The 57,671-nt window shown below is 29.7% G+C and carries 54 protein-coding genes, 1 tRNA gene, 1 other RNA gene and 2 pseudogenes (1 of these 58 running past the window's edge); 15 read left to right on the top strand and 43 right to left on the bottom strand.

Translation table 11 applies throughout. The features are described 5' to 3' along the window. The 3 genes from CAMP5082_RS03755 to rnpB all read left to right on the top strand — a co-directional run. On the top strand, positions 1–764 hold the 3' portion of the coding sequence (locus CAMP5082_RS03755; protein ID WP_337205950.1) for a hypothetical protein. 247 nt of this gene lie to the left of the window's left edge; 764 of the gene's 1,011 nt are visible here — the last part of the coding sequence; its start codon lies beyond the left edge, outside the window; it ends in the stop codon at positions 762–764. Next, positions 727–1,266 carry a hypothetical protein gene (locus CAMP5082_RS03750; RefSeq protein ID WP_337205949.1) on the top strand — a complete coding sequence of 180 codons (540 nt, stop codon included), beginning with the start codon at positions 727–729 and terminating at the stop codon, positions 1,264–1,266. Before CAMP5082_RS03755 ends, CAMP5082_RS03750 begins: the two co-directional genes overlap by 38 nt. Before the next feature lie 26 nt (positions 1,267–1,292). Further along, an RNA gene (gene rnpB, locus CAMP5082_RS03745) (RNase P RNA component class A) lies at positions 1,293–1,617 on the top strand. Here the strand turns inward: rnpB and CAMP5082_RS03740 are convergent. The 17 genes from CAMP5082_RS03740 to CAMP5082_RS03660 form a co-directional block, all read right to left on the bottom strand. Next, positions 1,612–1,827 carry a hypothetical protein gene (locus tag CAMP5082_RS03740; protein ID WP_257941661.1) on the bottom strand — a complete coding sequence of 72 codons (216 nt, stop codon included), beginning with the start codon at positions 1,825–1,827 and terminating at the stop codon, positions 1,612–1,614. The two genes, rnpB and CAMP5082_RS03740, sit on opposite strands and share 6 nt — an antisense overlap. Continuing rightward, positions 1,824–2,195 carry a flagellar export chaperone FliS gene (gene fliS / locus CAMP5082_RS03735; protein ID WP_263663313.1) on the bottom strand — a complete coding sequence of 124 codons (372 nt, stop codon included), beginning with the start codon at positions 2,193–2,195 and terminating at the stop codon, positions 1,824–1,826. Before fliS ends, CAMP5082_RS03740 begins: the two co-directional genes overlap by 4 nt. A gap of 18 nt (positions 2,196–2,213) precedes the next feature. Next, entirely contained in the window at positions 2,214–4,514 is a 2,301-nt protein-coding gene (gene fliD / locus CAMP5082_RS03730; protein WP_337205948.1) for a flagellar filament capping protein FliD, read from the bottom strand. A 2-nt stretch (positions 4,515–4,516) separates the two neighbouring features. Next, complete coding sequence (locus CAMP5082_RS03725; RefSeq protein ID WP_263679419.1) at positions 4,517–4,858, bottom strand: FlaG family protein; 342 nt, start codon at positions 4,856–4,858, stop codon at positions 4,517–4,519. A 121-nt stretch (positions 4,859–4,979) separates the two neighbouring features. Further along, positions 4,980–6,773 carry a menaquinone biosynthesis decarboxylase gene (locus CAMP5082_RS03720; RefSeq protein WP_337205947.1) on the bottom strand — a complete coding sequence of 598 codons (1,794 nt, stop codon included), beginning with the start codon at positions 6,771–6,773 and terminating at the stop codon, positions 4,980–4,982. Further along, the gene (hemC, locus tag CAMP5082_RS03715) at positions 6,774–7,700 is read right to left on the bottom strand and encodes a hydroxymethylbilane synthase (RefSeq protein ID WP_337205946.1); all 927 of its coding nucleotides are present in this window, start codon (positions 7,698–7,700) and stop codon (positions 6,774–6,776) included. It abuts the gene before it with no gap. Beyond that, entirely contained in the window at positions 7,691–8,086 is a 396-nt protein-coding gene (locus CAMP5082_RS03710) for an FxsA family protein (RefSeq protein WP_263682265.1), read from the bottom strand. Before CAMP5082_RS03710 ends, hemC begins: the two co-directional genes overlap by 10 nt. Beyond that, positions 8,083–9,783, bottom strand: coding sequence for a proline--tRNA ligase (locus CAMP5082_RS03705; RefSeq protein WP_337205996.1), 1,701 nt, complete (start codon positions 9,781–9,783; stop codon positions 8,083–8,085). The genes CAMP5082_RS03710 and CAMP5082_RS03705 overlap by 4 nt, the downstream gene beginning before the upstream one ends. Further along, entirely contained in the window at positions 9,770–11,077 is a 1,308-nt protein-coding gene (gene hemA, locus CAMP5082_RS03700) for a glutamyl-tRNA reductase (protein ID WP_337205945.1), read from the bottom strand. The genes CAMP5082_RS03705 and hemA overlap by 14 nt, the downstream gene beginning before the upstream one ends. Then, on the bottom strand, positions 11,077–11,970 hold the full coding sequence (locus CAMP5082_RS03695) for a polyprenyl synthetase family protein (RefSeq protein WP_337205944.1): 894 nt from the start codon (positions 11,968–11,970) through the stop codon (positions 11,077–11,079). The genes hemA and CAMP5082_RS03695 overlap by 1 nt, the downstream gene beginning before the upstream one ends. A gap of 47 nt (positions 11,971–12,017) precedes the next feature. Continuing rightward, the gene (locus tag CAMP5082_RS03690; protein ID WP_263679458.1) at positions 12,018–12,425 is read right to left on the bottom strand and encodes an exporting protein; all 408 of its coding nucleotides are present in this window, start codon (positions 12,423–12,425) and stop codon (positions 12,018–12,020) included. 29 nt (positions 12,426–12,454) lie between these two features. Next, positions 12,455–12,718, bottom strand: coding sequence for a DUF2018 family protein (locus tag CAMP5082_RS03685; RefSeq protein WP_337205943.1), 264 nt, complete (start codon positions 12,716–12,718; stop codon positions 12,455–12,457). Positions 12,719–12,722: 4 nt separating this feature from the next. Continuing rightward, complete coding sequence (locus CAMP5082_RS03680) at positions 12,723–13,349, bottom strand: HAD family hydrolase (RefSeq protein ID WP_337205942.1); 627 nt, start codon at positions 13,347–13,349, stop codon at positions 12,723–12,725. Next, on the bottom strand, positions 13,346–13,678 hold the full coding sequence (locus CAMP5082_RS03675) for a hypothetical protein (protein ID WP_337205941.1): 333 nt from the start codon (positions 13,676–13,678) through the stop codon (positions 13,346–13,348). The genes CAMP5082_RS03680 and CAMP5082_RS03675 overlap by 4 nt, the downstream gene beginning before the upstream one ends. Further along, positions 13,675–15,300, bottom strand: coding sequence for a cation:proton antiporter domain-containing protein (locus CAMP5082_RS03670; protein WP_337205940.1), 1,626 nt, complete (start codon positions 15,298–15,300; stop codon positions 13,675–13,677). Before CAMP5082_RS03670 ends, CAMP5082_RS03675 begins: the two co-directional genes overlap by 4 nt. A 26-nt stretch (positions 15,301–15,326) precedes the next feature. Continuing rightward, positions 15,327–15,701 carry a heat shock protein transcriptional repressor HspR gene (locus tag CAMP5082_RS03665; RefSeq protein WP_039668403.1) on the bottom strand — a complete coding sequence of 125 codons (375 nt, stop codon included), beginning with the start codon at positions 15,699–15,701 and terminating at the stop codon, positions 15,327–15,329. 12 nt (positions 15,702–15,713) lie between these two features. After that, positions 15,714–16,586, bottom strand: coding sequence for a J domain-containing protein (locus CAMP5082_RS03660; protein WP_337205939.1), 873 nt, complete (start codon positions 16,584–16,586; stop codon positions 15,714–15,716). Positions 16,587–16,735: 149 nt separating this feature from the next. On the opposite strand from CAMP5082_RS03660, the gene CAMP5082_RS03655 reads away from it, so the two are divergent. From CAMP5082_RS03655 to CAMP5082_RS03625, 7 genes are read left to right on the top strand one after another with little or no spacing between them, the layout of a single operon-like run. Next, entirely contained in the window at positions 16,736–18,154 is a 1,419-nt protein-coding gene (locus CAMP5082_RS03655) for a DegQ family serine endoprotease (protein WP_337205938.1), read from the top strand. 12 nt (positions 18,155–18,166) lie between these two features. Beyond that, a complete protein-coding gene (locus tag CAMP5082_RS03650) occupies positions 18,167–18,841 on the top strand; it encodes a response regulator transcription factor (RefSeq protein ID WP_120759067.1) in 675 nt (224 codons plus the stop codon). Then, the gene (locus CAMP5082_RS03645; protein ID WP_087700579.1) at positions 18,838–20,079 is read left to right on the top strand and encodes an ArsS family sensor histidine kinase; all 1,242 of its coding nucleotides are present in this window, start codon (positions 18,838–18,840) and stop codon (positions 20,077–20,079) included. Before CAMP5082_RS03650 ends, CAMP5082_RS03645 begins: the two co-directional genes overlap by 4 nt. Before the next feature lie 7 nt (positions 20,080–20,086). Then, positions 20,087–22,114 carry an ATP-dependent helicase gene (locus tag CAMP5082_RS03640; RefSeq protein WP_337205937.1) on the top strand — a complete coding sequence of 676 codons (2,028 nt, stop codon included), beginning with the start codon at positions 20,087–20,089 and terminating at the stop codon, positions 22,112–22,114. A 54-nt stretch (positions 22,115–22,168) separates the two neighbouring features. Further along, complete coding sequence (gene tpx, locus CAMP5082_RS03635) at positions 22,169–22,693, top strand: thiol peroxidase (RefSeq protein WP_337205936.1); 525 nt, start codon at positions 22,169–22,171, stop codon at positions 22,691–22,693. A 39-nt stretch (positions 22,694–22,732) separates the two neighbouring features. Continuing rightward, positions 22,733–23,338 carry a Crp/Fnr family transcriptional regulator gene (locus CAMP5082_RS03630; RefSeq protein WP_337205935.1) on the top strand — a complete coding sequence of 202 codons (606 nt, stop codon included), beginning with the start codon at positions 22,733–22,735 and terminating at the stop codon, positions 23,336–23,338. Between the two features lie 57 nt (positions 23,339–23,395). Beyond that, positions 23,396–23,596 (top strand): YgaP family membrane protein, encoded by a 201-nt coding sequence (locus tag CAMP5082_RS03625; RefSeq protein ID WP_012661495.1) that lies wholly within the window; start codon positions 23,396–23,398, stop codon positions 23,594–23,596. Here CAMP5082_RS03625 and msrA read toward each other — a convergent pair. The 14 genes and pseudogenes from msrA to CAMP5082_RS03555 form a co-directional block, all read right to left on the bottom strand. Then, complete coding sequence (msrA, locus tag CAMP5082_RS03620) at positions 23,593–24,099, bottom strand: peptide-methionine (S)-S-oxide reductase MsrA (RefSeq protein WP_337205934.1); 507 nt, start codon at positions 24,097–24,099, stop codon at positions 23,593–23,595. The two genes, CAMP5082_RS03625 and msrA, sit on opposite strands and share 4 nt — an antisense overlap. Beyond that, positions 24,089–24,454 carry a hydrogenase maturation nickel metallochaperone HypA/HybF gene (locus CAMP5082_RS03615; RefSeq protein ID WP_039618337.1) on the bottom strand — a complete coding sequence of 122 codons (366 nt, stop codon included), beginning with the start codon at positions 24,452–24,454 and terminating at the stop codon, positions 24,089–24,091. Before CAMP5082_RS03615 ends, msrA begins: the two co-directional genes overlap by 11 nt. After that, the gene (gene hypE / locus CAMP5082_RS03610) at positions 24,454–25,425 is read right to left on the bottom strand and encodes a hydrogenase expression/formation protein HypE (protein ID WP_337205933.1); all 972 of its coding nucleotides are present in this window, start codon (positions 25,423–25,425) and stop codon (positions 24,454–24,456) included. The genes CAMP5082_RS03615 and hypE overlap by 1 nt, the downstream gene beginning before the upstream one ends. Before the next feature lies 1 nt (position 25,426). Continuing rightward, complete coding sequence (gene hypD / locus CAMP5082_RS03605) at positions 25,427–26,518, bottom strand: hydrogenase formation protein HypD (RefSeq protein ID WP_337205932.1); 1,092 nt, start codon at positions 26,516–26,518, stop codon at positions 25,427–25,429. Continuing rightward, positions 26,505–26,786 carry a HypC/HybG/HupF family hydrogenase formation chaperone gene (locus CAMP5082_RS03600; RefSeq protein ID WP_039618343.1) on the bottom strand — a complete coding sequence of 94 codons (282 nt, stop codon included), beginning with the start codon at positions 26,784–26,786 and terminating at the stop codon, positions 26,505–26,507. The genes hypD and CAMP5082_RS03600 overlap by 14 nt, the downstream gene beginning before the upstream one ends. Next, positions 26,786–27,520: a hydrogenase nickel incorporation protein HypB gene (gene hypB, locus CAMP5082_RS03595; protein WP_337205931.1), complete on the bottom strand. Its 735-nt coding sequence runs from the start codon at positions 27,518–27,520 to the stop codon at positions 26,786–26,788. Before hypB ends, CAMP5082_RS03600 begins: the two co-directional genes overlap by 1 nt. Positions 27,521–27,583: 63 nt before the next feature. Beyond that, complete coding sequence (hypF, locus tag CAMP5082_RS03590; protein WP_337205930.1) at positions 27,584–29,782, bottom strand: carbamoyltransferase HypF; 2,199 nt, start codon at positions 29,780–29,782, stop codon at positions 27,584–27,586. Then, the gene (locus CAMP5082_RS03585; RefSeq protein WP_337205929.1) at positions 29,763–31,277 is read right to left on the bottom strand and encodes a hypothetical protein; all 1,515 of its coding nucleotides are present in this window, start codon (positions 31,275–31,277) and stop codon (positions 29,763–29,765) included. Before CAMP5082_RS03585 ends, hypF begins: the two co-directional genes overlap by 20 nt. 100 nt (positions 31,278–31,377) lie before the next feature. Continuing rightward, positions 31,378–32,199, bottom strand: coding sequence for a dipeptidase PepE (gene pepE, locus CAMP5082_RS03580; RefSeq protein WP_047208299.1), 822 nt, complete (start codon positions 32,197–32,199; stop codon positions 31,378–31,380). A 74-nt stretch (positions 32,200–32,273) separates the two neighbouring features. After that, positions 32,274–32,939: a M48 family metallopeptidase gene (locus tag CAMP5082_RS03575; protein ID WP_039618350.1), complete on the bottom strand. Its 666-nt coding sequence runs from the start codon at positions 32,937–32,939 to the stop codon at positions 32,274–32,276. Next, positions 32,915–34,231, bottom strand: a complete 1,317-nt coding sequence (locus CAMP5082_RS03570; protein ID WP_337205928.1) for an MATE family efflux transporter — start codon at positions 34,229–34,231, stop codon at positions 32,915–32,917. Before CAMP5082_RS03570 ends, CAMP5082_RS03575 begins: the two co-directional genes overlap by 25 nt. Before the next feature lie 164 nt (positions 34,232–34,395). After that, positions 34,396–35,136, bottom strand: a complete 741-nt coding sequence (gene pstB / locus CAMP5082_RS03565; RefSeq protein ID WP_337205927.1) for a phosphate ABC transporter ATP-binding protein PstB — start codon at positions 35,134–35,136, stop codon at positions 34,396–34,398. Further along, positions 35,133–36,221 (bottom strand): phosphate ABC transporter permease PstA, encoded by a 1,089-nt coding sequence (gene pstA, locus CAMP5082_RS03560; RefSeq protein ID WP_337205926.1) that lies wholly within the window; start codon positions 36,219–36,221, stop codon positions 35,133–35,135. Before pstA ends, pstB begins: the two co-directional genes overlap by 4 nt. Beyond that, positions 36,218–36,448, bottom strand: a pseudogene (locus CAMP5082_RS03555) (phosphate ABC transporter permease subunit PstC); the annotation flags it as partial. The pseudogene CAMP5082_RS03555 and the gene pstA, both read right to left, overlap by 4 nt. Positions 36,449–36,614: 166 nt before the next feature. Here CAMP5082_RS03555 and CAMP5082_RS03550 point away from each other — a divergent pair. From CAMP5082_RS03550 to ccsA, 3 genes are read left to right on the top strand one after another with little or no spacing between them, the layout of a single operon-like run. After that, positions 36,615–38,042 (top strand): hypothetical protein, encoded by a 1,428-nt coding sequence (locus tag CAMP5082_RS03550; protein ID WP_337205925.1) that lies wholly within the window; start codon positions 36,615–36,617, stop codon positions 38,040–38,042. 56 nt (positions 38,043–38,098) lie between these two features. After that, a complete protein-coding gene (locus tag CAMP5082_RS03545) occupies positions 38,099–38,698 on the top strand; it encodes a thioredoxin family protein (protein ID WP_263691599.1) in 600 nt (199 codons plus the stop codon). Between the two features lie 9 nt (positions 38,699–38,707). Continuing rightward, positions 38,708–41,407, top strand: coding sequence for a cytochrome c biogenesis protein (gene ccsA, locus CAMP5082_RS03540; RefSeq protein ID WP_337205924.1), 2,700 nt, complete (start codon positions 38,708–38,710; stop codon positions 41,405–41,407). 1 nt (position 41,408) lies between these two features. Here ccsA and CAMP5082_RS03535 read toward each other — a convergent pair whose 3' ends face one another. From CAMP5082_RS03535 to CAMP5082_RS03490, 10 genes are all read right to left on the bottom strand, one after another. Continuing rightward, entirely contained in the window at positions 41,409–41,633 is a 225-nt protein-coding gene (locus CAMP5082_RS03535; protein ID WP_039618362.1) for a hypothetical protein, read from the bottom strand. After that, the gene (lpxD, locus tag CAMP5082_RS03530; RefSeq protein ID WP_039628355.1) at positions 41,626–42,585 is read right to left on the bottom strand and encodes a UDP-3-O-(3-hydroxymyristoyl)glucosamine N-acyltransferase; all 960 of its coding nucleotides are present in this window, start codon (positions 42,583–42,585) and stop codon (positions 41,626–41,628) included. The genes CAMP5082_RS03535 and lpxD overlap by 8 nt, the downstream gene beginning before the upstream one ends. Continuing rightward, positions 42,582–43,049 carry an acetolactate synthase small subunit gene (gene ilvN, locus CAMP5082_RS03525; RefSeq protein ID WP_039628356.1) on the bottom strand — a complete coding sequence of 156 codons (468 nt, stop codon included), beginning with the start codon at positions 43,047–43,049 and terminating at the stop codon, positions 42,582–42,584. The genes lpxD and ilvN overlap by 4 nt, the downstream gene beginning before the upstream one ends. Continuing rightward, positions 43,046–44,755, bottom strand: a complete 1,710-nt coding sequence (locus CAMP5082_RS03520; RefSeq protein ID WP_337205923.1) for an acetolactate synthase large subunit — start codon at positions 44,753–44,755, stop codon at positions 43,046–43,048. Before CAMP5082_RS03520 ends, ilvN begins: the two co-directional genes overlap by 4 nt. Positions 44,756–44,838: 83 nt before the next feature. Further along, a complete protein-coding gene (locus tag CAMP5082_RS03515) occupies positions 44,839–45,396 on the bottom strand; it encodes a 2-oxoacid:acceptor oxidoreductase family protein (RefSeq protein WP_337205922.1) in 558 nt (185 codons plus the stop codon). Beyond that, positions 45,393–46,238 carry a 2-oxoglutarate ferredoxin oxidoreductase subunit beta gene (locus CAMP5082_RS03510; RefSeq protein ID WP_337205921.1) on the bottom strand — a complete coding sequence of 282 codons (846 nt, stop codon included), beginning with the start codon at positions 46,236–46,238 and terminating at the stop codon, positions 45,393–45,395. The genes CAMP5082_RS03515 and CAMP5082_RS03510 overlap by 4 nt, the downstream gene beginning before the upstream one ends. A 1-nt stretch (position 46,239) precedes the next feature. After that, positions 46,240–47,364 carry a 2-oxoglutarate synthase subunit alpha gene (locus tag CAMP5082_RS03505; RefSeq protein ID WP_337205920.1) on the bottom strand — a complete coding sequence of 375 codons (1,125 nt, stop codon included), beginning with the start codon at positions 47,362–47,364 and terminating at the stop codon, positions 46,240–46,242. A gap of 8 nt (positions 47,365–47,372) precedes the next feature. Continuing rightward, on the bottom strand, positions 47,373–47,687 hold the full coding sequence (locus CAMP5082_RS03500; protein WP_039668439.1) for a 2-oxoglutarate:acceptor oxidoreductase, delta subunit: 315 nt from the start codon (positions 47,685–47,687) through the stop codon (positions 47,373–47,375). A gap of 171 nt (positions 47,688–47,858) precedes the next feature. Continuing rightward, positions 47,859–48,755, bottom strand: coding sequence for a malate dehydrogenase (locus CAMP5082_RS03495; protein ID WP_337205919.1), 897 nt, complete (start codon positions 48,753–48,755; stop codon positions 47,859–47,861). A gap of 18 nt (positions 48,756–48,773) precedes the next feature. Continuing rightward, positions 48,774–51,275, bottom strand: coding sequence for a YhdP family protein (locus CAMP5082_RS03490; RefSeq protein ID WP_337205918.1), 2,502 nt, complete (start codon positions 51,273–51,275; stop codon positions 48,774–48,776). On the opposite strand from CAMP5082_RS03490, the gene mltG reads away from it, so the two are divergent. Then, the gene (gene mltG / locus CAMP5082_RS03485; protein ID WP_337205917.1) at positions 51,262–52,215 is read left to right on the top strand and encodes an endolytic transglycosylase MltG; all 954 of its coding nucleotides are present in this window, start codon (positions 51,262–51,264) and stop codon (positions 52,213–52,215) included. The genes CAMP5082_RS03490 and mltG overlap by 14 nt on opposite strands. On the opposite strand, the pseudogene CAMP5082_RS03480 reads toward mltG, so the two are convergent. Both CAMP5082_RS03480 and flgL read right to left on the bottom strand, forming a co-directional pair. After that, positions 52,216–54,144, bottom strand: a pseudogene (locus CAMP5082_RS03480) (DNA translocase FtsK); the annotation flags it as partial. 953 nt (positions 54,145–55,097) lie between these two features. Next, positions 55,098–57,320 (bottom strand): flagellar hook-associated protein FlgL, encoded by a 2,223-nt coding sequence (gene flgL / locus CAMP5082_RS03475; RefSeq protein ID WP_337205916.1) that lies wholly within the window; start codon positions 57,318–57,320, stop codon positions 55,098–55,100. Between the two features lie 157 nt (positions 57,321–57,477). Here flgL and CAMP5082_RS03470 point away from each other — a divergent pair. Continuing rightward, positions 57,478–57,564, top strand: a tRNA-Leu gene (locus CAMP5082_RS03470). The last annotated feature ends 107 nt before the right edge of the window (positions 57,565–57,671 follow it).

Genomic DNA, 57,671 nt, shown 5'->3' with positions numbered 1-57,671 from the left:
TGTATTTTAAAAATAATACAAATAGCGAAAATCTTGCATTATTATTTAAAGAAAAATATATAGTTTTAGTGGAGTATTTAGGATGTGATTTTCAAAATTGTAAAGTTATGCCATTAAATGTTTATGATAAAATATATGAAGAAAAATTAAAAAATACTTATAAGCACATTATAAGCATAGATGATACTCAAAATCTTAGTAGTTTTGATAAATTTAATAGTAATATTTTTTATCAAAAATTGTTAAAAAATTGCGATCAAGTCAAGATTAATTTTACCAACAAAGAAAAAATAAATCATTTAAAATCTTTTAGTTTTAAGATTTTATTGGCTTTTGTTTGTGGAGTTTTACTAGCTTTAGCTTATCCTTTGTATTTGTATACACAAAAATCATTTTATGAAAATGAGAAAACAAAATATGAAAATTTAATAAAAAAGCAAGATGATATTTTAGAACAGGTAAAAATTAATCAAAAGCAAAATCAAGAGTTTAAAAAACTACAAGAAGAAAATGAGTTAAAGGTTGATTTGTTACAAAAATTTTATGCAAATGCACTTTGTTATAAAGATTTTTATAATTTTTTAAAAGTTTTAAATTCTCATCAAGCTTATATAGAGGCTTTGCATGTTAAAAATAATGATTTTATTATAGAGCTTAAAAATGACTATGAATTTTATGAAGATTTTAAAAAGTATCATTTTGTATTAAAAAATAAAGAAGTTAATCATGGAAAAATCACTCTTGTTTTTGAAAAATCTTTATAAAAATTTAGAAAATATCTTTGCTAAGTTATCTGAGCGTGAATTTATATTGTCTTTGATAGTTGTTTTTGTTTTTGGTTTTTTCATGGTTTATATGGGTGTTTCTGAGTATTTTGAAAAACAAATGAAGTTGTCAAAAGATGAATTATATAATTTACAAACAAAATACGAGCAAAAACAAGAAGTGATTTCTGATTTAAAAGAAGATGAAAATATATCTTATAATGATCGCTCGTTTTTAAGCATAAATAAAGATTATCAAAGTATTTTAAAGGATATAGAAAAGAATCTTAATGGAGTTCAATCTTTGCAAATTCAAAGTTACAAAAGTCAAGATGAATATTTTGCTTATTATGAATTAAGATTAAGTTTTGTTGGCGATTTTATTTTTTTAACGCAGTTTTTGCAAAAATTAGATCCTTATATAAAAGTTAAAAATTTAGAACTTGTAAAATATGAAAATAAATTAAAAATTACATTAAATCTTGTTTTTGCTCTGGTATAAAAATAATTTTTTTGGTAGAATTTGTCTAAACATGGCAAGCGATCGCTTCTTTTTGAAGAGGAAAGTCCGAGCTGCAATAAGACAAAGATTCCATCTAATGGATGGCTAGGGCAACCTAAGGGAAAGTGCAACAGAAAGAAAACTACCATATTTTATATGGAAAAGGTGAAACGGTAGAGTAAGAGCCTACCAGTAGCTTTGGTAACAAAGCTAGCTATGTAAACCCAATCTGCAGCAAGAAGGGGTGGTTTTTGTCTTATAATATAACCCTTCGCTTGAACTTGTTTGTAAAAACAAGTCTAGATAAATGATCGTTCTTGACAGAACTCGGCTTATAGCCATGTTTTACTTTATATAAGCAGAAGCTTTTTTGAGTTTTTGTAAATTAACAGCTATTTCATCTTGCTTTTTTTTCATAAAAGCTATCGCTTCATTAGTTAGCGCTAAAGCCTCATTGGGACAATCTTTATAATCCGGTTTTTCCATAAGTTTAACTATTTTTTCTACATCTTCAGTATAAACAGCTAGTTTAAACTCATCAATCCATTTTTTTTCACTCATTTTTGGTGTACTTCTCTCCAAGCTTCTAATAAGCCTTTTACTACATTTATTACTTCATCCACTCTTGCTTCACTGTTTTCTATGTTTGCTAAAGAAAGAAGTTGTAATTCTCTAGTGTATAAGCCACTTAAATAATGTGCTACTTCGCCGCCCTTATCATAATCAAGACAATTTAACAATTCAATAAAAATAGCACTAGCTCTTTTTACATAATACACTCTTTCTTCTATATTTTCATTTTGTATAGCTATTTTTATCCTGCTTGAAAAGCGTAAAATCCCACTGTATAGCATTTCTATAAGTTTTTCTTGGGATTCTACACCAGTTTGATTTTGTGAATATGCACTATAAACTGCACTATTTAGCATTTAAACCCTTTCTTTATTTTAAGAATTTTGATTATTTGCTGCATTAATCATGTTTGCAATAACACTTGCTTGGTTATTTAGTTTTGCAATGATACCATCATATGCTGCCCATCTTGACCACATTGTATCATATCTACTTTCTATGGAAGCTTTGGTGCTTTCTATGGTTTCATTTAGATTTTTTGATTCTTTTGTTAAAGATTCTTTGTAACCTCCAAATGAACCTTCAGAACTCATTATTTCACCCATGGTATTTTTTAGCATACCAAAAGTTCCAGTTTCTTCTTTATAAACTGAATATAAGGTTCTAGAACTTAAACCAAATTTTTTCAAAAATTCATTATCACCTTGAATTTCTAAGTTACTACCTGAAGTTCCTTTGATTTTAAATTGAATTTGTTGATTTTTATTACCTTGGTTAATGATTTCAAAGCTAGCCTCTAAACCTTCTAAGCCAAAACTATTTATATGATCAACCAAATTTTTAGCTTTTTCAATATCATCTGCACCTGTTAATACAAAAGGATCTCCATTTGGAGTTTTGCTTAAATCTATGGTTGTATCATTATAAGTGATAGTAAAACTACCTTCTTTAAATGTTATATCATCTGCGCCAAGATTGCTTACTCTATCACCAGCTAAATCAATATCTTCAAAACCATTACTTCCTACGAAAAATTTTTCAGCTAATTCAGGATCTTCGTTAAATTTAGAGTTAAATTTTCCTGAATCAAAAGATAAAACACCATCGTTTAGCGTTAAGCCATAATCAGCCAAAGATAAACTTACTTTAGAGGAAACTTCAATCCCTTCTGAACTTTCACTATCACCAACCGTAACAGTTCCATCTACTGTTATAGTTTGAAGTAAAATATTGTTTATTTCAGATTTTATATTATAAATTTCGCTAACACCTACGAAATTTCCTTTTGTACCTGCATCAGGATCGTACTTTGTTGCTGCGTTAAGATTTATCATTAAATCATTATAAGCAGTAGCTAAACTTTCTAAAGATTGCGCAAGTGCTTCAGTGTCTTGAGAAACGTTAAAAGTTATTTCTCCTTTTTGTTTTAACTCTAAGGTAACATCTGGAGCTATATCAGTGATAGTATTAGTTGGTCTTGTCATTTTAACACCATCTACACTAAAGATAGCATCCATACCTTTTTGGATATGATTTTCATTGTTTGAAGCTACATTGTAGCCTTGTGGAGTGCTAGTATCTAGAGTAATGCCAAATTTACTACTTAATAATGAAGTAGCTTTTTCATCTCTAGCATAATTTGCTTGATCTATATTGCCTTCAGCATCAGTTGCATAACCACCATCAAAAAGACTTAATTGTCCACCATTGGTAGCTCTAAAAGTAAACGATTTTCCAGTTTCATCAAGGTTTAATTCAACTTTTCCATTGGTTTGTTTTTTTAAATCTTCTGCTAAACTTTTATAAGTAGTGTTCTCGTCTATGTCTATGGTAAATCTATCATATCTTTCACCATTTTTAATAACAAAAGTAAAAGAGGTTTTTTCACCAGGACCAAGTAGTTTCTCGTTAAGATTTCCACTAAAATTTCCGCTTATTTTATCTTTATTTTCTTCTCCAGCACCTATCGGTCTAAAACCATACAAACCACCAGCGCTAATGCTATTTTTATCAAGTCCCCAACCCATAGCATTTAATAGATCTTCATCACCTGAAAAAGAAATATTATTTTTAGTTCCTGTTTCAGTGCTTTGTACTACTAAGCGGTATGGATTATCTCTATCTCCTGTATTAACTATTTTAGCTTCTACTTTTCCACCTGTTGCGGCATTTATTTTTTCTGCAAGCTGAGATACAGTAGTGCTTTCATCAATATCGATTTTATAATCTTTTCCATCTTGGGTAATAGTAAAAGAAGTTTTGCCATCTGTGCCTTTTATACCTAAACTACCCATTACAGTAGCAGTTTTATCTTTAAATCCATTACTTTGATATACGTCTTTTTGTGCAAGTTGATCAACAATAACTTTCATGTTTGTAAGATTAGATAAAGATCCTACTACTAAGCTTGCAGCAGCGCTATCTCCACTTACGCTAGGTGATACTTTTTTCTTGTTAAATTGTGAAGCATCACCTAAGCTATTTACGGCTGTTTGAAACGCAAGTAGCTTAGCTTCAAGTTCTGCTAGGTCTTTTTGTCTTGAAGTATTAGTTTCAAGCTGTGAATTATAAAGACCTAAATGCGCATTCATTTCTGCTTCTTTTAGCTTGTTTAATGTATCGCTTGTTAAAACTCCTGAACCTATTCCTAAACTTCCTAAACTACCTACTGCCATAATTAACTCTCCTTATCAAAAATAGTGCCAATAACACCTTGAAAATGTTCTATTAGCTTCATAACTTCCTCACTAGGAATTTTGCGTATTAACCTACCAGTATCTTTTTCGGTTACACTAACATACATTTCATTGATTTTATCATTATATGCAAAACGTACGTTTGTTTCTAGTGTTTCCATTTGATTATTAAGTTTTTCTGTTGCATTTTTCAATTTTTCATTTAAATTCTCATCTTGATTATTTAAATTAGTTTGCTGTTGATTTTCTTGAGATACTTTTCCAGTACTTTTTGTATTAAATTGTGCTGTGTTTGCATCCCTTTGAATATTACCAATGTCCATTTTAAACTCCTTTTTAAAAGACTTTAAAATACTCTATCGACATAATTTTAAAAAACTTAATATTTAGATTAAAAATCTCTATATTATTAATAAGCAAAAAGTGTTCTCAAAAAGCTTAAAATTAAAAAATTTCAAACTTTTTGAATAATTTTTCATCATTTGGAAGTAAATTTCTTGTAATAAGTCTATCTATGACTTCTTTAGAGCAATTTGTCATTAAAGGCCATTCTTTATGATAATCTTCTAATGATCCTTTATTTGTTGCATCAATCGCAACGCAATCTTTTTTGATAAATATATCTCTTTTTGCATCTATATTATTTACCACACGCCAAATTAGCATATAAGGATTTTCTAAAATAGCATCTGTATCTAAAAAAACTAAAATTCTAAAATGCTTTTTACAAGTTTGTAATTTTTCAAAAACTTGAACAATTTTTTCTTTTTTATCTATCAAAATCACGCAAACTGGAGCAAAGGTTTGAGTGTAAAATTGCTTTAATTTTAAAATACTTTGATCTTTTTCTTTAAAAAGTGAAAGTAAAGTCTCATCGTTTAGAATTTCAAGTTCAACTTTTTTCTCATCACCACATGCATCAAGTCCTGCTTTACCACCATAACAATAAGTGCTTGAAGCATGGTCGAGTTGATCACAAATTCCTTCGCTAATAAGTAATTTTTCTTCATCAAAGCGATTGAGTATATAAGGTATGAGTTTGTCATAATCTTTCAAACAAGGCGCATTTTCATCAACAAAAATAGCATGTTTTACAAAACTCATTTGCCCTACTCCCCAAAAAGTATGCATGACTTGTTTTGCATGAGCTGGGTATTTTGCTTCTATTTTGGCCAAGATTAGATTATGAAAAACCCCATTTTCAGGCATGTTATAATCTATCAAATCAGGAGCATTTGTCTGAAGTAAAGGCAAAAAAACTCTTTCTGTTCCAAGCCCCATGTATTTATCTTCTAAGGGTGGTTTTCCTACAACAGTAGCTTGATAAATCGCATTTTTTTTAGCAAAGATTTTTTCTACTTTTAAAATAGGACAAAGTTCAACAGGGGTATAAAAACCTGTATGGTCTCCAAAAGGTCCCTCAGGTGCGAATTCATTTGGATCTACAAAGCCCTCAATCACAAAATCACTATCATAAGGCACATAAAGATGATTGCTTTTACATTTTGCCAAAATGGCAGGTTTTTTCTTGATAAAACCATAAAGTAAAAGTTCAAAAATTCCTTTTGGTAAAGGCGCTTGAGCACACCAAATATATAAAGGATCTCCACCTATGGCTATACTTACTGGCATTTTTTGATTTGCTTTTTTATACTCATGGAAAAAATGGCTCGCATCTTTGTGAATTTGCCAATGCATAAGCAAGGTTTTTTCATCAACTACTTGCAAACGATACATTCCAAGATTATTTTGCTTTCCATCTATACTTTGAGTATAAACTTGTCCCATGGTGATAAAAGGCGCAGCGTCTTTTTCCCAAGTTTTTAAAATAGGCATATCATATAATGAATTTAAGCTTTTATAGTTGAATTCTCCATCTTTTTTAATGCGTTTTGGTGGGATATTTTTTAAATCAAGCAAGGTTTTGAAAAAATTTAATTTTGCACCAAAGCTTTGTGGTATATGCATTTTAAGTAAAGAGCTAATTTCTTTAGCTATATCTTCATAGTCTTTTTCAAATGCTAATTTTAAAGCTTTTTCATTACAAAAAGTATTTAAAAGAACAGGATAATCGTATTTTTTACCATTTTTTACTGCATTAGTAAAAAGTAAGGCTTTTGAGTCTTCTTTTTTAACTTCTATATAAGCTAAATGTGCCATTTCAAGATCAACATCAACGGGTTCATGAATGGTTTTTAATAAATTATTTTTTTCTAAAAGCTCTACGAATTTTTGCATTTATATCATACTCTCTGCTTCTTTTAAAATTTCTTTTGCACCTTTTGCTATCATTTCTTTAGCTAAAAGCTCGCCCGCTTTTGCGTAATCTTGCTTATCAATCATTCTTTTTTCTTTGAGAATTTTACTTGCATCAGGTAAGCCTACTATGGCGCGAATTTCTATTTTTTCATCAATGATTTTTGCATTAATACCTATAGGTACTTGGCAGCCACCTTCTAGAGTTTTTATAAAATCTCTTTCTATATGGGTTTCTATAAAGGCATTTTCATCATTTAAGCATTCAAGGTATTTTAAAATTTGCTTATCGTCAATGCTTTCTATGCCTAAGGCTCCTTGGGAAGCTGCGGGTATCATCTCATCAAGCTCAAAAGCTCTAATGTATTTTATTTCTTTATCCAAACCTAAGCGTTTAATACCAGCTAAAGCTAAAATAATAGCGTCAAATTCTTTGGCTTTAAGTTTTTCTAAGCGCGAGTTGATATTGCCTCTTAGAGAAATGATATTTAAATCAGGTCTTAGTGCTAAAAGTTGCATTCTTCTTCTAAGGCTTGTAGTGCCTACTTTTGCACCTTTTGGGAGAGCATTTAAGCTTTCATAATATTCACTTAAAAAAGCATCATTTATCACTTCTCTTTTTGAAATAGCAGCTAAAACTAAGCCATCAGGAAAGAAGCTTGGCACATCTTTTAAGCTATGCACAGCTAAATGCGAATCGCCTCTTAACATACTTTCTTCAAGTTCTTTTGTAAAAAGTCCTTTTCCACCTATTTTAGCCAAAGGTGAATCAAGTAAAACATCGCCTTTAGTTTTAAAACCCTCTAAAGAAATTTCTAATTCAGGATGTGTTTGAGATAATTTATTTTTTACATACTCACTTTGCCATAATGCAAGTTGGCTTTTTCTTGTTGCGATGATTAATTGCATTTTTTATGCTCCTGTATAATTTCTACATCTATGATTTCTTCTTCGTTGTTTGTTTGATGATATTTTCTTTTTTGTTTTGTAAATAATTTTAATATCATCATAAAAAATAAGAGTAAAATTCCTAAAAATGTACTTAAAATTCCTGGTATTAAAAGCAAAATTCCTACTATGGTTAAAGAAAATAATTTAACCATACCAAATAAATTTGTATTGGTATTTTGCATAGTGATGAGATTTGTCCAAGTCTTTGCTAAAAACATTGCACCTAAAAACATACTTGCAAAAACTATCATAAAAAAATTTAAAAAACCAAAAAAGGTTATAAATAAAATACTGGCGATTAATTCTAAAATCAAAAATGCACTTAAATTTGTTTTTACCATCATAGAATTTTCTCTAAGTGTGAAATTACTTCTTGGGTTTTCAAAACTTGTTTTTCTAAGGTATTTCTATGAATCAACTCTACTTCATCATTTTCTAAGCCCTTGCCTACAACTAAAGCATAAGGAAAGCCCATTAATTCAAAATCATTAATCTTTACACCAAAACGCTCATTTCTATCATCAAATAAAATCTCTTTATCACTAAAATGTGTGTAAATTTGTTCAGCAAATTCCATAGCTTTTGTGTCTTTTATATTAGAAACGATGATATCTAAAACAAAAGGAGCTAAAGTTTTATTCCAAATACAACCTTTTTCATCATGGCTTGCTTCTATGGCAACAGCTACTAAACGACTCACTCCCATACCATAACAACCCATAGTGAAAAATTGAGCTTTACCATTTTCATCTAAATAGCTTGCATTCATTGCTTTTGAGTATTTATTTCCAAGTTTAAAAATATGCCCTACTTCAATACCCTTGCTTTGCTTAAGCTTATGCTGGCATTTTGGACAAAGATCATGCTCTTTAACTGCCGCAAGATCTTTAAAGCGTTCTTTATTTAAATTTACAACATTGATTCCGACTAAATGATAATCTTTTTTATTTGCACCAATAATCATATTTGTTTCATTTTCAAGCTCATGATCAATATAAAAATCAACGCCATTTAATCCTACAAAGCCGATAAATCCTGGCACTAAACCTGCTTTTTCTAATTCTTCTTCACTTACATCGGCCAACTCTAGTGCATTTGCTGCATTTAGTGCTTTAACTTCTTGTAATTCATCATCACCGCGTATAAAAAATACTACAATTTTTTCTTCATTTTCATAAATAGCTTTTTTAGCAATAGCTTTAATAGTATAGTAAGGGTTAATTTTAAAAAATTCCGCTAATTCTTCTATAGTTTTTACATTTGGAGTGTGAAATTGTGTAGCAAAGTCAGCTTCTGGCCTTTCATCTTCACAACTTTTTTTAGCTCTTTTTGCTGCTTCAATATTTGCAGCATAATCACAATGCTCACATAATAATATATCATCCTCGCCATTTTTAGCCAAAACCATAAATTCTTTTGAACCACTGCCACCAATAGCCCCGCTATCAGCTTCAACAGCTCTAAATTCAAGTCCTAATCTTGTAAGAATTTTACTATAAGTTTCATGCATAAGATTAAATTCTTTGTCTAAATCAGCTTCGCTGGCATGAAAGCTATAGCCATCTTTCATTAAAAATTCCCTACATCTTAAAAGTCCAAATCTAGGCCTAGCTTCATCTCTAAATTTAAGTCCTATTTGATACAAATGCAAAGGAAGTTGTTTGTAAGAATTTATTTTATTTCTTACTAAAGCTACCATAGCTTCTTCATGGGTTGGCCCTAAAACAAAATCATTTTCTTTTCTATCTTTAAAGCGTAAAAGCTCTTTACCAAAAACATTAAATCTCCCACTTTCTTTCCAAAGTTCAGCTGGAGTATTAAAACTTAAATTTACTTCTAAAGCCCCTGCTTTATCCATTTCTTCTTTGATGATATTTTTAATCTTATCTAAAACTCTTTTTCCTAAAGGTAAAAAATTATACAAACCACTTCCAATTTGTTCTACAAAGGCACCTTTAACTAAAAATATATGACTTGGTAAAGTAGCATCTTTTGGATTTTCTTTTGTGCTTATGGCATAAAATTTACTAAATTTCATGATTATTCTCCAAATTAAATTCACATTTATAAAGGTTTAAACCTTCCATATTTTCATTTTTTAAATCAAACACATAACGCATAGCATTAATTACTGAATCATTTTGCATAGTTCCGCTTAGTTTTTTTAAATTTACGCTAGGATGATGTAAAAATGCATTCATTACTTGTCTTATAAGTTTTCTTGCTTCTTCATGGTTTGAGTGCTTTAAATATCCTTTATCTATAGCCTTTTGTAATTGTTCTTTAGCGATTTCATCAGCTTGTAAGCGTAATTGCTTAACTAAAGGCAAGGTTGCTAGTTTGCTTAGATGTTGAAAAAACTCATTTGTCATAGTACCTACTATGGAATAAGCAATTTGGGCTTGGTGTTCTCTTAGAGTTAAATTTTTTCTTACAACTTCTTCTAAATCATCAACAGCATAAACTATATTTTTTTCATTTGCTTTTACATCAATATCCCTAGGCACTGCTATATCAAAAAAATATCTTTTATAATCTTTTTCTTCTAATAAATCATTGGTTATGATAGCATGTGGAGCGTTTGTGGCGCTAAAAAATATCTCATATTGATTTAATGCTTCTTTTAAATTTGCAATACTTTCATAGCTTGCATTTTCACCTAAATCCTCGCAAAGCTTTTGGGCATTTTGTATATCTCTATTTAATATCAATACTTTAGCCTTGGCATTTAGTAAATGCTTACAGGCTAGTTCGCTCATTTCTCCTGCACCTACTACAACAGCAGTTTTATTTTCTAAATTTACAAGTTCTTTAGCTTTTGCCACCGCCACTGAAGCAACCGAAATAGGATTTTTAGAAATTTCAGTTTGATTTCTAACATTTGCCGCACATTTAAAAGCATAATGGACTGCTCTAGTTATATGCACACCACATCTTTGCTCTTGTAGAGCAAATTTATAAGCATCTTTTAATTGTCCAGCAATTTGTGTTTCTCCAATAACTAAACTATCAAGCGAACTTGCCACAGAAAATAAATGATGGATGGCTCCGCTATCTTCGTAAAAATCAGCCTTGGTGCTTAAATTTTCTCTATCAACCCCACAAAGCAAACTAAGTGTTTTTAAAATATGCTCATTAATTCTTTCAACATCCCCAACAAAAAGAAAAATTTCAACCCTATTGCAAGTACTAAGCACTAAGCTTTCTAAAATTTTATTATTAGTATGGATTAGCTTTAGTAATTCTCTTTTTTTGTCTTCATTAGAAAAGGAAAGTTTTTCTCTAGTAGCAATATCTGTATTTTTATGTGTAAAACTGATGCAGTAATAATGCATTAAAATTCCCTTTCTATCATGCTTTTAATAATATCTTCTAAATCTTTTATATTGTATTTTTTTATGGCTTTTAGTGCATTATTTGCATAAGTGTTTAGTTCTTGGCCAACTTGATCAAAAATTTCATGCTCTTGCATTTTACTTTTAATCCAAGCAAGCTCATTCACACTTAAATCTTTCTTGTAATAAGACTTAAGTATTTCTTGATCTTGTGGATTTAATTTTTCATGTAAATACATATAAGCAAGAGTGGTTTTACCTTCTTTAAAATCATTCATAGCAGGTTTACCTAAAGTTTGCTCATTACCTTTGATATCTAAAATATCATCTACAATTTGAAAAGCTAAACCTAAATTTTTACCATATTCTGCAAAATCATCTTCATTTAAATTAGCAAGTATTGCCCCACACCTTGCACTAGCTTCGATTAAAATGGCTGTTTTATTATATATCATTTGTAAATAAGTATTTTTATCAGTATTGAAAGTTTCGCTTAAATTTACATCCATTAATTCACCAACAGAAAGCATTACAACAGCATTAGAGATAATTTTTGCTAATTTTAAATCAATCAAAGAAAGTTCATAGAAGGCTTTTGAGTATAAAATATCTCCAAGCATGATAGCATTTTTAGCTCCAAATTGTGCATTGATAGACTTTACACCTCTTCTTAATTTTGCTTCATCAATCACATCATCGTGCAATAAGCTTGCAGCATGAATTAACTCTATAATAGCACAGATTTTATAGCTAATATCACTTTCCCCAGCTATTTTTAAAAGTAGTTTTGAGCGTAATTTTTTACCACCTTGAAGTTTTGAACTCATGGTTAAAATAGGCTCATAATTTAATTCAGATAAAAATTCATGCATATACTGATCGATCTTTTGCACTATGCTTTCCTTAGTTTTCTTATAATTATATTTTATTAAATTTTACTTTAGTTTTGATTAAGAGTGGCTTTTCTAGGGTCTAAAAATTCTACTTCTAATTTCTTATCTCTATCTTCTATATACACAGTAAAAATAGCCTCACCTTTTTTAAAATCACTAAATTCAAGTATCAATCTTGCTCTATCTATATGAGGATTTTTATAATCAGGCACTAAGGTTTGATCAACCCAGTTTAAATTTCTTCTTAAAGACATCACAAATTGTCTAGGGTATTTTTTATACTTTGAATGAACAATGATATTAGTTTGATCAAATAAAGTCCATGAGAAGTCAAAATAATAAATCTCATCAGGATAGTCAATTTCTTTTATTTTTACACTTGCTTTTTCATCTTTACTCAGGGTAAATTTATAAGTATAATCAAAAAATACTTCAGCTTTTAAAAAATTAAACATCAAAAATAAAGATAAAAATAAACGCAAAATCAACCCTCATATCCTAAAATTTCAGCACTTAAGCCTATGTAAAAATCATTTTTTCTCTCATTTATTAAGAGTGAATTTTCCATTTGAAATTGTGCTACATCATTTTCATTTAAACTATTTTTTTCTAAAAGCTCTATCATAGCGATATGATCGGCTAATAATTTTTCTAAAACATTTTCCAATGCGCCTAAATTTGCATATTTTATTGTTTCGATAAATTTTTCTTTAGGGCTTTTTGCAAACATTTCATCAAAAATATCCATTTTTTTAACCTTTCATGTGAGTTTGAATTTTTTCTATTAAAGTAGTTTTATCGTTAACTTCATCTAAGTCTTTAATTTCTTTTTGCCAAGAAATATGTATATAATCCATCTTAGCATTTTTAGCACAAAGTCTGTCTTTTAAACTATCGCCTATAAAAATACTTTTTTCATATTTTGCTTCATCTGCGATTAATCTTAACATCATAGGATCAGGCTTAGCTTCTATACCATAACTAACACCTAGTATTTTATCAAAATATGAAAGAATGTTTTGTTTTTTTAAAATAGGCACCAAGCTTTCTTGAGGTGCATTAGTAGCTATAGCCAGATAACAATCTTTTTTTTTACAAAATTCCAAAACCTCAAGCACACCATCAAAAAGCACCACACTTTGATCATAATGCTTAATAAAATATTTCTCATAACCTTCTTTAAAGCTAGTATGCGAGTAAGTATCAACCCCATAAAAAATCTTAGCATAATTTTGCCCAGGAGTATTGATAGTATCTAAAATAAACTCTCTTTTTAAAGGTTCTAAATTTAAATCCGCTCTTATTTCATTTACCGCACATACTATAGCATTAGCACTATCTATAAGCGTGCCATCCATATCAAAAATTACATTTATCAATATTCATCCTTAAATTTAATTTTATGTTTGTCTTTTTTGTAACTTTGATTATTTTTTAGCTTATACAAAGCATTAGCTTTTGAAGTTAAGGTTTTTTGGTCTAAACTCTCATTTAAACACTCATTTACAAAAAGCTCTAAAGCCTTAGTATAAGTAGAATCCAAAAACACCGCTTGAACTTTTTCAAAGATTTTAGCATTTTTTTGTATTCTTTCTCTAAAAAGTGTTAAATCAAAATCTTCCCTTTTTAAAGCACTTACAGCAGAGTTGGTAAATTTTTCTAAAGCTCTTACGTATTTAACTCTCAAAGCTTTTTCATCATTTTTCATTCTGCTGCACTTGTATTGATTCTACATTGTAATGCTTCTTGTACTAAATTTCTAGCTATTGAAGCTTCAGTATCTACAATGTGTAAATGTTTATCAGTATGTGGAAAAATGATCTTAGCACCCGTACCACTTGTCTTTAAAACTGTTTGTATAGGTTTGTTAAAACCAGAAAGCACTTGATAGAGCATATCAAGTTTAGCTTCATTGCTTATGGTTATAATAGCAACTGAGCATTCTTCTATATTAGCTACTTTTAATGTTTCTACTTGCGCTACACTAGCAAAAAAAACATTCTCATTTCTGCTACGCCCAAGTTCAACTAAATTTAAATCACTTTCTAAAACTAGATATGGAATACCTGTTTTTTTGATCTTTTGCACCACTTCTTGACCTAATCTTGTATAACCAAAAATGATAAAATGATCTTTCATTTTTTGATCACATAGATAAAATTTAGCCATATCATTTTGCTCACCTTCGGCTGCGTTGGCTATTTTTCTAAGATTATTTAAAATAAAAGGTGTTGCAACCATAGTGATGATAGAAACTATAATAAAAATTTGTGCTGTTTTTTCATCTATAAGCGAATTTACTTGCATTAATGAAAACACCGCTAGAGCAAATTCTCCAATTTGAGAAATACTTAAAGCAGTTTTTAAAGCTACTCTTTTTCTCGTATAAAGGATTAAAAGACCATAAATTACTACAAATTTTATTAATAACACCAAACTTACAAAAACAAAAATCAAAAACCAATTTTCAAAAACTATATGAAAATCAATTTGCAAGCCAACACTGATAAAGAAAAACCCTAAAAGTAAATCCCTAAAAGGAACTAAATCTGCTTCTATTTTATGTTTATATTTAGTTTCAGCTATCAAAGCTCCAGCTATGAATGCTCCAAGCGAGTAAGAAAAACCAAAAGAATGTGCTAAAAAGCTTGCTCCTATTACGGTAAAAAGTATAGTAGCGATGAAAATTTCATTTGCATTGGTCTTAATGATAAATTTTAAAACATAAGTAAAAAGGTATTTGCCTATAAAATAAAGCAAAACAAGTAAAATCACAGCACTGACTAAGGTTGTAAATAAAAGCTTTGAAATATCAGCGTTTTGAGAGCTAAATATATCAATCATTAACAGCAGTGGTATCACAGCAATATCTTGAAAAAGCAAAATTCCCAAAGCTTTTCGGCCATATTCTTCATTGATATCGCCACTATCATTAAGTATTTTTAAAACTATAGCTGTGGAGGATAAAGCTAGGGCAAAACCTGCTATCATTGCTATATGGTTTGCTATACCTAAAATATAAGTTACAAGTAAAGTACAAACCAAGCCACAAGTTAGCATTTGTAAACTTCCATTTAAAAACACTTCTTTTTTCATTGCTAAAAGGTGTTTAAAAGAAAATTCAAGCCCTATGGTAAACATTAAAAAAACTATACCAAACTCAGCCACATGGATAATGATTTCATTCGTGCTAAAACCATAAAATTCACGCACAAATAAACCTGTAGCTATATAGCCTATAATGGTTGGAATTCCAAATTTTTTAAGTATAACATTAAGTACGACAGCAACTGCTACTGCAGTTAAAAATAAAGTTATAAAAGCATCCACTCACCAACCTTTTTTGTAATGTTTTATTATTTTATTTTTTCTAAAAAAATTAAGTCAAAATTGCTTCTGTGTTTTACTACTGCTCTTGATTTTGAAGGATTATCTCTTCTATCAAGTTCTAATCTTAATTCTTCAATGGTATTTTCAAACTCATCAATTTTTGTTTTTAGTTTTAAAATCACATCAACACCAGCTAAATTAACTCCAAGATCTCTTGTTAAGCGTAAAATCATTTTGATTCTATCTATATCTTTTTGAGAATAAAGTCTCATTTTACCATCGGTTCTACTTGGCTCAACCAAACCTTCTTTTTCATATTGTCTTAGAGTTTGTGGGTGTATGCTTAAAACCTTTGCAACAACACTTATAAGATACACCGGTTCATCATAACTATGCTCCATTGCATACTCCTTTTAAGGTAATTTTTCTTCTAAAATTTTTACAAATTCAGGATCAAGGCTATTAATATTAGGTATTTTTACATTTAAAATTAAATACATATCTCCATAAAGGTCTGTTTTTCTATTTTGTACCCCATAACCTTTAAGTCTGATTTTTTGATTGTTTTTTGAATTTGACGGTATGGTGATTTTAACTTCTTTTCTTGGGGTATGTACGCTGATTTTATCTCCAAAAAGTGCTGTTTTTAAGCTAATTTCAACTTTTTTGTATAAATCATCATCTTCTCTTTCGTATTCATCGCTTTTTTCAAGCTCTACCTTTAAAATCAAATCTCCTTTTTGTCCTTGAAAGCTTTTTCCTTTACCTCGTATGCGTAGCTTTTCGCCATCTTTTATACCATGTGGAATTTTGATTTTAACTTGTTCGTTGTTGATATTTATAGTATGTTCACCACCTAAAATTCCTTTTTCAAAAGGAATTTTAACACTTGCTTGTAAGTCTAAATCCTCTTCAAAACCCCCAAAACCTCCAAAACCACTTCTAAAATTATTACTAGAACTAAAACCTCTACCAAAACCCCCAAAGCCTCCGCCAAAAATATTATTCAAAATATCATTGATATCAGCTCCGCCTGCATTTCTTGAAAAATCATGAAAACTTTGCCCACCAAACATAGAATCACCATATCTATCATATTGAGCTCTTTTTTTCTCATCACTTAAAATTTCATAAGCGGCGTTAATTTCTTTAAATTTTTCCTCAGCACCTGCTTCTTTATTGATATCTGGGTGGTATTGTCTTGCTAATTTTCTATAAGCTTTTTTTATTTCATCTGCGCTAGCATTTTGCGAAACACCTAGTGTCTCATATAAACTATTACTCATTTTTTATTCCTTATTTTTTATAAGATTATACCATAAACTTTAGTCTTAGTCAATCAACTTTTATAAGTTTTAAAACTAAAGGTTTTATTTACAATTGCGTAAAAATAAAATTTTATACTTGTGTAAATTGATTTTACAAAGGATAATACATGAAAAAAACTATGGTTCTTTCTTTGGCATTGGCAACTAGTCTTTTTAGTGCTAGTATTGATTTTAAACAAGCAGATGATAATGTAAAAAGATCTTTACCAACTGATAATCAAAATACTATACTTTCTTATCATGATTCTATACAAAAAGTTAAAAATTCAGTTGTGAATATTTCAACTTCTAAAACCGTTCAAAGTAATTCCTTTGGGATTGATGATTTTTTCAATGATCCTTATTTTAAACAATTTTTTGGTTTTGATTTTCCACAAGCTCCAAAAAGTAAAAAGAATAAAAAAGAAGTAGTAAGTTCGCTTGGATCTGGTGTAATTATCTCAAGTGATGGCTATATTATAACAAACAATCATGTTATAGAAGATGCTGAAAAAATTACTGTAAATTTACCCGATTCTAGCACTGAATATAAAGCTAAATTAATCGGAGCTGATCCTAAAACAGATTTAGCAGTGATAAAAATAGAAGCAAAAAACTTACCCGCAGTAGTTTTTGCTGATTCGGATAAATTATTAGAAGGTGATGTAGTGTTTGCTCTAGGTAATCCTTTTGGTGTTGGAAGTAGTGTTACAAGTGGGATTATCTCAGCTTTAAATAAAAACAATATAGGTTTAAATCAATATGAAAATTTCATTCAAACGGATGCTTCAATTAATCCTGGAAATTCAGGTGGGGCTTTAGTAGATAGCAGAGGGGCTCTAGTTGGGATAAATTCAGCCATACTTTCAAGAAGTGGAGGAAATAATGGTATAGGCTTTGCAATCCCTTCTAATATGGCAAAATCTATTGCACAAAAACTTATTGAGCATGGAAAAATAGAAAGAGGATATTTAGGTGTAGTTATAGGAGCTTTAACTCAAGATATTAAAAAAGCTTATACCAATCAAGAAGGAGCTTTAATAACAGAAGTTCAAAAAGACTCAGCAGCTTATAATGCGGGATTAAAAAGAGGTGATTTGATTATAAAAGTAGATAAAACTGTGATTAAAAGCCCCATGGATTTAAAAAATTATATAGGAAGTATTGATCCAAAACAAGCTATAGAGGTAACTTATGAAAGAGATAATAAAGTTAAAACAGCTAAATTTATGCTAAAAACAGATGAAAAATCGCTACAATATGAAAAAGATTATATTGATGGTTTAAAATTAGTAGAGCTTGATTCTAAAAATAAACAACAATACCGCATACCTGAAAATATTAGTGGTATTTTAATCACTGAAGTTACTCCAAAATCAAAAGCAGAAAAAATAGGCTTTGAGCAAGGTGATATTATTATAGGTATTGATCAATATGAAGTTTCAAATTTTAAAGAATTATCTAAGGCTTTAGAATTAAATAAAGGCAAAGAATATGTTAAAATTTGGATTAATAGAGATGGTATGGTTAGAGCTTTACTTTTTTAAGAAAGGAAGAAAATGACAAATATTTTAATGATAGAAGATGATTTAGAATTAGCTGAGATTATAGCTGAATATTTAGAGCAATTTGATATGAAAGTAGATATTGCTCATGAACCTTATATAGGTCTTTCAAGACTTGCTTTAAATCCTTATGATTTAATCATTTTAGATTTAAGCTTGCCTGGACTTGATGGACTTGAAGTGTGTGAAGAAATTCGTAAAAAATATGATACACCTATTATCATTTCAAGTGCAAGACATGATATTAGTGATAAGGTTACAGCTCTTGATTTGGGCGCAGATGATTATTTGCCAAAACCATATAATCCTCAAGAGCTTCAAGCAAGGATTAAAAGTCATTTAAGAAGAATTTCAAATACAAAAACCGCTCAAGCTCAAGTTAAAAAAGATCTTGTATATGATAAATACAAACATACTATCACTATGAAAGATCAAGAAATTAGCTTTACCAATGCTGAATTTGATATTTTGAGTTATTTAATTAAAAAAGAAGGTGGAGTGGTGAGTCGTGAAGAACTTGTGTATAATTGTAGCTCTATTAGTGAAGATTCTAGCAATAAAAGTATAGATGTAATCATTAGCAGAATCAGACAAAAAATCGGAGATGATCCTAAAACTCCAAAATACATTCATTCAATCAGAGGTATAGGGTATAAATTAACTCAATGAATAAATCATCAATTTTTTATACCATAACCTTTGTTTTTTTGCTTGCTAGTGTTAGTGTGATTTTGGCATTTTTATGGCTTATAAAATATGATCAGCAAAATTACACTAATGAGCTTAATGCGAAATATTCTTTTATAGCTAATGCAAGATTATTGTATTTTAACCATGTAATTAGCGAAAAAGAATTTTATGAGCAAACAAAAAATTACAAAATGATAGAACTAACAACCCCATCTTCTATAAGAAAAATCATCTACAAAGCTGAAACCATAGCACGCGCTCAAACTAGCACAGGTGTAGTTGAAATCATTACTTTAGAAGATAATGTATATTTAAAAATCATTTTTGATGGTAAGCTTTATTTGTACAAAGATTTAGAATATCAAGGTTATCGTTATTTTGTGATTAAGCTTATTGCTAGTATAGTGGTAATGGTTTTATTGATTTTATATATTTTTATCATTAGAAAATTAAAACCACTTAGAGCTTTAAAAAGACAAATAGATAAATTTGGCGAAAATAAACTCAATGAAATTCAAAATGTCAGTAAAGGCAATGATGAAATTTCTCAAGTAGCAACAGCCTTTTATGAGTCTATTTTGAGAATTCAAAAACTAAACACTTCAAGGCAATTTTTCTTAAGAAATATTATGCATGAGTTAAAAACACCTATTACTAAAGGTTTAATTACTTTAGAAATGCTTGAAGATAGCAAATATAAAGAAAGATTAGTGGGTGCTTTTAATCGTTTGGAAATTTTGATTAATGAATTTGCAGCCATTGAACAAATTACTTCAGGTGCTGGTTTGATTAATTTAAAAAAATACAATATCTTAGATCTTTTAGATGAAGCTAAAGATATAGCTATGAGTGATGATGAAAAAGTAAAAATTAGTATCAAAGAAAGTTTTAGCGTCAATGTGGATTTTAAACTTTTTACTACTGCGATGAAAAATATGATAGATAATGCAACAAAATACTCTGATGAAAATTGCGTTACTATAGAAATAACTAAAGATTATCTTTGCTTTAAAAACAAAGGAAAAGCCTTAGATAAAGACTTGAAATACTACACTCAAGCTTTTACGCAAGGAAAGAAAAACAAAGATAGTTTTGGACTTGGATTATATATTGTTAAGACTATTTTAGATTCTCATAAACTTACGCTTTATTATGAATATAAAGATGGTATCAATCATTTTTATTTTAATGATATACAAAATATAATTTTAAACTAGGAAGCTCATGCCCTTATCGCGTTTAAATGAAGAACAATACAAAGCTGCTAGTGCTCCTTTTGGACACAATCTAATCATAGCAAGTGCAGGCACAGGTAAAACTTCAACCATAGTTGCAAGAATAGCCTTTTTACTTCAAAATAATATAAAGCCTGAAAAAATTATGCTTTTAACCTTTACAAACAAAGCTAGTAAAGAGATGATTGAAAGACTTAGTAGGTATTTTGATAAAAGCATTACTTCAAAAATCACAGCAGGAACTTTTCATAGTACTGCTTATTCTCTACTTAAAGAGTTAAATCATGATATTATTTTAAAACCTGCGAGTGAGCTTAAAATTCTTTTGCGTTCTATTTTTGAAAAACGCACTTTTCATCATTTAAGCGATACTAAACCTTATATGCCAAGCTATTTGTATGATGTGTATTCTTTATTTCAAAATACTAATGCAAACTTAGATGAATTTTATAATTGGTTTTGTCAAAATTATGATGAACAAGCTGTTTATGCTGAAATTTATGAAGATATTTTAAAAGAATACGAAGAAGAAAAAATGCGTTTTAACTATGTGGATTTTAATGATTTATTGATCAAATTAAAACATGTTTTAATTTCACATCATTTTGAATTTGATGAGATTTTAGTAGATGAGTACCAAGATACTAATACTTTACAAGGTTCATTAATTGATGCTTTTAAAAGTAAAAGTTTATTTTGTGTGGGCGATTATGACCAGAGTATTTATGCTTTTAATGGAGCTGATATTTCTATTATAGGAAGTTTTAAAGATAGATTTATCGATGCAAATATTTTTACTTTAAATAAAAACTATCGTTCTAGTAAAAATATACTTGCGCTAGCTAATAAGGTAATCTTAAACAATGAAAGATTATATCCTAAAGAATTGATTGTAACTAGAGAAGGAGATTTTAAAGCACCAAGTTTGCTAACTTTCAATGAATTATTTGATCAATACTCTACCATAGCAAAAATAATCTTACAAAGTGGAGTTAATCTTGATGAAATCGCTGTTATTTTTAGAAACAATTCTAGTGCAGATGGAGTAGAAGTTGCCTTGAGAGAACTTGGTATAGCAAGCAAAAGAAAAGGCGGGGGAAGTTTTTTTGAAAGCTTGGAAGTTAAAAACTTTTGCTCTATGCTTGCAATCGTGCTTAATCCAAAAGATATCATGGCTTTTATACATTTACTTGAATACACCAAAGGAGTTGGTGGGGTTTTGGCAAAAGATATTTTTGATGCTTTATTAAAGCTGGGACATTCTAGTTTGATTAAAGGTTTTTTAAATCCTGATAGTAATGTGAGTTTAAAAAAATACAAAAAACAAAGTTACCAACTAGGACTTTTTGATGATATTGAGGAGCTAGCCTCGCCTTCAAGGTTTAACTTAGAAAGTGAATTTAACACCCATCCTATTTTAAGTCTACCTAAAATCAACGAGTTTTGTGCGAAAAATCTTGAAAAAATTTATCTTTTTATTAAAAAAGCAAGCGAGTGTAAGGTTTCAACTCAGCTTGTAAATTTAATCTTAGAAAATGATTATTTTAAAGAAATTTGTGATATTTTAGCAACCAAAAGAGCAACTAACAAAAGCTCTAATGTTGATTTAAATAAAAAAAATGAAATTTTAGAAAAAATCAATGCAAAAATGTTTGTATTAAAAGAACTTGCTAAAAATTACAGTGATAATTATAAATATTATAATTTTCTTACTCTTGGTGCTAGTGAAATGAGTAGTGGTAGCGGGGTTAATCTTTTAAGTATACATGCTAGTAAGGGGCTCGAGTTTGAGCTTGTATTTGTAATTGATCTTGCACAAGGAAGATTTCCTAATCAAAAACTCATGAGTATGGGTGGAAGTTTGGAAGAAGAAAGAAGGCTTTTTTATGTAGCAGTAACTAGAGCTAAGGATACTTTATACTTAAGCTATGCAAAATATGACAAGATTAAAAAAAGCAATTATCAACCCTCGTGTTTTCTAATCGAAGCAGGTATGTGCAAAGAAGAACAAAAATAAGACTTTATTAATCTTTTTATATTATGATTAATAAAAATCATTCAAGGAGAAAAAATGAATAGTGTATTATTCAAAGGAAATAAAGTAAATCTAAAAGGAAACAACATCCAAGTTGGCGATATGGCTCCAAATATCACCTTAAAAGCTAAAGATCTTTCAGGTGTTGAAATTGCCCCAAAAGGCAAAACTCAAATTATTATCAGCGTGCCAAGCCTTGATACTCCAGTATGTGCAACTGAAGCTAGAGAATTTAATAAAAAAGCAGCAGCAAGTGGTGTAGAAGTAATCGTAGTTAGCATGGACTTACCATTTGCTATGGGTCGTTTTTGCTCAACTGAAGGTATAGATAATTTAACTGTTGCAAGTGATTTTGTTTCTAAAGAATTTGGTGAAAAATATGGTGTTTTAATGGCTGATGGTCCACTTGAAGGAATTTTAGCTAGAGCAGTGTTTATAGTTAAAGATGGTGTGGTTGCTTATAAAGAATTAGTAAATGAAGTAACAGAACTTCCAAATATGCAAGCTCTAGAAAGCTTCTTTAGTCAAAGTTGTGGATGTGGTGGTTGTGGTTGCCACTAAAATTTAAAAGCCTTTTATAGGCTTTTAAAACTTAAAAACATGGAAAATTTTCTTTCTCGTTTTGAAATAGAAAAACAAGATCTCAAACTTATACAAGAGCACTTACAAATAATAAACATTGAAAAAGACTTTAAGGTCAATGATAAATGTTTAGGATTTATAAAAATTTTAAAAGGCGAGCTTAGAGCTTTTATTCTAACTCCAAATGCAAAAGAAATAACACTTTTTCACCTTAAAGAAAATGATGAATGCGTTATTTGCTCTGAGTGTAATATGGATGGTATATCTTATGATGTTTTTATACAAAGTACCCAAAATACAAGTATAGCCATCATCCCCTCATCAATTTTTCAAATTTTAAAAGAAAAATACCCAAAAATTAATAATTATGTTTTAAGTTTAATCACCAAGCGTTTTAATACCTTAATCAAAGTTTTAGAACAAGCTTTATTTATGCCTTTATCTTCTAGAATTTGTGATTTTTTAAAAGAAAATGCTAGTAATAATACTTTAAAAATTACCCATGAAACTTTAGCTAATCACTTAGGAAGCGCTAGAGAAGCTGTTTCAAGAATTTTAAAAGAATTAGAAAAAGAAGGTAAAATCAAACTTGAAAGATCTAAAATAATACTAATTTCTTTGTAACTTTATCACGGAAATACTTTTAAAATTTATTTATAATATCAACAAAAAGGAGAAATTATGAGTAAATTAGAAAGAGTGCTTAGAATAGCTTTAGCCATAGTGGCATTTTCTTTAGGAGTTTATTTTTCAACTTGGTGGGGATTATTGGGTTTAATTCCTTTATTAACAGGTATTTTTGCTGTTTGTCCTATAAGAGTGCTTAGTGGAAAACAAGCTTGTCCACTTGGGGTTTGCCCTATTTCTAAAAAGAAAAACTAGGAATGATTTGCTAGTTTTTCTAGCTTTGGTGTAATGACAAATCTACAATAAGCTTGGCTGGGATTATTTTTAAAATATTTTTGATGATAATCCTCAGCCTTATAAAATTTTTCTAATTTTAAAACTTGCGTAACTATAGCTTTAGTGTAATATTTTTGTACTTTTTGTAAAAAATTGCTAATAATTTTTAACTCCTCATTAGTTTGATAAAAAATAACTGATCTATATTGTATCCCCTCATCAACACCTTGTTTATCTAGGCTTGTTGGATCATGCATTTTGAGAAAAATTTCTAAGATTTTTTCTAATGAAATTTGTTTTTCATTATAAATTATCTTAGCTACTTCTATATTCCCATCACCATTTATCACGCTTTCATAACTTGGATTTGGCTTGCCACCGCTATAACCTACTTCTGTATAAACTACGCCTTTAATTTCATCAAACACAGCTTGAGTACACCAAAAACAACCCGCACCTAAGATAATTTCTTTATTTGTCATTATTTTCTAAATCCTCATTTTCTTTTAAAACAAGTTGCATAAGATAAAGTTCTTCTCCATCTATGATTTTTAGATCTTTATCTTCGCATTTTGGGCACCAAAAGATATTATTTTCAAGCACTCCGCTAAAATGGCATTTTTGACATTCAACTACTACTTCTTGAATATGCATAATAAATTTAGCATTCTTACACAAAGGACTATTTTCTTTAAAAGTTTCAAAGCTTCTTTGTAAAAGTGGAGGTTCAACCCCGCTTAAGCGCCCTATTTTAACATGCACTTCTTCAATAACTTTTCCTTGAGCATATTCTTCGCAAAGCTCTAGTAATGATTCTGTAATACTTAACTCATGCATTAGCAAATTCTTGGCAAAAGTTCGCCTTTTGGAGCCTCTAAAATGCGTTTTGCTCCATAAGCATTTTCTAAAACCACTCTTGTTTTTTCATTAGCTGTGATTTCACCTATAATGGCTGCATTAGCATTAAATTGTTTTAAAATCTCTAATACTTTTTGCTCATCTTTTTTATCTACACAAATAATAAAAGTTCCTTCATTTGCAAGTTCATAAGGCTCATACCCAAAAAGCTCACAAACCCCTAAAACTTCGTCACAAACTGGAATTTTTTCTTCGTATATTAAAAGCTCTAAATTACTCAATTTAGACCATTCATTTAAAACCGCACTAAGCCCACCACGCGTAGCATCACGCATTGCTTTTATAGAAATATCTGCATTTAAAAGCGCTAAAACTTCATCTTTTAAGCTTTTGCAATCACTTTGGATATTTGCCTCTAAATTATTTCTTTCAACCAAAACTGCACAACCATGAGCTCCAATATCCCTTGAAACTAAGATGCTACAACCACTTTTTAAGTCTTTGGTATTGATTTTTTGTATATTTTTACCTATACATGAAGTGTTAATATATATTTCATCGCCTTTATTTTTAGGAACAACTTTAGTATCCCCGCAAACTAGTTTTACTCCCGCTTTATCGCATTCTTCTTTTATAGATTTTAGTATAATTTTTAACTTTTCTATCTCAAAACCCTCTTCTAAAATCAAAGCTAGCGATAAATATAGCGGTTTTGCTCCTACCATTAATACATCATTTACGCTACCGCAAACTGCTAATTTTCCTATATTTATATCTTTTAAAAAGATAGGATTTAGTACAAAAGAATCGGTGCTAAAAGCTAAATCATCTAAAATAGCAGCGTCATTTGCTTCTTTTAAAACATCATTTTCAAAAATAGAAAAAATTTCATTTATCAAAGCATTCATTTCTTCGCCACCACCACCGTGGGCTAGAGTAATTTGTTTCATTTTATGCCTTATCTTGATAGTATTTATAATAAGCCGCACAAGCTCCTTCACTAGAAACCATACAACTACCTATAGGATTTTTTGGAGTGCAAGCTTTTGCAAACACCTTACAATCATAAGGCTTAGCTAAGCCTCTTAAAATTTGACCACAAATACAAGCTTTACTCTCATCTTTACTTTGCACTTTACAATCAAACACTTTGCTAACATCTAAGTGCGCAAATTCATCTTTTAAACAAAGCCCACCATTTACAATCACTCCAAGACCTCTAAATTCAAAATCACAAGGTTTAAAGTATTTTTCCACTAAAGCCTTAGCTTTTAAATTTCCCTCTTTGCTAACCACTCTGTGATATTCATTATAAACTTCAAAAGTATTTGCATTCATTTGCTCTACTATATTTAACACACTAAGCATTATATCAACTGGCTCAAAACCACTCACTGCTATAGGAGTTTTGTATTTTTTAGCAATAGGTTCATAAATGTTTGATCCTGTGATAACACTTACATGAGAAGGTCCTAAAAAGGCATCAATTATTACATTTTTATCTTGCATGATAGTTTCTACTGCGGGTGGAACTAATACATGATTGATATGAAAAAATAAATTTTTTAAATTTAAGGCTATACTTTTTTCTATAATCACCCCACTCATAGGTGTAGTTGTCTCAAAACCTATGGCAAAAAAGATTATATTTTTTTCAGGATTTTTTATGGCTATATCTATCACATCCAAAGGTGTATAAAGTGCTCTAATATCAGCTCCTTTGGCTCTAAGATCAATTAAGCTTTCATAACTTCCTGGCACTTTAAGCATATCGCCTAATACACAAAAGATAGTATTTGGCATACTTGCAAGCTTTAAAGCCACATCAATACGCTCTCTTGGCATAACACACACGGGACAGCCTGGGCCATGAACAAAATTAATTTCTTTTGGTAATAAATCAGGCAAACCAAATTTCATAATACTATGCGTATGTCCACCGCAAATTTCCATGATATTAATAGGCTTAGTAATTTTAGAAGCAATAAGTTCTTTTAGGGCTAAAATTCTTTCTTTATCTCTAAAATCATTAATTAAATCCATTTTTTAGCCCCATATCGCCTTCATTTTCATCGATTTGCCCATTTTGCATTTTCTCTGCTATATCTGTATAAATTTTTAAACTCTCTTGTGCAGCTTGAGTGTCGATTTTTTCCATAGCAAAACCCACATGTATAAGCACATAATCGCCTACCTTTAAAGGCTCGCTTATCAAGTCTAAACTCACCCTTCTTTTAACCCCTAAAGTTTCTACTATGGCTGAATTTAGCTCATCAATTTCTAAAATTTTAGAAGGTATAGAAAGACACATTAGTTAAGCTCCTTTTTCATTTTTAGATAATTTATCCAAAGATCAAACCCTGTTTTTGTTTTGCTATCTAAAATCATAATATCTATTTTAGGATTTAGCCTTTTAGCAGCCATAGAAGCTGCTTTAAAATCAAAGTCAAAATGCTGAGCTAAATCGGCTTTAGTAATGACTAATAAATCAGCCTTTCTAAACATCACTGGATATTTTTCTACCTTATCGCTACCTTCTGTTACTGAAAGTAAAACTACACTTAAATGCTCGCCTAAATCATAACTTGCAGGACATACTAAATTTCCCACATTTTCAACAAATACTATATCAAGCTCACTAAGTTTGAAATGATGTAAAGCTTCATGCACCATAAAGGCATCTAAATGGCAAGTTTGTCCTGTGGTGATTTGATGAGCTAAGCCTCCTGCTTTGATAATGCGATTTGCATCATTATTAGTTTCTAAATCCCCTTCAACTACGGCTATTTTTAAATCATCTTTTAAAGTTTTTATAGTTTCTTCTAAAAGTGTTGTTTTACCGCTTCCTGGAGAACTCATTAGATTAATACAAAGAGTATTATACTCATTAAAATGCTCTCTATTATGAGCTGCTTGATGATCATTTTTTGATAAAATTTTACTAATAACATTAATAGTTTTTTCATCTTTTAAAGCTGGATTTTCATGATGGTGATCATGATGATGTTCATGTCCATTAATAGAACAGCCACAATCTTTACACATAATCTTTCCTTTATATTTTTATTTTATTGTATATAAAAAAGTATTAAAAAAATATGAGTTTTATTAAGTTTTTAAAGATAAATAATGCACAAGCTGCCCAAGCGCAATAGAGCTATCATTGCAAGGAAATTGTAAAGAAGTTTTATAAGTGAATTTTTTTCGATCTAAAATTTCAAGTAAGGTTTTATTTTGAAATACCCCACCACACAAAAGCACTTCTTCTTTAAAATCTTTTGAATATTCTATAATTAAATTTGCAATGCCATTAAGCAAACCTGTGCTAATTTTAACCTTATCTTTATCTTCTAAAGCTTGTAAAAAAGCATTTTTAAAGCAAATTTCTTTTTCTTTAATTTCAAATTTGTAACTATAATCAAGATTTTTATCATAATATTTTTCCATCAAAAGTCCAATTTGTGCTTCATAATCAAGCTTTTGTATATCAAAAGCAAAAGCGCCAAAAGCATCAATGATCCTGCCAAGAGAACTCGTATATAAAGAGCTTTGAGTGTGAATTTTTTTAAGATTGTTTAATTTTACTTGAGAAAATTTAGCTAAAAACTCGCTAGCTTTGTTTTCCAAATTAAAATCAAAAATCAAAGCTAAAGCTAAATTTGTGATATTTTTAATATCTGCATTAATTAGTTTGAAATTTTTAAAATGATTTAACCTTTCATAGTTTTTTAAATTCGCTCTAAAAATCTCACCACCCCAAATTTTTCCATCATTTCCATAACCTGTTCCATCAAAAACAAAAGCTAAAACATCATTTTTGTAAATTTTGTGTTCAAATAAACAAGCACACAAATGTGCATAGTGATGTTGCACGCGAAAATTTTTATCATCTTTAAATTCTTTTACATAGTTAAATTGTGGGTGTTTATCGCTTAAAATCTGATCAAAATTTAGTTTATAAGAGTTTTGAAAGAAAGTTAAAATTTTAAAAAATCTCTCTTGTATGTCTAAACTTTTCATATCGCCTATATAAGGAGAAATGAAAATTTGATTTTTAAAAAAACAAGCAAATTCATTTTTTAATTCACTTCCTAGAGCTAGAATATTTTCTTTTACATTAAAAATATCTGCTGTATTGATATAAAGTGGATTAAGGCCTCTTGAAGTCCTTAAAAACATAATTTTTTCGCTAATAACTTGAGCAATACTATCATCGCTTGAGTTGTGTATTGTTCTATCATAATCAAGATAAAAATCAAATACATCACTAAGTTGCTCTAAAAGTTTTGTTTCTTCATAAATAATGCTTTGTGAACTTAAATTAGCACTTGTTGCAATGATAGGTTTTTTAAAATGTTCAAAAAGCATTAAATGTGTTCCCATATAAGCTAACATAATACCTATTTTATTGGTATCTGATGCTAAGCTTTTATGGATATTTTTGCTATTTAAAATAACTATGGGTTTTAAATTTGAAGTTAAAAGTTTTGCTTCAGCTTCATTAATAAAAGCTAATTCTTGAGCCATTTTAAGATCTTTTACCATGATAGCAAAAGGCTTTTTAGGGCGATTTTTGCGTATTCTAAGTTCATTTATAGCATTTTCATTTGTACTATCACAAATTAAATGAAACCCACCCATACCTTTAAAAGCTATGATTTTACCTTCTTCTAAAAGCTTTGCAAGCAAAATAAAAGCTTTTTCATCTTTGGCTAAAATATTTTGATTTTTATCTTTTAAAAAAATAGTAATTTTACATTTTGGGCATGAGAGTGGTTGGGCATGAAAACGACGATTAGTAGGATCTTCATACTCGCTTTGACAAAAAGAACACATTTTAAACTCATCCATAGTCGTATTAACTCTATCATATGGAAGTTTTTTTATAATAGAAAATCTTGGCCCACAATTTGTACAAGTGATGAAAGGATATTTAAAACGCGGATTTTTCTCATCATAAAATTCATTATAACAATCCTCACAAAGAGCAAAATCACTTAAAATCGGGCTAAATTTTTCACTATCTTGTGAAGTACTTATACTAAATTCATTATAAGTTTTTTGAAGTTTTTTATAAGAAAAGCTAAAATCATCTATCCTAGCTAAAGGTGGTAAATTAGCAAAAAGTTTTTCTTTAAAAATTTCTAATTCATCATTACTACACTCAAGGATTATAACAACACCTAAGCTATTATTATAAACTTCACCTTTTAAATTAAGCTCTTTGGCTATATTAAAAACAAAAGGACGAAAGCCAACGCCTTGCACTAGCCCTTTAATATGAATTTCATATCCAAAGTGGGACATCACTTAACTTAAAAAATGGTATGTGTTTAAATACATTTTTACTAAGGCTTTTGTGCTCAAACAAACTTCCACTAAGCACAGCACAATCAACTTGTTCTTTAGCCTTTAAATCATCAAATAAATCTCTTAAAAAATACGCCAAACTCTCAACAACGCCTAAGGCTATGATTTGATTTTCTACTCCAGCAAGCTTAAAACTCATCGCGCTTCTTAAGGTCTTAGTATAGTCAAATTCTTTTTGCTCATTAAGCTTAAAGTCTATCCTAACGCCTTTTGCCATTTTACTCTCATCCGCTAAGGCCAAAAGCGCTAATGCTGCTTTTTTCTCGTCTTCACCAAGCTCTAAAATCATCCCTACCATACCAAAAAGATTAAAAAAATTATTGGCCATGTTTAGTTCTTTTCGCACTAGGGTAAATTCTTTTTCATAATTAGCTAATAATCTCTTAGCAACATCATCTTGACTTATAGTTTCATAAAACTCATCAAAGCTTTTTGGTAAATTTAGTTTTAAAAGATTGATTTCTTTATCGAGTAAAATAATATCATCATTTCTTTTACTAAGTTCTAAAAGCAAAGGCTTTTTTTCTTTAAAATCAGACAATATACAAGAAATTCTTGCAAAATTTTTATCTTCTTTTTGAAAAATCAAATTTTTAAACTCAGGTAAAATATAATCATAACCCCTGCAAACTACTAGCTCATTTTCGATTAAAGCCACTTCAAAATCATCCTCAAAATGTTCTAGCTTTTTAAAATTTAAAAACTTAATTCCTTCTTTTTCAAGCTCAAAACATAAGGCAAACAAGAAAAGATTATCGTATATTTTTATTTTAAAATACTCATGATTTAATTGATGATTTTGTCTAAAAATAGCATTAAATTTAAGTTTCATTAGAGGCTTTTCAACCCCTGCTAAGATTTTAAACTGCTCGTTATTACAAGAAAAAAATGCATTGATATGCTTTGGATCACTTGGCATTAAAAAATCATCTAATGCTTCATTAAAAATTTCAAAAGCATATATTCCTTTTGAGCTTTTAAAATATATTTTTTCTTTGTTTTTTAATTTTTCTAAGGCTTTTTTTAAATTATCGCAGAAATTTTCTTTAGTGATTTTTATAAAATCTTCTTCTATCTTAAACTCTTCTTCTACAAAAACACCCCATTCATTTTCTAAAAGCTCGCCATTAGTATAAGCATTTGCATTAAGTCTTGTTAAAAAGCTTCTTTTAGTGAAGTTTTTTTCTTTTTTTATAGGTGTAAAATCTTCTTCTATAACTTTTAAGTCGAATTTGTTTAAAAAAACACTGTGGCTGATATTTTCTAAATTAGAACAAAAGGCTTGAATTTCATCTTTTTCGCCTTTAACTTTAATAATGATTTTTTCATCTTTTTGCTCATAATTATACACATAATCTTTAGCATAATAAGCTAACAAATACTCAAAAATATCGTTTTTAGATTTATAATCAAAAGTAATTTCTAAAAGCAAGTTTAAAACCTTAAAATTAAATTTTTAAAGCATAAATATAACAATTTTAATTCTAAGGAAAGCTTAAACAAGCTATCTAAAATATAGATAGCTTGTTATTTTAGTAGTTAAATTCAGAACCGATAGCGATTTTTTGAATTTCTTTTTTATTTTCAAGTTTTAAAAGTGGAGCATTTTTATCCATACCTAAAACTTTTGCTTTTTTGCCATCAAGTAATAACGCAACACCTTCTGGTAAAGCATAAACAACTACTTTAGGATTAACAATCAAAAACTCTTCAAGTCTTTCTTCACGGCTTTCACCATTGTGTCCTACTGGTTTGCCTGAGATAAAATGTGGGTTGATTTGATGAGGGAAGATATTAAAAGTATTGAATGATTTTGGTTCAACTATAGGCATATCATTAGTTGTCATCATAGTTGCACCTGCTACGTTTGAGCCTGCTGACCAACCAACATAAGGCACACCTTCACTTACTCTTTTTGCAATGAGTTCTACTAGGTTATTATTATAAAGTTGATTTACAAGTTCAAAAGTATTTCCGCCTCCTACAAAAATCGCATCAGCACTTTTAACAATATCAACAGCATTACCCCTATGTACACTAATTATTTGAAGTCCTAAACTTTCTAAAGCTTTAGCAACTTGTGCTTCATATTGCTCATAAGTTTTTCTAACACCTGCATAAGGTATAAAAGCTACTTTTTTACCTTTTAAGTTGTTTTTTTCAACAAATTCTTTAAGCCAAGGTAAAGCATGATTTAAATATCCAGTATCTTTATAACCTGAACTTGAGAGCAACAAAGCTTTTTGTTTATCTTTTGGGAAATTAACTACATCATTAGCATTTAAAGCTACCCCGCTAAAAAGCATAGCAGCTAAACCAATAGCACCTACTTTCAATAAACTTCTTCTTTTCATTGTTTCTCCTTTAAAGAAATATTTAAAAACTATTTATTTTAATAAATAATTATTTAAAATAAAATAAATTTTTATTAATAAATAAAACTTTTTAAAAGAGCTTCACATGCTTTATAATCAGGCATTAATTTATATAAAAAATCATAAAATTCTTTTTGATGATGTGGATAAATTAAATGTGTAAGTTCATGCAAAATCACATATTCTATAGCTTTTATAGGCTTTTGCATAAGTTTTAAATTTAAGTTTATGTATGCTTTTTGATGATTGCAAGAACCCCATCTTGAAATCATTTCCTTAATACAAATTCTTTGCACCTTTCTTTCAAAAGCAAATTCCCATTTTTTTATATAAAACTCAAAAATCACTCTAGCACTACGCCTTAAGAAAAGATCTAAGGCTTTTTGATTTTTTGCAAAGATTTTACCTTTTTTAATAAATACTTTTTTATAATTTTCATCAAAGACTAACTTGTATTTTCTACCTAAAAAATATAGCTCATCACTTGCTATAACTACCCTTTTTAAAGAAAGTTCTTTTTCTTTGGCTCTAATCCAACTTTCATTTTTTTCTAAAAATCTTAAAACATCTCTTTGCTCATAATATAGCGGTATGCTAAGCTTGAAATTTAAATCTCTATCTATCCTAAGTCTTAGATATTTAAGTTTTTTCTTTTCAAAAGCAAAACAAAATTCTTTAAATTCTAAAATTCCTTTTATACTAGAGCTTTGCCTTGCCATTTTTTACTTTTCCATCTATATGAATTTACAATACCACGTAAAAACTCATCCGCACAAAAACCTATCCAAACTCCTAAAATTCCAAGCCCAACATAAAAACAAAGCACATAACCAACCGGTAAAGAAACCCCAAGCATAAACACCACTCCACTTAAAAACGGAAACCTCGCATCGCCTGTTGCTCTTAGTGAATTTACCATGACTATATTAAAAGTTCTTGAAATTTCTAAAAAAATAGAAAGAGTAAAAAGTGGTATCATAAGCTCTTTTAAACTTTCCTCAAGTTTTACTACACCCATAGTAAAATCTTGCAAAACATAATTAAGTAAAGCCACAAAAGCACTTGCTACCACGCTAAAATACAAAGCTATCCAAGTATGTTTATAAGCTACATTTAAGTATTTTGCGCCAACTAATTTACCTATGATAATCTCATTTGCCACACTTATAGCTTGCCCTACTAACATAATAAGTAAAGAAATTTGAAAATAAATCGTTTGAACACTTAAGTTTTCTTTACCTAAACTTGCTACAAAAGCAAAAGCTATGGTGTATTGTATAAACCATATTAAATTTTCACCAGCAGCAAACCCACCGATATTTAAAATCTTTTTAAGTACAGTTTTTTCAAGGCTTACCATCTCTTTAATTTTAAGATAAATTTTAAGTTTAAAACTAAGTATTGCCACTAGCATACCAAAAGCTACTAAACGTCCTAATATATTGCTAAGCCCTACTCCAAAAAGCTCTAATTTGGTAAAATGTAACACATAAAAATTTCCTATAAATATCACAACATTCATCAATAAGGTTGTAAACATAACCCAATAAGCCATATTATACACCCTAATAATAGCGGCCAAAACTATACCCATAGCATCAAAAAACAAACAAATTCCAAGCATATGCAAGTAAATTTCACTGTCTTTTAAAAGTTCATTTGGAATTTGTAAAAGGTAAAGCAAAAACTCTCCATGCCATAAAATCAAACTTCCACACACAAGTCCGATTAAGCCATTTAAAAATAAACTTTGATGGATTACTTTTCTAGCTAAAGTATAATTTTTAGCTCCTAAAGCTTGAGCAATCACCACACTACAACCCACACTTAAAAAACTAAAAATAATAATAAATAAATCTGCTACTTGATTACCTGCACCCATAGCTCCAACTAAAAAATTAGAATACTGCGAAACCATAACGGTATTGATAATCAATGAAAAATATCTTAAAAACATTTCAAGTAGTATAGGCATACTAAGATGCTTGAGTGAAAGTTGTTTGCTGGCCATAAATACTCTTTTTGATAATAATTTTTGAAAGTAAAAGTAATTTTACTTAAAAATTGCTTTTTTAAAGATAAATATATTTTTAATTATACTGATTTTAAGAATAAACAAATATATTTTAGAAATTTTGATTAATTACATCATCAAAATTTCTAAATAAACAAAAATTACCCAAAAGCTCCGTTTAAATAAGCTTTTGTTTTTTCTTCTTTGGGATTTTCAAAAAATTCCCTACTCTCTCCAAATTCTACAAGTTCTCCTAAATAAAAAAACGCAGTATAATCAGCCACGCGCTTAGCTTGTTGCATGTTATGTGTTACCATGATCATGGAAAGATTATGACTTAATTCTTTGATAAGCTCTTCTATAACACTTAAAGATATAGGATCAAGTGCAGAAGTTGGTTCATCTAAAAGTAATAATTTTGGCTTTATAGCTAAAGCTCTTGCAATACAAAGGCGTTGTTGCTGACCACCTGAAAGTGCTAGAGCATTTTGTTTTAGTTTATCTTTAACCTCTTCAAAAAGACCAACCTTTTTAAGACAATCTTCCACTAATGCATCTTCTTCATCTTTGTTTTTGATCATCCCATGGAGTTTTGGAGCATAAGAAATATTATCATAAATACTTTTTACAAAAACATTAGGTTGTTGAAATACCATTCCAACTTTTTTTCTAAGCACAACTAAATCTTGATTTTTAACATCTTTTCCACCAATCTCAACAAGACCATCGATTTTTGCTATTTTATCATTCATCCTATTAAAACAACGCAAAAATGTGGATTTTCCACAGCCTGAAGCACCTATTAAAGCTGTTATTTTATTTTTTTGAATTTCCATATTAATATCAAATAAAGCTTGTTTTTTACCATAAAATAAATTTAAATTTGTTGTTTTTGCTATCATTTTAATTTTCCTTGAAAATATCTTCTTAAAAGTATTGCTGCTAAATTTAAAATCACCAAAAGAGATAAAAGCACTATAATCCCTGCTGCTGTTCTTTCTAAAAATGCACGCTCTGGCATAGCTGACCATGAAAAAATTTGAGCAGGCAAAACACTTGTTGGCGCAAAAATTGAGTTTGCTACATCAGGTATAAAAGCTATCATACCTATAATCATTAAAGGTGCAGTTTCGCCAATAGCCCCTGCTAAAGTTAAAATAGAACCTGTTAAAATCATAGGCATTGCCAAAGGCAGCATAATACCTTTTATCATTTGAATTTTAGTCATACCTAAAGCATATGCTGCATTTTTCATATTAATATCCACACTTTTTAAGGCAGCTTTAGTTGATACAATAATAATAGGTAAACTCATAATAGCTAAAGTAAGTCCCCCGACTAAAGCACTAGAACGAGGCATGCCAAAAAGATTAATAAACACTCCAAGACCTAAAAGTCCAAATAAAATACTAGGAATACTAGCTAAATTATTTATACATACTTCTATAAAATGCGTAAATACATTTTGCGGAGCAAATTCTTCTAAATAAATAGCCGCTCCAACTCCTATCGGGATACTCACAGCCATACATACTAACATCACAAGCAAAGTTCCAACCACAGAAGCAAAGATTCCTGAATTTTCAGGTGATTTAGAGTCTCCATTAAGGAAAAAATTCGTATTAAAACTTAGCTTAATTTCTTGTTTTTGAACTAATTCATCAACTAAAGCCTTTTGTTCATCACTTAATTTATTGTAGTTTTTTTTCATATATTGATCAACTTCAGAATTTGCTAAAAGCCAAGATTTTTCTTTGATTTGACCTGTTCTTATTTTCCTTTGTTCAGCGCGCGATAAAAGCTCATACGAAGGGCTATTTCTATCAGTATGGGCATAAATATAAGTTTGCTTAAAAGCTCCTATCCCAAGATACCCCACACTTGATAAAAAAATACAAAGAAAAATAAGGTTTACATAAAGTCCCATTTTACAGAATCTTTTGAAATTTTTTGAAGCTTTTTTTCTTTGTTTAAAAAGTTTTTTCATAAATTTTTCCTTTTATGGAAGCGATTTATCAAATAAACGCTAAAAATATTAATGATTAATGTAATAATAAAAAGCACAAGCCCTAAAGAAAATGCACTTAAAGCTAAAGAACTATCAAAAGCTTGATCACCGCTTAATGCTTCTACTATTTTTACAGTCACTGTTGTCATATCTTCTAAAAAATTCATAGTTAAATTTGGACGCAATGAAGCAGCCATAACAACAATTCACTCAAGATTTAAATTTAGCAATACCCCATCTTGTCGTGATTGTCATGCTCAAAAAGGTAAAGGCATTAGAGTTGATATTGCAGCAAGTAAAAACTTAATCAATCAAAAATGCGCAACTTGCCATGAAAAAGCAAGCAATGCTTTAGCAAAAAGCGCTCATGGAGTGCAAGAGTTCTTACCTGCTCAAGATATACAAAAGAAAAAAGAAAAACCATCTTGTGCGACTTGTCACTCTATTCATGTTACCCCAAAACATTCAGGAATTTATTCACAAAAACAATTAGTCGATCAAAAGTGCGCACAATGCCATAAACAAAAAAGCACAACTTTTCATATGACTTTCCATGGTAAAGGTATGGTATTAAGCACACCAGGTGACACTCCAAGTGTTGCTACTTGTTCTGATTGTCATGGTAAACACAATATATTAAAATCAAGCGAAAGAAACTCAACCCTCTCGCTAATAAACCGTGTTCAAACTTGTAAATCATGCCATCCAAATGCAAATGAAAATTTCGTAAATTGGATGGCACATGCTGATCATAGCGATGGTGAAAAATATCCTGGGTTACATGGTGCTTATATATTCATGACTATTTTGGTGATTTCTGTATTTGTTTTCTTTGGAGCCCATACTATACTTTGGTGCTTGCGTTTAATTGCTATGCGTATAAAATATCCTAAAGAATGGAAAGAAGCAAGAAAAGCAGCACATGAAGATAAAGTAAGAGTAAGAAGATTTAGTACTTTCCATAGAATTCAACATTTCTTTATGGCAGCTAGCTTTTTGGGTCTTGCTTTCTCAGGCTTACCACAAAAATTCTATGATTCAGCGTGGGCTAAACCTATGATTGATTTAATGGGTGGAGATATCATTAATGCAGCAACCATACATCATATTTCAGCTATAGTAATGTTTGCAGTATTTTTCTCTCACATTGGAGAAATCATCATTGTAAATTGGAAACGCCGTGATGTAGCAAGAGATCCAATCACTGGTAAAATAAGCTTTATGAAAGTTTTAAAAGCTACTTTTGGTCCTGATTCTTTAATGCCAAATTGGCAAGATTTTAAAGATATGAAAGATCATTTTAAATGGTTTTTTGGTTTTGGACCAAGACCGCAATTTGACCGCTGGACTTATTGGGAAAAATTTGATTATTTAGCAGTATTTTGGGGTATGTTTATCATTGGTATTTCAGGGCTTATTTTATGGTTTCCTGCTTTCTTTGGTAAATTTTTACCAGGTGAAGCAATCAACTTAGCAACCCTACTTCACTCTGATGAAGCTTTACTTGCTACAGGATTTATTTTTGCAATTCACTTCTTTAATACACATTTTAGAGCAGATCGCTTCCCTATGGATATGGTGATTTTCTCAGGAAGTATTAGTGAAGAAGAGATTAAACAAGAAAGAGGCGTATGGTATAAACGCTTAAAAGAAAGTGGAAAATTAAGCACTTTATATGAAAATAAAAGTAACTTCAAAGCATATCAATGGCTAGCTAAACTTGCAGGATTTGCAATGCTAATCACTGGTTTGGTATTTTTATTTTTAATGCTTTATACTTTCTTTAACACTATCTTATAACCTTATTCGCTATAATAGCGAATAAGGACTTTTCCTAACTTTTTCAAGGATTTTAAATGTTTAAAACAATACTCACACTTAGTTTTTTAAGTATTTTTTTTACAGCTTGTTCTAATGAAGAAAAACTTGATTCTAATTTAATCTCAAGTGGCACACAATTTTCTAAAGAAAATTTGCAAAAAGCAAATGATTTAGATAAAAAATCTTATGAAGAAATAGCTCATTTATTTAAAGATAATACAAATATAAAAAGTGATGATAAAAATATTTTAATCATTTTCAGCGCAAATCATTGTCTTTATTGTGATAAATTAAAAGAAGAAATTAAAAATGATAAAAAAATACAAGAACTTATAAAAGAAAAATACAGCTCATATTATATAAATATAAGCTATAAAAAAATTCATACATTTTATAAAAATCACAAAAGCGACTTAAGTACAGCCGAACTTTCTAGTATTTATGATATAGTAGCCACCCCTACTATTGTAATTTTAAACAAAAACAGCCAAACTTTGCTAAATTATCCTGGTTTTATTAGCGCAAAAAGATTAAGCGCTACAATGGAGTTTTTAAACCAAAAAGAAAATCAAAATTTAGACGAAGCAACCATAGCACAAAAACTTATACATTTTTATAAAGAAAATAATATTTAAAGGTTAAAAATGCAGTATTTTTTTTCTTTTGCAATGAGTTTTTTACTAATGAGCATATATGCTATAGCTTGTGCTGTAGCAACTTTCATAGAAAATGATTTTGGTATTAGCGCGGCTAAAGCTTTAATTTATAATAATGCTTGGTTTGATATGTTGCATTTATTACTAGGTTTAAATTTAATCGGAGTGATATTTTATAATAAGCTTTTTCAAAAGAAAAAATACTCTATCTTGCTTTTACACTTATCTTTTATAGTGATTTTAATCGGTGCTGGACTTACTAGATATTTTGGCTTAGAAGGTGGAATGCATATAAGAGAAAATCAAAGCTCTAGCACCATAGTTACTAGAGAAGAATTTATAAAAATTACTGATTTTGATACTAATGCTAGTTTTGAATTTCCTATTAGCTTTACCCCGCTAACTCAAAAGCATTTTGAAAAAACTATAGACTTAAATGGCGAAAAATTAATCATAAGTTCTATCAAATATATTCCACAAAAAGATTCTATCACACCTGCTAGCTTAAAATTAAATATTACTTATCAAAAAGCAAATACGCAAATAACCTTAAATCCAAATTTTACAAACAAACAAGCAGTGCATTTTAACCTACAAAGAAAAGATTTTACTATCAATTGGGGGCCAAGAGAAATTAAACTTCCTTTTGCGTTACACTTAAAAGATTTTATACTAGAGCGTTATTTAGGCTCTATGAGTCCATCTTCTTATACTTCAAAAATTCAAATTATAGATGAGCAAAATAACATTAACTTAGATTATGATATTTTTATGAATAATGTTCTTGATTATGGTGGATATAGATTTTTTCAAAGCTCTTATGATCAAGACGAGAAAGGCACTATACTCTCAGTCAATAAAGATCCTGGTAAAATCCCTACTTATATAGGTTATACTTTATTGATTTTAGGATTTTTATGGGTTTTATTTGATAAAAACTCAAGATTTTATCGTTTAAGCATTTATTTAAAAAAAGGTCAAAGTTTTGTATTGTTTATTTTGCTTTTTGCAAACTTACAAACTCCACTTTTTGCACAAGAAAATAAAAATGAAATTTTAAATTTAATCTCAAATTTGCAAAAAAATTCCTATGAACATTCTTTAAATTTTGCAAGATTACTTGCGCAAGATCATAATGGTAGAATCAAACCTTTAGATACTTTGGCAATGGAGTTTGTTTATAAAATCACTCAAAAAGAAAAATTTTTAAATCTTCACTATGATCAAATTTTTCTAGCAATGATGATTTATCCTAAAGAATTTAGAAAAATCAAAATGATAGCTACAAAAACAGGCAAGCTAAGAGAATTAATAGGCACAGATATAAATGAAAAATACATAGCATTTGATGATGTGTTTGATAATGGGATATATAAGCTTAGCAATTATGTTGAGGAAGCTAATCGCAAAAAGCCCTCACTAAGAACTAGCTTTGATAAAGATTTGCTAGCTTTAGATGAAAAAATAAATCATGCATATTATATTTATAGTGGTCAAGCTTTAACTATTTTTCCTGATATTAATGAGCAAAGTTTAAAATGGTACTCACCGGTACAAATTTTACCTTTTGCAAAAGAAGATGTAGAACGTTTGCAAATGCTTTTAGTTAGCTATTTTTTACAAGTTCGCAATGGTATTGAAAATAATCAATGGCAAGATGCAAATGAAATTTTACAATCTTTAAAAGACTTTCAAAATCATTATGGAAGCAATGTTTTACCGCCAAAAGAAAGATTAGATCTTGAAATGTTGCTTAATCATTATAATATCTTTGATAATCTAACTTTTGTTTATATTAGCTTTGCATTAGTATTTTTCTTCTTAAGTTTTTATACTATATTAAAAAATATTTCTTTATCTGCCTTTGTATATAGATTTTTTTACATCATTTTAAGCATATGTGTAATCATACATGCACTAGCTTTAATCATTCGTTGGTATGTAGGTGGGCACGCTCCTTGGAGTAATGCTTATGAAAGTATGATTTACATAGCTTTTGCTTGTGCGATAAGTGCTGTGATATTTTTTAGAAAATCACTCTTAGCCTTATGTGGTGCGAGCTTTTTAGCAGGTATTTCACTTTTTGTAGCTCATCTTGGCTTTATGGATCCTCAAATTGGGAATTTAGTACCTGTTTTAAAATCATATTGGCTTAATATTCATGTTTCAATTATAACAGCAAGCTATGGATTTTTAGCGCTTTGTTTTATTATAGGGATTTTAAGTTTGATTCTTTTTACCTTAAGAGGTAAAAATAAAAACATAGATTTAAACATCACTAAACTACACTGCGTTAATGAAATGTCTATGATAATAGGACTTGCAATGCTCACGATAGGAAATTTTTTAGGTGGAGTTTGGGCCAATGAAAGCTGGGGAAGATATTGGGGTTGGGATCCAAAAGAAACTTGGGCTTTGATTTCTATTGTAGTTTATACCATGGTATTACACTTAAGATTTATTTTCAAAACTTATTTTATTTTTGTTTTTGCAAGTGCTAGCGTTTTAGCCTTTTATAGTATATTAATGACTTATTTTGGAGTAAATTTTTACCTTTCTGGGCTTCATTCTTATGCAAATGGCGATGCTTTTCCTATACCAACTTTTGTATATGTTTTGATTGTACTTAATTTTGTTTTAATTGTAAGTGCAGGAAGAAAACGGGATTTAAATACGCCTAGTTTTTAAACTAGGCTTTACTTTTTTCTATTTCTTGAAGTGCTAGAATAAGATCTTTTAAATTTTCATAAGGAATATGAACTTTCCAATCTATTCCATTTTCTTTTTTTAAAGCCACACCTATACTTAAGACATCATTACTTCCTATACCATAAGGATTAGAAAGATTACAAAGACTTATTTCTCCACTTTTGCTACCATGTAACTCTATAGTTTTAAATACTTTTTTACTCATGTTTATCCCTAAAAGCTGTGATAATTTTTGCTTGAAATTTCAACCAATCTTTTTGAAGCATAATAGGAAAACCACCATAAACCCTAGCACCTTCTAAATTTTTAGTGACCCCACCTCTTGCGGCTATGGTAGCAAAATCTCCTATTTCTAAATGCCCACTTGTAGCACTTTGTCCACCCATAGTGACATTTTTACCTAAAATACTTGAGCCTGAAATTCCACTTTGAGCCACTATAAGACAATTCTCCCCTACTTCACAATTATGCCCTACTTGAACAAGATTATCAATCTTTGTGCCTTGCTTTATGATAGTACTTTCAAAAACCGCTCTATCGATAGTCGTACAAGCTCCAACTTCCACAAAATCTTCTAAAATAACATTTCCATTATGATAAATCTTATAATGCTCGCCATTTTTTGTATGCGCATAACCAAAACCATCACTACCTATAACACAATTTGCCAGTAAATGACATTTTTTACCTATTTTAGTATCATTATAAATCACAACATTTGGATGGATTATAGTATATTCACCTATACTTACATTATCGCCTATATAAGCACCTGCCATTATCACCACATGATCAGCTATTTGGACATTTTCGCCTATATAAACATTTGGCATAATCTTGGCACTTTTGGCAATTTTAGAATTTTTCTTTTCACTAGAGATTAAAGGTTTGGCAAAAAGCTTACTTAAAAGCGCAAAAGATAAATGTGGATTATCAACGACTAGCTTAATGCAATCTTTTGAAACTAAATTTTCAAATTCTTTGGAGACTAATATAGCCCCAGCTCCACTACTTGCAATTTTTTTAGAGTTTTTTTCTCCATCACAATAACTAAGTTCAGTAAAACTTGCATTATTTAATGAATTTAAAGCTGTAATTTCTATATCATCTCCACAATATTCTATGCCTAAAAATTTAGCAATTTCACTAATTTTCATTTTACCTCCATTAAAATAGAACCACTTCTAACTACACTAATAGGATTATACTTTTTCATGGTTTTTAAAAAGTTATCGATATTTTTTGCATTATCACTTGCCATTACTATAATAAACTCATCATCACTATAAGTCACACTGCCATTATAAGCTTTTAATATAGCATCTAAGCCTGCAAAATTTTCATTTAAAGCAATCTTTACCAAGGCTGTTTCTTTTTCTATAAAATCACTAGAATCAATTACTTTATAAGTAGGTATGAGTTTATGAAGTTGTTTAATAATTTGCTCAAAAACTTTTTCATCGCCTAAAGTAACGATATTTATCCTTGAGAATTCTTTATCATCAAGTGGTGCAACTGTAAGAGATTCTATATTATAACCACGCCCTGAAAAAAGCCCAACAACACGTGATAATACCCCATGCTCATTTAATACAATGACAGAAATTACTCTTCTTTTCATTTTTTATCCTTGTTTTTATAACTAGGTAAAATCATATTATAAATAGCTCCACCTGCAGGCACCATAGGTAATACATCTTCATAACGATCTATAGCTATATTTAAAACACAAGTTTTTTTAGATTCTAAAGCTGCTTTGAAAGCTTTTTGAAATTCTTCTTTGTTAGAGACATTGCAACCCTCGCAATAAAAACCTTTAGCAATAGTAATAAAATCAGGTTGACTTGTTAAATCTGTATTAGAAAATCTTTCTTTATAAAACATACTTTGCCATTGTCTTACCATGCCTAAAAAAGAATTATTTAAAATGATATTAATCACTTTAATTCCATAAGCACTTGCTGTCATTAGCTCTTGTATATTCATTAAAAAAGAACCATCGCCTACGAAATTTACCACCACTTCTTCACCCACAGCTAATTTAGCTCCAAGCGCAGCTGGTAGAGAATAACCCATAGTTCCTTGCCCACCGCTTGTTGCAAGTTGTCTTGCATAATTAAAAGGATAAAATTGCGCTACCCACATTTGATGTTGTCCCACATCAGTAATTATCCTTGCATCAGGAGCTAATCTAGCACATTCTTCTATAACCCATTGAGGTTTTAAAACTTCATCACTATCTTCATAGATTAAAGGATATAACTGCTGATATCTTTGTAAAGTTTTAAACCATTCTTGGTATTTTGTATTATCAAAACTTTCTTTTTTTAATTCTTCTAAGGTATCTAAAATAACACTTTTAATATCCCCAACTATAGGAAAATGCGCTTCGATGATTTTAGAAATAGAGCTTGGATCTATATCAATATGAACGATTTTTGCACCCTTAGCAAACTCACTTGTTTTACCAGTAATCCTATCATCAAACCTAGCGCCCACAGCAATGAGCAAATCACACTCACTTAAAGCAATATTTGCACAATAGCTCCCATGCATACCTGCCATTTTTAAATTAAGCTCATCATCACTTCTTAAAGTCCCTAAAGCCATCAAGGTTTCAACTGCAGGAATTTGACAAAAATGAATTAATTCTCTTAATTCATCACTAGCATTAGAAGCTACACAACCTCCACCTAGGTAAAATAAAGGTTTTTGAGCATTTTTAATCAAACTTACTAATTTTTTAATTTGCTTAATATTTCCTTTATAGGTTGGCTTGTAAGTTTTCATAGAAATTTCTTTAGGATAATGCCATTTACCTATAGCTGCAGTAACATCTTTAGGTATATCAATATGCACAGGCCCTTTTCTACCTGTTGTTGCAATATAAAAAGCTTCTTTTAAAATTTTAGGTAATTCTTCAATATTTTTTACTAAATAATTATGTTTTACGCAAGGCCTTGAAATACCTATAGCGTCGATTTCTTGAAAAGCATCGGTTCCTATTAAAGAATTTGCAACTTGAGCTGAAATTAAAACTAAAGGTATAGAATCACTATAAGCAGTAGCTAAACCTGTAACTGTATTAGTAAAACCAGGTCCACTTGTAACTACTGCCACACCAACCTCACCACTCATTCTAGCATAAGCATCAGCACTATGTAAGGCTGCTTGCTCGTGTCTAACTAGAATGTGTTTAAAATGAGTTTGCTTATAAATTTCATCATATATATTTAAAGCCGCACCACCAGGATAACCAAAAACTACTTTAACATTTTCTTCTTTTAATGCTTCACAAATCATTTGCGAGCCATTTAGCTCTTTCATTATTTTACCTTTTTGCTTAAAATGGAAAATATTATAACGATAATTTAATAAATATTATTTTATAAGGAGAGTTTCTTGAAAAATCAAGAAACTACTTGTGCTTTTTTAGCGTATTCTATACCTAAATCAAAAGCTTTTGCATTTGCTTCTTTAGTTTTTGCAGGTACCATGTCAAGCATAGTTTGTTTTAACGCATCAATATCAATACATTTGCTCATATAAGCAGCTATAGCTAAAGCAACAACTGATTGAGTAGCTACATTACCTACTTCTTCTTTAGCTATAGTAATAATAGGAATTTCAAAAATTTTCCATCTAGCATAATCTTCTTTGCTTGGATGAACTAAATTTGGCTCTACAACTATAACTCCACCATCGCAAACACCATCTTTGAAACCATGATAACCCTTATCAGCAGTTGAAAGCATAAAACTAACTTCACCTTCTACTGCATAAGGAAAAAAGATTTCACTTTCATCAATGATAATATCAACCTTAGTTGGTCCGCCTCTAACTTGAGAAGTATAAGTAGAAGCTTTAAAAGCATTGCGCCCTTCTTTAATGGCAGCTTTAGCTAAAATTTCACCTGCAGTGATAACCCCTTGTCCACCTTCACCGCAAAATCTTAATTGATATTTCATTTTAATGCTCCTAAATCAACCATTCTTTTTTCTTTCAAGGCTCTTCTAACTTCTTCATAAGCTTCACAATATTCTGTCTTGCTTTCATCTTGATGCAAAATTCCTGTAGGGAATTTATCTGCTCTTTGCTTATAATCTAATTGTTCAAATTTAGACTTATCCACACAACGATTTTTAATCCAATCAAGCATACTTACAGCTTCACCCATTTTATTTTTTCTACCAAGATTAATATGGCAGTTTGAAAATACATCTACAAAACTATAACCTTTGTGTGATAAGGCTTTAAAAATGATATTTTCAAGTTTATTTGCTTCAATAACATTTGTTCTTGCTACAAAAGAAGCCCCAGCAGCTTTAGTAAGTTCACAAGCGTCAAAATTTGGATCAATATTACCTGCTTGAGCAGTAACAGTGTAAAAGCCTTGTGGAGTAGTTGGTGAAGTTTGTGAGTTTGTAAGACCATAAATAAAATTATTAATTAAAATATGAGTTAAATCTATATTTCTTCTACATCCATGGATAGTGTGATTTCCACCAATTGCTAAAGTATCACCATCCCCACTTACTACGATTACATGTTTTTTAGGATTTGCCAGTTTAATCCCTGTTGCATAAGCAATAGCTCTACCATGGGTAGTATGCACTGTATTACAATTTACATAAGAACTCATTCTACCACTACAACCTATACCAGAAACTAAGCAAACATCATCCATATTCCAACCAAGTTTTTGAATAGCCCTAATAATAGCTTTTAAAACAACTCCATCCCCACAACCCCAGCACCATTGTGTTGGAAGTTTATCCACTCTTAAATATTCATCGTAATTAAAAGCCATTTTACATATTCTCCTTTACTTTAGCAATAATTTCACTTGGGGTTATAGGGCGACCATTTGCACGGTGTAAGCTAATAAAATCATCTCTTTTGCTTACTCTTTGAATTTCTTCTAAATATTGCCCCATATTAAGCTCGCTAACCATAACTTTTTCAAATTTAGATACCACTTGAGCTATTTTTTTCTCAGCTACTGGATAAAGCGTGATAGGTCTAAAAAGCCCTACTTTTACACCCTCTTCTCTAAGTCTTAAAATAGCTTCTTTAGCAGATCTTGCAACGCTTCCATAAGCAATGATTAAAAACTGCGCATCATCACACATAAACTCTTCATAAGTGCAAATTTCATCGGTATTATTTTTAATCTTACCAAACAATCTTTTCATATTTTTATCTACTATCACTCCATCTTCAGTTGGAAAACCTATATCTCCATGATGAAGTCCTGTGATATGATAACGATAACCTTCAAAGAAAGGATTTAGTGTAGCAGCTTCATTTTCCCCTGCCGCATAAGGTTTATAATCTTTTTTATCTCCTGTAAATTTTTTACGGTTAATAATTTCTAATTCTTCTAAATCAGGTAATTTAGCCTTACCATTCATATGTCCTATGGTTTCATCTAAAAGCAAAAATACCGGAGTCATGTATTTTTCAGCTAAATTAAAAGCTCTAATAGTTTCAGTGTAAGCTTCCTCTAATGAAGCAGGAGCTAAAGCTATACTTGCATAATCTCCATGTGTTGGAGCTTTTGCTTGAAACAAATCTCCTTGTGCAACTCTTGTTGGAAGACCAGTGGATGGACCACCTCTCATAACATTTACAATTACTAGTGGAATTTCAGCTATAAAACCCAAACCAATTTGCTCAGCTTTTAAAGAAATTCCAGGTCCGCTACTTGCTGTCATAGACTTAACACCACTCATAGAAGCACCCAAAGCCACACTAATACCTGAAATTTCATCTTCCATTTGTATAAAAGTACCATCATTTTTTGGTAGCATATGGCTTAATTCATGTGCTATTTCAGAACTTGGGGTAATTGGATAACCACCAAAAAATTTACAGCCACAATCAATCGCAGCTTTTGCTACTAAAACATTACCTGTTGATATTACTTCTCTCATTATTTTTCCTATGCGTTTAATTTTTTATATTTATTTTCTTTAACAGCTTGTGCTCTTTCTTTGGCTTCTGGCGTAAGCTTTGCAAATTTAAACTCATCTCTTTTGGCAACAAAAATTGCAAAATCAGGGCAGTGACTTTCACATTCACTACAGCCTATACAAGAATCAGGATGAACCACTTCTATCATCTGTCCTAAAACTGCACTGATTTCATCTCTCATTGCTAAAACTCCAGCTGGACAATAGCTAACACAGATATTACAAGCTTTACATCTTGCTTCATCAACCCAAACCGGTGTATTTTCTGGGGCTACCATTAAAATTCCTTTCTAATTTTTTGTTATTTTTAATGATTTTTTATCAAAAGTTATTTTTAAAACAAACTTTTTATTATAGCGAATTTATAGCATGAGTAAATATTATTTAAAATATAAAGTAAAACAAATAGGTATTTATAACGCAAAGTAACATTAGGAATAAAAAACTCCTAAAAATTATTTATAATTATACTGAATGAGAGAATTTTCTAATGCAATTTGTTCTTGATTGTCTAATTTTAACTCCAAAATTTCAAGCACCCCATCAAGACTTATCCTTGCCATAGCACCAAAAGCTTTTTCTTTTATGCCGTATTCTCCATCTAAAATTACACATATTGGTAAAAATTCTCCACTTTTTAAAGCCTCTATCATCCTCACACAAGCACTTGCAGGGGCTAAATATGCTGAAGTTTTTAAATATTTAATAATTTTAGCACCACCGGTTTTAACTTCTTGTTCTATTTGAGCAAGATCATATTCATTTAAAACCTCATTTAATGCTTTGTTTTGAACTTTACTTTGAGATTTTACTAAAACCATGCTATCATTGTGAAAACCTATAAGCTTAGTATCTATATAAGAAGTTTTTATATTTAGTTTTTTACCCACTTCATATTTAAATCTAGCATTATCCAAAACGCCTGCCATAGCAATGATTTTCTTTGATGAGAATAATTTACTTTCATAAAGAGTATCCAGTAGAAAATCTACAGGATTACTTACTATGATAAACAAAGGATCGTTGTTAAATTTTTTAATATTATTGGCACACTCAAGCATAATTTTAGCATTAATAGCAAAAAGCTCATCCCTACTTTGACCTTCTTTTCTAGCTACTCCCGCACTAAAAACAACCACTTGAGAATCTTTTGAGTGCGCATAATCATCCGTGCAAGTTATTTTAATATCAAAATTAAAAGCAGCTATGCTCTGACTTAATTCCAATTCTCTAGCAAAAAGCAAATCTTTATTAATATCAATCAAAACAAGCTCATCAACCAACTCTCTTAAAATCAAAGCATAAGCAGTACTTACACCAACATTTCCTGCACCTATGATGGTGATTTTCATTTTTACTCCTTTTTGTATTTATTTCACTAAATTAACCGGCAATTCAAAAATATTTTTAATTAAATGATAAGGAAGTTGCAAGCTTTGCGCAATAAGTTGAGTTTTAAACTCAGGGTTTTCTATTGTTCCGCTTAATTTAATTTGCGTACTAATTTGTCTATCTTTGCCTAATATAATTTGATTAATGATAGGAACTTTAGAAATAACCGAACTGGCTGATTTTAACGTTCTAAGCTCTAACAAACCGTCCACTTGATTATTTCTTAAGTTGATTTTAACTTGACCTAGCACATCTGCACTATCGCCATTAAAATTAAGTGCGTCTATCTCAAAAAGATCTTTTTTACGATTAAAACTTATACCAGCATTTTCAACACTAAAGCCTTTTTCATTAAAGGTAGGCGCCTTAAATAAAATTAAACTAGGTATGGTATCAATAAAACTTAAAAGCTGTTGATGAAATTTCAAATCTTTTAAATAAGTATCTTTAAACAAAAACTTACCTTTGAAAAAATCAGTACTATTGCCATCTATATAAAGATTAAACTCACCTTTTTCAAAAACATTTTGACGCATAAAAGTGTTTAAAAAATCATCATCCATTTTTAAAGCTCTAATTTGCATTTGATTTTCTTTAAGCAAAAAATCAAATTTAGATTCATTTCTATTTGCCCAAGCTTTCACATAATCTTTTTTAATTTTAGCGTCAAATTGATCAAAATCTAAGGTTTTATTAAAATCTTTCAAAATTAAATCTATATTTTTCCCACTAATATTATAAGTTGAATTTTCAAGGGTATCTAAAGTATTTTCCGTATCTTGCTGAGAAATTAACAAATTAATATTATTTAAAGTAATATTCACATCATCATTATCTTTTTGTGCAAAAACACTACCGCTTGCACTAGTTAAATTAAAATCATCACCTTTTATTTTTATACTAAAACTATCATATTCATAAGGATTGTTATCTTTATAGAGTAAAAATGATTCAAAAGTAGTATTATTAATATCTACATTAAAATCTTGGAAATTTAAAGTGTTTAAAGATAATTCCCCATCATGCACTTTATTTTTTTGCATTAATTTAGAATAATTTTTATATTTTGCAAGTTTTTCAACAAAAACAGACATACCTTTATCAAAATTTAAAGTTGTAGTAAATTCTTTATTATATAAACTAATATTTTTGTCAAAATCAAGGCTTAAATCAAGAATTTTATTTTCCATTTTTAAGCTCTCTTGTGGTAATTCTAAATTTGTTATAAAGGTTTTAAAATCACCTTTTTTCTGTTTTAAATTAACACTTGCATTAAAATCACCGTTAATCATACTACTTTGCACACTTGCATTTTGTATATCTAGCTTATCTTTTTTTAAAGTAAGATTTGCTTGAGCTATCTTAAAATCACTTATATTTATATTTGAATTAATAATATTAAAACTACCATTATAAGTAGTTTTCTCAGGATGATCAAAAGGAATTTTCAGTGTTAAATCAGTCTTTGTGATACCATTATTTTGTAAAAATGGTAATTTTATATCGTATAAAAGCAAAATTTTATTAACCCTATAATCAGCTCTAGTATTATCACTTTTAATGCGTATATAAATTCCTGCTTTTTCATTTAGCATATTATCTATGTAAATTTGACTTTGAGCTAAATCATAATTATTAAAACGCAATTCATCGTAAATAAAATCAAGTCTTTGTTTTGCAAATTCAAGTCTTACAAAAGGACTTACGATAGGATCTATTCCTTTATCTAAAACTACTTTTAAATTATTTACATAACCTTTAGCGTTGATATCATTTAAATAATATCTATGCTTTCCAAAGTCTGCAAAACCGCTTAATTTTTCTATAAAATAAAAATCAGCCTTTACCTTACCACCCACCCAAAGAGCAAGATTAGAAGGCAAATGCACTCCATTTTCTACTAAAATATCAAAAATTTGCGAAATATTATTTGAACTGATATTTTCTAATTCATAAGCAATCTCTTCTCTTTTGAGTGAAAATTTAACATCACTTTTTAAAAAATCACTATCGATTTTACCTTTAAAAGTATAAAATTTTGTCTTAGGATTAATAAGCAAGGAGCCAATTATGCTAAGATTGTGATCTTTTAAAAGAAAATTATCAATATTAGCTTGTATATTTTTATCACTAATTTTTAAATTCACTTTTACTAAAAGATTTTTACTGTTTACAAAAAATAAATTATTTTTATAAATTAACTCCACAGGATAGTTATTGACAAACATTTCATCAATATTGATTTCTTGAAAAAACCAATAAATATATTTTACATCTTTGATAAGCTGCACAGCTTTACTTGCGCTAGTTTCATTTTGAGTACTTTGACTTTGAGAATTTACTACGACTTTTTTAGCATTTAAAATGAGTTTTTTATCTAATTTAATATATAATTTCTCCAAATTAATAGAAGAAAATTCTAATTTTTCTATGTAAATTCCATTTTTGAGGTAAATAAACAAAGCAATGAAAAGTATCATAGGTAATGCTAAAAATTTAAGAATTTTTTTAATATGTTGTGATTTGATTTTAATTTTTCTTTTATCCATTTTTTATTATCTACTTTTACCTATAAAAACAAACTCTGTAGTTTTTATACCACAAGGTTCTGTTAGCAAGATTATAACGCAATTAGATAAAAATAACTATAAAATGAGCAGTATTGATAAATATACTTTATATTTTTTGGGCCATCCGCAATCTGGCTGGATAAATATAGGCACAAAAGAACTAAATAGAGTTGAATTTTTACATAAGCTTACCGTTGCTAAAGCAGCGCTTGAAACTATTACTTTAATTCCTGGAGAAACGACTGAAATTTTCTTTGAAGAACTAGCACAAAAATTAAATTTAAATGCCAAGACTTTAATGCAGGAATTTTACAAACAAAGTCCTTTTAAAGAAGGTATGCTTTTTCCTGAAACTTATAAAATTCCAAAAGGTATCACAGAAGAGCTTTTGGTAAAATATCTTTTAGCTTATTCTACAAATGAATTTAAAAAACTTTCTTATAAAATTTTTAGAGAATATAATGAAAAAAAATGGCATGAGTATATCATTATAGCGTCCATTATACAAAAAGAAGCAGCGAGCAATGAAGAAATGCCTATAGTTTCATCTGTGATTAGAAATCGTTTAAGAAAAGGTATGAAGCTTCAAATGGATGGGACATTAAATTATGGAAAATACTCTCATGAAAAAATCACTCCACAAAGAATAAGATCAGATAATAGTTCTTACAATACTTATAAATTTAATGGCATACCAAAAGAAGCTGTATGTAATGTTTCATTTGAAGCTGTTAAGGCAGCTATTTTTCCTGCTAAAACAGAATATTTATACTTTGTAAGAGATAAAAAAACCAATAAGCATATTTTTACCTCTACTTTAAAAGATCATAACAAGGCAATAAGAAATTGATTATAAAATTTCTCTTTGGCCTTTTGCATCAGGTTCGCTTAAAACACCTGTTTGTGAAAGTTGTTCTATGATATTTGCTGCGCGGTTATAGCCTATTTTCAAACGTCTTTGCAAATAAGAAATACTAGTTTTTCTATCTTCTAAGATTACAGCCTTTGCTTCTTCATAAAGTTCATCTAAATCCCCATCATCAAATTCACTTCTTTTATAAGCTCCATCTTGGCTATCATCTTTTAAAAAACTCTCATCATATTCTACTACTTGTTGAGCTTTTAAAAACTCTACTATATTTTCAATTTCATTTTCGCTTGCAAAAGGTGCGTGCAAACGCACTAAACCACTCATACCAGGAGGAGTAAATAAGCAATCTCCACGCCCTAACAAACTTTCAGCCCCCATGGAATCTAAAATAACCTTAGAGTCTATCTTTTGCCCTACTTTATAAGAAATTCTACTTGGTAAATTTGCTTTTACAACCCCGGTAACAACATCTACTGAAGGGCGCTGTGTAGCTACGATTAAGTGAATTCCACTTGCTCTCGCCATTTGCGCTAAACGACCTATATAAAACTCTACATCCTTACCCGCAGTCATCATTAAATCAGCCAACTCATCAATAATCACTACAATAAATGGTAAGATTTCACCACCTTGCTCTTTGATTTTTTCATTGTAATTTTCTATATTTTTAGTTTTTGCTTCAGCCATCAAACGATACCTGCGTTCCATTTCAGCTACCATATTCGATAAAGCATTTACCGCCTTTTTAGGATCAGTAATTACCGGTGTAAGTAAATGTGGTATATCATTATAAATACTAAATTCAAGCATTTTAGGATCTATCATCATTAATCTTAGTGTTTTTGGCGAATTTCTATAAAGCAAAGATAAAAGCATAGAGTTAATTCCCACACTTTTACCACTTCCTGTAGTTCCTGCTATTAAAAGATGAGGAAGCTTTTTAAGATCTGTGATGAAAGGATCGCCTACTATATCTTTACCTAAAGCTATAGTTAAAGGTGAGCTAGAATTTTTAAATACCTCACTTTCTAAAATTTCTCTTAAGTAAATCGTATCGATTTTTTCATTTGGAACTTCAATTCCCACTACATCCTTACCTGGAATTGGAGCTTGAATTCTTATAGTTTGAGCTTTTAAAGCCATAGCTAAATCATCTTGTAAAGATAAAATTTTACTTACTTTAACATCTGCCGCTGGACGAAATTCAAAAGTAGTTACAACAGGACCTGTGTAAGTTCTAACTACATCGCCACCTATTTTAAAGCGTCTTAATTTTTCCAATAAATCATAAATTTTTCTATCGATTTCTTCTTCATTTATCTCGCTTTTGCCTTCTTTTGGCATAGTTAAAAAATCTAAAGGTGGCAAAGAAAAATCTTTTGGTTTTTCAAAATTTCCAAAGTCAAGATCTTTTAATAAAGCTTTATTTTCACTCACTTCATTAGCGATAGAATGGTGTGTTTTGTTTTCTACTGCTTCTACTATAGGCTCTTGGGTAATCTCAAATGGAACTTTTTCTTCTTTAACTTCAATTTGTACTTCTTCTACCATAAAAGGACTTTCATAGTTTCTTTTACCTCTTAGCTCTTCTATACTAACAGGCTTAGCAAAATCATCTTCACTAAAATCAAGTTCTTTTACTTCATTTTGCGGGATAAAATCCTCATCTTTAAAATCTTTTACCCCTAAAAAGCTAGTTTTGTTTTGAATTTTTTTAAACTCAGCTTCTTTTTGCGCTTCTATAGCGTTTAATTCTTCAATTTTTTTAAAATCCTCATTAAGTTCTTCTAAAATTTTTTCTTTTTGTAAAGCTTTATACTCTTCTAGCAATTTAGCTTTTTGTAGCATTTGCTCACGCTCTTTAAGCTCTTTGGCAAATAAAGAATTTTCTTCTATCACTTCTTCTTTGTTTTCATTTAAGTCCATATTACGTCTTTTATAACTTGGCTCATCTAAATTTTTACTTTTTAAGGTTTGAGTATAAATATCTTCACTATTGTTTTTATATTTTGACAAATACTCTTCAGGGGTCATTTCATCTTCCTTTATATTTATTTGACTAGCTTTTTGAGCAAAACTTGCGATAGGCTCTGAAAGCTCATGAATATAGCTTGAGCTTAACTTTTTATCCTCTTCGCTAATTATCACTTCTTCTAATTCTTGATTTTTTAAATCTTCAAGATTGAATTTTTTACTTTCTTGAACCTCTTGTTTTGGCAACTCTTCTTTCTCAATGAGTTCTTCTTTTTTTTCTTTGATTAAAAGCTCTTGCTTAAGTTTTTCTTGTTCTTCTTTGGTTTCATTTTCGTATTTATCACCACCAAAAAATCCAAAAATTTTATTTTTAATTAAAGTTTCAAGTTTTAAATAAAAATCAAAATCAAGCTCTATTTTAAATACTTCTTTGATAATATGCGGAAAAGAAATACTAAAAGCAAAAGCTAAAAGCAAAATCACTAAGATTAAACTTCCTATTTTTCCAAAAAGTCCATCTAAAATCACAAACATAGCAGAAGCTATATAACCTTTATCTTGTAAAAATGCTGAGGCAAAAACAAGCGAAGCAAAAATGCAAGTAAAGATAGCTACACTAAATCTACGCTCAATAAGTTCAAAGTTATAATCATTTTTATATAAAAGATAATTAAACCAAAAAAAGACAAAAGGGTAAAATTTAGTCAATGATCCAAATAAAAAATAACTAAGTTTTGCTAAAGAATACCCTATAATACTTACCAAGGCTTGATCGGGTATCAAAGCACTTAGACAAAAATAAAAAATTAAAATATTAAAAATAATAAAAATAGCTTCTTTTTTTATAACACATCCTTTTATAAAGAAAAAAGCTATTATATCAAAAATTATAAGTAGTTTAATAAACTCATTTGAGAAATTTTAGAAGTAGCGGAAAGCATAGCTTGATAAGAAACCATAGTTTGCATAAACATCATATATGTTTGCCCATAATCAGCATCAGTCACACCACTTTTTATAGAAGCAACATTAACATTTAAAAAAGTCATTCTTTTATTTGTTTCTTCTATATTGTTAGTATAAGCTCCTATGGTTGTTTGCATTTTTCTAACATGATCTTGTAAATGATCAATCCTTTCTAATGCGCCTTGTAAACCTGTATTTCTAGGATCACTTCCTTCTGAATCAGCCCTCATGCTACCGTTTAAAACCGCATCTATCATCTCGTCCAAATCTTTAATCAAATCAATATTTGGATCATCGATAGTTAAAGAATTATTTGCACTAAATACAAAACCTGAACCATTGCTTACTTCTCCTGCTGGGGGAAAGCCGCTATTTGAATTTGAATCTTTAATGGTAAGACCTATATTAGTATTAGTTGAAAACTTATCAGTAATACTTATACGACCTTTATAGTCCATACTAACTTCAACAAAACCCTTGGAATCAGCTATGTCTTGTTGGATAGTTTGAAAATCATTATTATTAATAGTTCCGTTTGGATTTGCATTAATAGTTGCTGTAGGAACATTATCGCTTGCAAACATACCTATAATATCATTTAACTGACCATAAGTAATATCTTCAGGTCTTGTTTGCATACCCACTGAAGCTCCTGTTGCTTCATTATATTGAGAATGAGTAATAGGAAAACTTATAGTTTGACCCGGATTATTTGGATCAGGATAACTTACAGTAGAATTTTCTAAATCAATAGTTACGTTATATTTTTGACCGCTTCTAGAAGTGATTTCCATTTGAAGTTGTTGGCCAACCATACTACCATTAGCATTTGCAACGACTTCACTTAATTTTGTACTATCAGTAGCATACTCACTAGTGCCTTTAATCACTTGAGAAACATTTCCAAAAACAGTATTGCCATCTTTTTCAAAAGGCACATCAAAATCAGCTCCATTAGTTTTATTACCATTGATATTGCTTTTTATAAAGTCTGTTTTGTAAATATCGACAGTAAATTGCTTACCTCCCACTTCCACTGTTACTGGACTTTTAGTATTATTTAAATCTCCATTATGTGCTGCTTGCATAATACGATTAGTTACATCCTCCATGCTGATACCTTCAGCTTTAGCAGCATCACTTAAATCTTTAATTTGTTCTGCGTCTTGAAGTTGTGGTGTCATAGCAACTGCATGAAAATCTAAAGAACTACTTCCCTCTTTTAAACTCTTTATTTCTATTTGGCCACTATCATTCAATGCGACCTTAACAACCTCATTTCCCTCTGTATTGCCATATAGCTTTCCAATATTTTCTAAAACATCTTCAATTTTAGCATCAGGATCTATATCCAAAGTAGCTTTAAAACTTGTTCCATCAGGTCTAACGCCTTGAATATACATTGATGAGTGTGGAAAAGGAAGTTTCTCATCATAGCCATCTTCGAAATTTTTATCAGGATCAAGTTTGCCATTTTGAACATAATTTTGGCCTATTAAATACGAAAATTTAGACTCTCCTGTTAAATATTCTTTTTTATCTGGATAACGAGCATCAGTGAAAGAAACATTTGTTGAAATGATTTTATTTATATTTGAATCAGGTTTAAAAAATAAATCCCAACCAGGTATATTATAAGGAATTTGCGTGCCAGCACCACTAACTACAAAAATGTTATCTTTGTTGCCAGTATAGTTTCCATATTTATCAAAAGGCATATTAGCACTATTTGATCCTGCAAACAAATACTGCCCATTAATGCTAGTGTTGGCAATATTTACAATAGAATCTCTCACAAGTTTAAGTTCTTTTGCTATAGCTTCTCTTGATTCTTGAGAGTTACCATCGCTTGCAGCTTTTGTTAAGAGTGTTTTAAATTTTTCCAAAAGTTCGGTGATATTTTTTAAAGCCGTATCTGTGTTTTTTGCTAATTCCATAGCTGATTGAGTTCCTTCAATTACCTGACCTATATTAGCTAGTTCATATTCTAATCTTGAACCATTAATATAAGTATTGGCATTTTCCCAAGAGTGCTGTATAAGTTGACCTGTTTGTAATTGCAAATTATATTTATTAAGTAAAGACTGACCACCCGTGTAGTTTTGTATAGAAGTGTAGTAAGTATACTGGTTACTAATTCTCATTATCTTGCTCCGCAAATAAATTTTTTAATTATTTACAAGCAAAAAAAGTTCCAATTTTAAAGATATTTTAATTTACTATATAAATATTTTTATATTGCTTTAATTTTTTTTTAGTATAATTTTACATTCTATATTTTTAATCTAAAATCTTAAAAAAGCCCGAGTGGTGAAACTGGTAGACGCGCCAGACTCAAAATCTGGTAAGGGCAACCTTGTGTCGGTTCGAGTCCGACCTCGGGCACCATTTGTTTTTTACTCCCAAGTGTTTTTTTGGCAAATTGTATTCAAAATATTAAAAAAGAGTTTTTATTTTAATTAAACAAACCACACCTGCTAAGTCTATCATTTACT

The sequence above is a fragment of the Campylobacter sp. LMG 17559 genome, assembly GCF_024723605.1.
GTDB lineage: Bacteria > Campylobacterota > Campylobacteria > Campylobacterales > Campylobacteraceae > Campylobacter_D.
Note: the sequence above shows the minus strand (reverse complement) of the source record. Positions and strands in the feature narration are given on the sequence as shown.

What these genes read in the sequence shown, in the direction of transcription:
- CAMP5082_RS03625 (WP_012661495.1), top strand. Translation starts at nt 23,396, where the DNA reads ATGAGTAAATTAGAAAGAGTGCTTAGAATAGCTTTAGCCATAGTGGCA.
- CAMP5082_RS03510 (WP_337205921.1), bottom strand. Translation starts at nt 46,238, where the DNA reads ATGGCTTTTAATTACGATGAATATTTAAGAGTGGATAAACTTCCAACA.
- ccsA (WP_337205924.1), top strand. Translation starts at nt 38,708, where the DNA reads ATGCAGTATTTTTTTTCTTTTGCAATGAGTTTTTTACTAATGAGCATA.
- CAMP5082_RS03650 (WP_120759067.1), top strand. Translation starts at nt 18,167, where the DNA reads ATGACAAATATTTTAATGATAGAAGATGATTTAGAATTAGCTGAGATT.
- CAMP5082_RS03515 (WP_337205922.1), bottom strand. Translation starts at nt 45,396, where the DNA reads ATGAAATATCAATTAAGATTTTGCGGTGAAGGTGGACAAGGGGTTATC.
- hypF (WP_337205930.1), bottom strand. Translation starts at nt 29,782, where the DNA reads ATGTCCCACTTTGGATATGAAATTCATATTAAAGGGCTAGTGCAAGGC.
- CAMP5082_RS03640 (WP_337205937.1), top strand. Translation starts at nt 20,087, where the DNA reads ATGCCCTTATCGCGTTTAAATGAAGAACAATACAAAGCTGCTAGTGCT.
- pstB (WP_337205927.1), bottom strand. Translation starts at nt 35,136, where the DNA reads ATGATAGCAAAAACAACAAATTTAAATTTATTTTATGGTAAAAAACAA.
- CAMP5082_RS03520 (WP_337205923.1), bottom strand. Translation starts at nt 44,755, where the DNA reads ATGAAAGAGCTAAATGGCTCGCAAATGATTTGTGAAGCATTAAAAGAA.
- CAMP5082_RS03655 (WP_337205938.1), top strand. Translation starts at nt 16,736, where the DNA reads ATGAAAAAAACTATGGTTCTTTCTTTGGCATTGGCAACTAGTCTTTTT.
- CAMP5082_RS03660 (WP_337205939.1), bottom strand. Translation starts at nt 16,586, where the DNA reads ATGAGTAATAGTTTATATGAGACACTAGGTGTTTCGCAAAATGCTAGC.
- CAMP5082_RS03535 (WP_039618362.1), bottom strand. Translation starts at nt 41,633, where the DNA reads ATGAGTAAAAAAGTATTTAAAACTATAGAGTTACATGGTAGCAAAAGT.
- CAMP5082_RS03600 (WP_039618343.1), bottom strand. Translation starts at nt 26,786, where the DNA reads ATGTGTCTTTCTATACCTTCTAAAATTTTAGAAATTGATGAGCTAAAT.
- fliS (WP_263663313.1), bottom strand. Translation starts at nt 2,195, where the DNA reads ATGCTAAATAGTGCAGTTTATAGTGCATATTCACAAAATCAAACTGGT.
- pstA (WP_337205926.1), bottom strand. Translation starts at nt 36,221, where the DNA reads ATGAAAAAACTTTTTAAACAAAGAAAAAAAGCTTCAAAAAATTTCAAA.
- CAMP5082_RS03740 (WP_257941661.1), bottom strand. Translation starts at nt 1,827, where the DNA reads ATGAGTGAAAAAAAATGGATTGATGAGTTTAAACTAGCTGTTTATACT.
- CAMP5082_RS03545 (WP_263691599.1), top strand. Translation starts at nt 38,099, where the DNA reads ATGTTTAAAACAATACTCACACTTAGTTTTTTAAGTATTTTTTTTACA.
- ilvN (WP_039628356.1), bottom strand. Translation starts at nt 43,049, where the DNA reads ATGAAAAGAAGAGTAATTTCTGTCATTGTATTAAATGAGCATGGGGTA.
- CAMP5082_RS03725 (WP_263679419.1), bottom strand. Translation starts at nt 4,858, where the DNA reads ATGGACATTGGTAATATTCAAAGGGATGCAAACACAGCACAATTTAAT.
- hemA (WP_337205945.1), bottom strand. Translation starts at nt 11,077, where the DNA reads ATGCATTATTACTGCATCAGTTTTACACATAAAAATACAGATATTGCT.
- hypB (WP_337205931.1), bottom strand. Translation starts at nt 27,520, where the DNA reads ATGTGTAAAGATTGTGGCTGTTCTATTAATGGACATGAACATCATCAT.
- CAMP5082_RS03665 (WP_039668403.1), bottom strand. Translation starts at nt 15,701, where the DNA reads ATGGAGCATAGTTATGATGAACCGGTGTATCTTATAAGTGTTGTTGCA.
- CAMP5082_RS03630 (WP_337205935.1), top strand. Translation starts at nt 22,733, where the DNA reads ATGGAAAATTTTCTTTCTCGTTTTGAAATAGAAAAACAAGATCTCAAA.
- fliD (WP_337205948.1), bottom strand. Translation starts at nt 4,514, where the DNA reads ATGGCAGTAGGTAGTTTAGGAAGTTTAGGAATAGGTTCAGGAGTTTTA.
- hypE (WP_337205933.1), bottom strand. Translation starts at nt 25,425, where the DNA reads ATGAAACAAATTACTCTAGCCCACGGTGGTGGTGGCGAAGAAATGAAT.
- CAMP5082_RS03710 (WP_263682265.1), bottom strand. Translation starts at nt 8,086, where the DNA reads ATGATGGTAAAAACAAATTTAAGTGCATTTTTGATTTTAGAATTAATC.
- lpxD (WP_039628355.1), bottom strand. Translation starts at nt 42,585, where the DNA reads ATGAAAATTAGTGAAATTGCTAAATTTTTAGGCATAGAATATTGTGGA.
- CAMP5082_RS03685 (WP_337205943.1), bottom strand. Translation starts at nt 12,718, where the DNA reads ATGGATATTTTTGATGAAATGTTTGCAAAAAGCCCTAAAGAAAAATTT.
- CAMP5082_RS03750 (WP_337205949.1), top strand. Translation starts at nt 727, where the DNA reads ATGGAAAAATCACTCTTGTTTTTGAAAAATCTTTATAAAAATTTAGAA.
- CAMP5082_RS03720 (WP_337205947.1), bottom strand. Translation starts at nt 6,773, where the DNA reads ATGCAAAAATTCGTAGAGCTTTTAGAAAAAAATAATTTATTAAAAACC.
- mltG (WP_337205917.1), top strand. Translation starts at nt 51,262, where the DNA reads ATGAAAAGTATCATAGGTAATGCTAAAAATTTAAGAATTTTTTTAATA.
- CAMP5082_RS03690 (WP_263679458.1), bottom strand. Translation starts at nt 12,425, where the DNA reads ATGTTTAATTTTTTAAAAGCTGAAGTATTTTTTGATTATACTTATAAA.
- msrA (WP_337205934.1), bottom strand. Translation starts at nt 24,099, where the DNA reads ATGACAAATAAAGAAATTATCTTAGGTGCGGGTTGTTTTTGGTGTACT.
- hemC (WP_337205946.1), bottom strand. Translation starts at nt 7,700, where the DNA reads ATGCAATTAATCATCGCAACAAGAAAAAGCCAACTTGCATTATGGCAA.
- hypD (WP_337205932.1), bottom strand. Translation starts at nt 26,518, where the DNA reads ATGGATTTAATTAATGATTTTAGAGATAAAGAAAGAATTTTAGCCCTA.
- CAMP5082_RS03495 (WP_337205919.1), bottom strand. Translation starts at nt 48,755, where the DNA reads ATGAAAATCACCATCATAGGTGCAGGAAATGTTGGTGTAAGTACTGCT.
- CAMP5082_RS03570 (WP_337205928.1), bottom strand. Translation starts at nt 34,231, where the DNA reads ATGGCCAGCAAACAACTTTCACTCAAGCATCTTAGTATGCCTATACTA.
- tpx (WP_337205936.1), top strand. Translation starts at nt 22,169, where the DNA reads ATGAATAGTGTATTATTCAAAGGAAATAAAGTAAATCTAAAAGGAAAC.
- CAMP5082_RS03505 (WP_337205920.1), bottom strand. Translation starts at nt 47,364, where the DNA reads ATGAGAGAAGTAATATCAACAGGTAATGTTTTAGTAGCAAAAGCTGCG.
- CAMP5082_RS03645 (WP_087700579.1), top strand. Translation starts at nt 18,838, where the DNA reads ATGAATAAATCATCAATTTTTTATACCATAACCTTTGTTTTTTTGCTT.
- CAMP5082_RS03615 (WP_039618337.1), bottom strand. Translation starts at nt 24,454, where the DNA reads ATGCATGAGTTAAGTATTACAGAATCATTACTAGAGCTTTGCGAAGAA.
- flgL (WP_337205916.1), bottom strand. Translation starts at nt 57,320, where the DNA reads ATGAGAATTAGTAACCAGTATACTTACTACACTTCTATACAAAACTAC.
- pepE (WP_047208299.1), bottom strand. Translation starts at nt 32,199, where the DNA reads ATGAAAAGAAGAAGTTTATTGAAAGTAGGTGCTATTGGTTTAGCTGCT.
- CAMP5082_RS03675 (WP_337205941.1), bottom strand. Translation starts at nt 13,678, where the DNA reads ATGAAAAATGATGAAAAAGCTTTGAGAGTTAAATACGTAAGAGCTTTA.
- CAMP5082_RS03575 (WP_039618350.1), bottom strand. Translation starts at nt 32,939, where the DNA reads ATGGCAAGGCAAAGCTCTAGTATAAAAGGAATTTTAGAATTTAAAGAA.
- CAMP5082_RS03490 (WP_337205918.1), bottom strand. Translation starts at nt 51,275, where the DNA reads ATGATACTTTTCATTGCTTTGTTTATTTACCTCAAAAATGGAATTTAC.